Annotated in this window: 47 protein-coding genes (2 of these 47 cut by a window edge); 33 read left to right on the forward strand and 14 right to left on the reverse strand. The window is 54.5% G+C overall.

Going from position 1 to position 57,671, the window contains the following annotated elements; genetic code table 11:
• The 3 genes from ACYVHX_RS18910 to ACYVHX_RS18920 form a co-directional block, all read right to left on the reverse strand.
• Positions 1 to 390 carry the 5' portion of a sugar phosphate isomerase/epimerase family protein gene (locus ACYVHX_RS18910; protein ID WP_460673244.1) on the reverse strand. Its footprint begins 477 nt before the window's first position, so 390 of the gene's 867 nt are visible here — the first part of the coding sequence; the start codon lies at positions 388 to 390; its stop codon lies beyond the left edge, outside the window.
• A 21-nt stretch (positions 391 to 411) separates the two neighbouring features.
• Entirely contained in the window at positions 412 to 2,907 is a 2,496-nt protein-coding gene (locus tag ACYVHX_RS18915) for a glutaminase family protein (RefSeq protein WP_460673245.1), read from the reverse strand.
• Between the two features lie 142 nt (positions 2,908 to 3,049).
• On the reverse strand, positions 3,050 to 4,396 hold the full coding sequence (locus ACYVHX_RS18920; protein ID WP_460673246.1) for a D-arabinono-1,4-lactone oxidase: 1,347 nt from the start codon (positions 4,394 to 4,396) through the stop codon (positions 3,050 to 3,052).
• Positions 4,397 to 4,488: 92 nt separating this feature from the next.
• Here ACYVHX_RS18920 and ACYVHX_RS18925 point away from each other — a divergent pair, with 92 nt between their 5' ends.
• The gene (locus ACYVHX_RS18925; protein WP_460673247.1) at positions 4,489 to 4,659 is read left to right on the forward strand and encodes a hypothetical protein; all 171 of its coding nucleotides are present in this window, start codon (positions 4,489 to 4,491) and stop codon (positions 4,657 to 4,659) included.
• Positions 4,660 to 4,824: 165 nt separating this feature from the next.
• On the opposite strand, the gene ACYVHX_RS18930 is transcribed toward ACYVHX_RS18925, so the two are convergent.
• On the reverse strand, positions 4,825 to 5,391 hold the full coding sequence (locus ACYVHX_RS18930) for a dihydrofolate reductase family protein (RefSeq protein WP_460673248.1): 567 nt from the start codon (positions 5,389 to 5,391) through the stop codon (positions 4,825 to 4,827).
• A gap of 457 nt (positions 5,392 to 5,848) precedes the next feature.
• Here ACYVHX_RS18930 and ACYVHX_RS18935 point away from each other — a divergent pair, with 457 nt between their 5' ends.
• Together ACYVHX_RS18935 and ACYVHX_RS18940 are read left to right on the forward strand one after the other, a co-directional pair.
• Positions 5,849 to 8,716, forward strand: coding sequence for a PVC-type heme-binding CxxCH protein (locus tag ACYVHX_RS18935; protein ID WP_460673249.1), 2,868 nt, complete (start codon positions 5,849 to 5,851; stop codon positions 8,714 to 8,716).
• A 207-nt stretch (positions 8,717 to 8,923) separates the two neighbouring features.
• The gene (locus ACYVHX_RS18940) at positions 8,924 to 10,192 is read left to right on the forward strand and encodes an FG-GAP repeat domain-containing protein (protein ID WP_460673250.1); all 1,269 of its coding nucleotides are present in this window, start codon (positions 8,924 to 8,926) and stop codon (positions 10,190 to 10,192) included.
• A gap of 13 nt (positions 10,193 to 10,205) precedes the next feature.
• Here ACYVHX_RS18940 and ACYVHX_RS18945 read toward each other — a convergent pair whose 3' ends face one another.
• Together ACYVHX_RS18945 and ACYVHX_RS18950 are read right to left on the reverse strand one after the other, a co-directional pair.
• Positions 10,206 to 11,318 carry a sensor histidine kinase gene (locus ACYVHX_RS18945; RefSeq protein ID WP_460673251.1) on the reverse strand — a complete coding sequence of 371 codons (1,113 nt, stop codon included), beginning with the start codon at positions 11,316 to 11,318 and terminating at the stop codon, positions 10,206 to 10,208.
• Positions 11,319 to 11,489: 171 nt separating this feature from the next.
• Entirely contained in the window at positions 11,490 to 12,179 is a 690-nt protein-coding gene (locus ACYVHX_RS18950; protein ID WP_460673252.1) for an outer membrane beta-barrel protein, read from the reverse strand.
• A 213-nt stretch (positions 12,180 to 12,392) separates the two neighbouring features.
• Between ACYVHX_RS18950 and ACYVHX_RS18955 the strand changes: the two genes are divergently transcribed.
• Both ACYVHX_RS18955 and ACYVHX_RS18960 read left to right on the forward strand, forming a co-directional pair.
• Positions 12,393 to 12,575 (forward strand): hypothetical protein, encoded by a 183-nt coding sequence (locus tag ACYVHX_RS18955; RefSeq protein ID WP_460673253.1) that lies wholly within the window; start codon positions 12,393 to 12,395, stop codon positions 12,573 to 12,575.
• A 39-nt stretch (positions 12,576 to 12,614) separates the two neighbouring features.
• Positions 12,615 to 13,067, forward strand: coding sequence for a hypothetical protein (locus tag ACYVHX_RS18960; protein WP_460673254.1), 453 nt, complete (start codon positions 12,615 to 12,617; stop codon positions 13,065 to 13,067).
• 11 nt (positions 13,068 to 13,078) lie between these two features.
• Here ACYVHX_RS18960 and ACYVHX_RS18965 read toward each other — a convergent pair whose 3' ends face one another.
• Together ACYVHX_RS18965 and ACYVHX_RS18970 are read right to left on the reverse strand one after the other, a co-directional pair.
• The gene (locus tag ACYVHX_RS18965; protein WP_460673255.1) at positions 13,079 to 13,399 is read right to left on the reverse strand and encodes a hypothetical protein; all 321 of its coding nucleotides are present in this window, start codon (positions 13,397 to 13,399) and stop codon (positions 13,079 to 13,081) included.
• Between the two features lie 126 nt (positions 13,400 to 13,525).
• Positions 13,526 to 14,029 (reverse strand): GNAT family N-acetyltransferase, encoded by a 504-nt coding sequence (locus ACYVHX_RS18970; RefSeq protein ID WP_460673256.1) that lies wholly within the window; start codon positions 14,027 to 14,029, stop codon positions 13,526 to 13,528.
• A gap of 68 nt (positions 14,030 to 14,097) precedes the next feature.
• On the opposite strand from ACYVHX_RS18970, the gene ACYVHX_RS18975 reads away from it, so the two are divergent.
• Complete coding sequence (locus tag ACYVHX_RS18975) at positions 14,098 to 14,871, forward strand: MerR family transcriptional regulator (RefSeq protein WP_460673257.1); 774 nt, start codon at positions 14,098 to 14,100, stop codon at positions 14,869 to 14,871.
• 85 nt (positions 14,872 to 14,956) lie between these two features.
• Here ACYVHX_RS18975 and ACYVHX_RS18980 read toward each other — a convergent pair whose 3' ends face one another.
• Positions 14,957 to 15,781: an alpha/beta hydrolase gene (locus ACYVHX_RS18980; RefSeq protein ID WP_460673258.1), complete on the reverse strand. Its 825-nt coding sequence runs from the start codon at positions 15,779 to 15,781 to the stop codon at positions 14,957 to 14,959.
• Positions 15,782 to 15,923: 142 nt separating this feature from the next.
• Here ACYVHX_RS18980 and ACYVHX_RS18985 point away from each other — a divergent pair, with 142 nt between their 5' ends.
• Positions 15,924 to 17,927 carry a prolyl oligopeptidase family serine peptidase gene (locus ACYVHX_RS18985; RefSeq protein WP_460673259.1) on the forward strand — a complete coding sequence of 668 codons (2,004 nt, stop codon included), beginning with the start codon at positions 15,924 to 15,926 and terminating at the stop codon, positions 17,925 to 17,927.
• Between the two features lie 243 nt (positions 17,928 to 18,170).
• Positions 18,171 to 18,530 (forward strand): hypothetical protein, encoded by a 360-nt coding sequence (locus ACYVHX_RS18990; RefSeq protein ID WP_460673260.1) that lies wholly within the window; start codon positions 18,171 to 18,173, stop codon positions 18,528 to 18,530.
• Here ACYVHX_RS18990 and ACYVHX_RS18995 read toward each other — a convergent pair.
• From ACYVHX_RS18995 to ade, 3 genes are all read right to left on the reverse strand, one after another.
• Positions 18,524 to 19,795: a replication-associated recombination protein A gene (locus ACYVHX_RS18995; RefSeq protein WP_460673261.1), complete on the reverse strand. Its 1,272-nt coding sequence runs from the start codon at positions 19,793 to 19,795 to the stop codon at positions 18,524 to 18,526. The two genes, ACYVHX_RS18990 and ACYVHX_RS18995, sit on opposite strands and share 7 nt — an antisense overlap.
• Positions 19,796 to 19,905: 110 nt before the next feature.
• Positions 19,906 to 20,496 carry an RNA polymerase sigma factor gene (locus ACYVHX_RS19000; RefSeq protein ID WP_265991789.1) on the reverse strand — a complete coding sequence of 197 codons (591 nt, stop codon included), beginning with the start codon at positions 20,494 to 20,496 and terminating at the stop codon, positions 19,906 to 19,908.
• Between the two features lie 158 nt (positions 20,497 to 20,654).
• Positions 20,655 to 22,313 carry an adenine deaminase gene (ade, locus tag ACYVHX_RS19005; RefSeq protein WP_460673262.1) on the reverse strand — a complete coding sequence of 553 codons (1,659 nt, stop codon included), beginning with the start codon at positions 22,311 to 22,313 and terminating at the stop codon, positions 20,655 to 20,657.
• A 127-nt stretch (positions 22,314 to 22,440) separates the two neighbouring features.
• On the opposite strand from ade, the gene ACYVHX_RS19010 reads away from it, so the two are divergent.
• The 4 genes from ACYVHX_RS19010 (at position 22,441) to ACYVHX_RS19025 (ending at position 30,239) form a co-directional block, all read left to right on the forward strand.
• The gene (locus tag ACYVHX_RS19010) at positions 22,441 to 24,108 is read left to right on the forward strand and encodes a UxaA family hydrolase (RefSeq protein ID WP_460673263.1); all 1,668 of its coding nucleotides are present in this window, start codon (positions 22,441 to 22,443) and stop codon (positions 24,106 to 24,108) included.
• A gap of 107 nt (positions 24,109 to 24,215) precedes the next feature.
• Positions 24,216 to 24,989, forward strand: a complete 774-nt coding sequence (locus ACYVHX_RS19015; RefSeq protein WP_460673264.1) for an SDR family NAD(P)-dependent oxidoreductase — start codon at positions 24,216 to 24,218, stop codon at positions 24,987 to 24,989.
• Positions 24,990 to 25,292: 303 nt separating this feature from the next.
• Positions 25,293 to 28,616, forward strand: a complete 3,324-nt coding sequence (locus ACYVHX_RS19020; protein WP_460673265.1) for a SusC/RagA family TonB-linked outer membrane protein — start codon at positions 25,293 to 25,295, stop codon at positions 28,614 to 28,616.
• A gap of 18 nt (positions 28,617 to 28,634) precedes the next feature.
• Positions 28,635 to 30,239 carry a SusD/RagB family nutrient-binding outer membrane lipoprotein gene (locus ACYVHX_RS19025; RefSeq protein ID WP_460673266.1) on the forward strand — a complete coding sequence of 535 codons (1,605 nt, stop codon included), beginning with the start codon at positions 28,635 to 28,637 and terminating at the stop codon, positions 30,237 to 30,239.
• 91 nt (positions 30,240 to 30,330) lie between these two features.
• On the opposite strand, the gene ACYVHX_RS19030 is transcribed toward ACYVHX_RS19025, so the two are convergent.
• Positions 30,331 to 31,896: an FG-GAP repeat domain-containing protein gene (locus tag ACYVHX_RS19030; protein WP_460673267.1), complete on the reverse strand. Its 1,566-nt coding sequence runs from the start codon at positions 31,894 to 31,896 to the stop codon at positions 30,331 to 30,333.
• A 625-nt stretch (positions 31,897 to 32,521) separates the two neighbouring features.
• Between ACYVHX_RS19030 and ACYVHX_RS19035 the strand changes: the two genes are divergently transcribed.
• The 6 genes from ACYVHX_RS19035 to ACYVHX_RS19060 all read left to right on the forward strand — a co-directional run bounded on the left by ACYVHX_RS19035 (position 32,522) and on the right by ACYVHX_RS19060 (position 46,003).
• Positions 32,522 to 35,626, forward strand: coding sequence for a SusC/RagA family TonB-linked outer membrane protein (locus tag ACYVHX_RS19035; protein WP_460673268.1), 3,105 nt, complete (start codon positions 32,522 to 32,524; stop codon positions 35,624 to 35,626).
• Between the two features lie 10 nt (positions 35,627 to 35,636).
• Positions 35,637 to 37,223 carry a SusD/RagB family nutrient-binding outer membrane lipoprotein gene (locus ACYVHX_RS19040; RefSeq protein ID WP_460673269.1) on the forward strand — a complete coding sequence of 529 codons (1,587 nt, stop codon included), beginning with the start codon at positions 35,637 to 35,639 and terminating at the stop codon, positions 37,221 to 37,223.
• Between the two features lie 106 nt (positions 37,224 to 37,329).
• Positions 37,330 to 40,683, forward strand: coding sequence for a VCBS repeat-containing protein (locus tag ACYVHX_RS19045; protein ID WP_460673270.1), 3,354 nt, complete (start codon positions 37,330 to 37,332; stop codon positions 40,681 to 40,683).
• 5 nt (positions 40,684 to 40,688) lie between these two features.
• Positions 40,689 to 42,005: a vanadium-dependent haloperoxidase gene (locus ACYVHX_RS19050; RefSeq protein ID WP_460673271.1), complete on the forward strand. Its 1,317-nt coding sequence runs from the start codon at positions 40,689 to 40,691 to the stop codon at positions 42,003 to 42,005.
• Positions 42,006 to 42,068: 63 nt separating this feature from the next.
• Entirely contained in the window at positions 42,069 to 43,508 is a 1,440-nt protein-coding gene (locus ACYVHX_RS19055; RefSeq protein WP_460673272.1) for an alpha-L-fucosidase, read from the forward strand.
• Between the two features lie 26 nt (positions 43,509 to 43,534).
• Entirely contained in the window at positions 43,535 to 46,003 is a 2,469-nt protein-coding gene (locus ACYVHX_RS19060) for a carboxylesterase family protein (protein ID WP_460673273.1), read from the forward strand.
• On the opposite strand, the gene ACYVHX_RS19065 is transcribed toward ACYVHX_RS19060, so the two are convergent.
• Positions 45,990 to 46,604 (reverse strand): Uma2 family endonuclease, encoded by a 615-nt coding sequence (locus tag ACYVHX_RS19065; RefSeq protein ID WP_460673274.1) that lies wholly within the window; start codon positions 46,602 to 46,604, stop codon positions 45,990 to 45,992. The genes ACYVHX_RS19060 and ACYVHX_RS19065 overlap by 14 nt on opposite strands.
• A 137-nt stretch (positions 46,605 to 46,741) precedes the next feature.
• Between ACYVHX_RS19065 and ACYVHX_RS19070 the strand changes: the two genes are divergently transcribed.
• The 15 genes from ACYVHX_RS19070 to ACYVHX_RS19140 form a co-directional block, all read left to right on the forward strand.
• Complete coding sequence (locus ACYVHX_RS19070; protein ID WP_460673275.1) at positions 46,742 to 47,596, forward strand: fumarylacetoacetate hydrolase family protein; 855 nt, start codon at positions 46,742 to 46,744, stop codon at positions 47,594 to 47,596.
• A gap of 57 nt (positions 47,597 to 47,653) precedes the next feature.
• Complete coding sequence (locus ACYVHX_RS19075; RefSeq protein ID WP_460673450.1) at positions 47,654 to 48,037, forward strand: four helix bundle protein; 384 nt, start codon at positions 47,654 to 47,656, stop codon at positions 48,035 to 48,037.
• A gap of 3 nt (positions 48,038 to 48,040) precedes the next feature.
• Positions 48,041 to 48,862, forward strand: coding sequence for an amidohydrolase family protein (locus ACYVHX_RS19080; protein ID WP_460673276.1), 822 nt, complete (start codon positions 48,041 to 48,043; stop codon positions 48,860 to 48,862).
• An 84-nt stretch (positions 48,863 to 48,946) separates the two neighbouring features.
• Positions 48,947 to 49,729 (forward strand): L-fucose dehydrogenase, encoded by a 783-nt coding sequence (locus tag ACYVHX_RS19085; RefSeq protein ID WP_460673277.1) that lies wholly within the window; start codon positions 48,947 to 48,949, stop codon positions 49,727 to 49,729.
• A gap of 67 nt (positions 49,730 to 49,796) precedes the next feature.
• Positions 49,797 to 51,086 (forward strand): L-fucose:H+ symporter permease, encoded by a 1,290-nt coding sequence (fucP, locus tag ACYVHX_RS19090; RefSeq protein ID WP_460673278.1) that lies wholly within the window; start codon positions 49,797 to 49,799, stop codon positions 51,084 to 51,086.
• Between the two features lie 67 nt (positions 51,087 to 51,153).
• A complete protein-coding gene (locus ACYVHX_RS19095) occupies positions 51,154 to 51,480 on the forward strand; it encodes an L-rhamnose mutarotase (protein ID WP_460673279.1) in 327 nt (108 codons plus the stop codon).
• A 74-nt stretch (positions 51,481 to 51,554) separates the two neighbouring features.
• Positions 51,555 to 52,328, forward strand: coding sequence for an endonuclease/exonuclease/phosphatase family protein (locus tag ACYVHX_RS19100; RefSeq protein ID WP_460673280.1), 774 nt, complete (start codon positions 51,555 to 51,557; stop codon positions 52,326 to 52,328).
• An 82-nt stretch (positions 52,329 to 52,410) separates the two neighbouring features.
• The gene (locus tag ACYVHX_RS19105; protein WP_460673281.1) at positions 52,411 to 53,148 is read left to right on the forward strand and encodes a (Fe-S)-binding protein; all 738 of its coding nucleotides are present in this window, start codon (positions 52,411 to 52,413) and stop codon (positions 53,146 to 53,148) included.
• A gap of 81 nt (positions 53,149 to 53,229) precedes the next feature.
• Positions 53,230 to 53,739 (forward strand): hypothetical protein, encoded by a 510-nt coding sequence (locus ACYVHX_RS19110; RefSeq protein ID WP_460673282.1) that lies wholly within the window; start codon positions 53,230 to 53,232, stop codon positions 53,737 to 53,739.
• Positions 53,736 to 53,936 (forward strand): helix-turn-helix transcriptional regulator, encoded by a 201-nt coding sequence (locus ACYVHX_RS19115; RefSeq protein ID WP_460673283.1) that lies wholly within the window; start codon positions 53,736 to 53,738, stop codon positions 53,934 to 53,936. The genes ACYVHX_RS19110 and ACYVHX_RS19115 overlap by 4 nt, the downstream gene beginning before the upstream one ends.
• Positions 53,937 to 54,035: 99 nt before the next feature.
• Complete coding sequence (locus tag ACYVHX_RS19120) at positions 54,036 to 55,400, forward strand: lactate utilization protein B (RefSeq protein WP_460673451.1); 1,365 nt, start codon at positions 54,036 to 54,038, stop codon at positions 55,398 to 55,400.
• 81 nt (positions 55,401 to 55,481) lie between these two features.
• Complete coding sequence (locus tag ACYVHX_RS19125; RefSeq protein ID WP_460673284.1) at positions 55,482 to 56,072, forward strand: LutC/YkgG family protein; 591 nt, start codon at positions 55,482 to 55,484, stop codon at positions 56,070 to 56,072.
• Positions 56,073 to 56,130: 58 nt separating this feature from the next.
• A complete protein-coding gene (locus ACYVHX_RS19130) occupies positions 56,131 to 56,694 on the forward strand; it encodes a GNAT family N-acetyltransferase (RefSeq protein WP_460673285.1) in 564 nt (187 codons plus the stop codon).
• 30 nt (positions 56,695 to 56,724) lie between these two features.
• Positions 56,725 to 57,441 (forward strand): (d)CMP kinase, encoded by a 717-nt coding sequence (cmk, locus tag ACYVHX_RS19135; protein WP_460673286.1) that lies wholly within the window; start codon positions 56,725 to 56,727, stop codon positions 57,439 to 57,441.
• On the forward strand, positions 57,438 to 57,671 hold the start of the coding sequence (locus ACYVHX_RS19140; protein WP_460673287.1) for an NAD(P)/FAD-dependent oxidoreductase. The gene runs 843 nt beyond the window's last position; the window shows 234 of its 1,077 coding nt (coding positions 1–234); it begins with the start codon at positions 57,438 to 57,440; its stop codon lies off the right edge, out of view. The genes cmk and ACYVHX_RS19140 overlap by 4 nt, the downstream gene beginning before the upstream one ends.

Here is a 57,671-nt window from a genome sequence, read left to right on the forward strand (position 1 = left end):
GAAATTCCCACGCTGATGCGGGATCGAGGCAACCATGACGTATTTCGAACCCAGCTCTTTGGCACTCCTGACCACCGCCATTGGATCTTTGACCAGTTGATCATAGCCCGCTCCGGTGCCCGGAATGCTGATGTTCCGGTCTTTCAGCATTTTCTTGAACGCTTCGGTCGTGACGCCCTCGGGTGTACTACCTTCCATTTCGGTGATGCCCAGCGACTGAATGGTGTCGAGGGTAGCCTCAACGCCTTTCGGAAAACTGTGCCGGTAGGTATACGACTGAATACCAATCGGAAACGTGTAGATTTTCTTTCCTTTCTGGGCAAAGCTGTGGCCGAAATCGAGCAGCAAAGCCGCCAGTACAAAAAAAGCAATTCGCGTTTTAGTCAACATGGGTTTAGTGGAAAAAGTGAATTAATGCAATTTGTCGTTCAGCAGTTTGATGAAATAACCGCCGACCACGGAACGCGCCTGAAAACCGACCTGCTTGCCGTCGGTGGTTTCGTGCCAGTCGCTGAGCGGCACCCGGCTGGGCGTCTGGTCGGCATACTTGAAAATCGGCTGCACCAGTTGCTGAAAATCCTGCGGTTTGTCGGCAATGGTGGCCGTCCAGATGATCCAGTCCGACTTGGTGTAGGTTTTGCGGCTGTCGAGCGGCAGGCCAAACGCTTGCTGTTTGGTGAGGTAATACCGAATTTCTTTTTCGGCCACTTCTTTCGGGAAGATGTTCAGATCCAGCAGCTTATCCCAAACCAGGTTGTACTTCTGGCTCCAGCTTCCCTGCGGTTTGTCGAACGTCAGGGCGTAGTGATCGCCGTCCTGCGCCATCTGTACCCACTTCTGCGCCAGCTCGCGCGCGAGCTTGAGGTGTTGTTCGCCCACTTCGTTTTGGCCCAGCTGTTTCGCCAGATACCCGTACGAGGCAATGCCCATGATGGCTTTGACGCTCAGGTTGGCGTTGCGGGCCAGGTGTCCGGCAAAATCGTCGGTGCAAAGCTGGTTGGCGGGATCAAAACCGTCTTTTTTGAGGTATTCCACCCAGGTCGTCAGCGTCGGCCAGTGTTGTTTGGCGTAATCGGCATTTTTCTCCACGACGGCGAGGGCGGCTGTCAGAATAATCATGTTCCCGCTTTCTTCCACCGGCATATCTTCGCCGTAGGTCTGCCCGTTCGCCAGCGGATACGTCCCGACGTCGTGGGCGGCAAAGGGTTTCGTCCATTTTCCGCTTTCCGAATACTGAAAAATCGGTTCCATCATGCCCTTCAGCAAGGTCGGATTATAAACCAGAAACATCGGAGCCGACGGATACGTAATGTCCACCGTTCCGATGGAGCCGTTGCTGAAGTTTTCCTTCGAGAAAAACAGCACCTCGCCCTTCGGACCGGCCACGGTTTTGTGGGCCGCAATGGTCTGGCGGTACACTAACTGGCAAAGGTCGGCGTAGGCTTTTCCGCCCGACTTTTCGGTGTCGGTATACAGTTGCCGGTCAAACTGGCGGCATTTTTCCAGCAGTTGAGCATATTCCTTTTCGGCGGCTGCCAGCATTTTTTCGGCGGTCATACTTTCGTCGCGACGCCACCAGCCCCGCAGGTTTTTCCCGAAATACTGCACCGAATAAATATCGTCGTAGCCCAGAATGACGTGGACGGTTTTGGGCGTTTGCGCAACGGAACCCAGCGATTGCGAAACCGCCAGCGAACGGTTTTCGGCAGCGGCCGGTTGCTGGGCTTCATCGACTACTTTCCCCTGGCTGACAAAACTGCGGAACAGAGCCGCCGGTTGGCCGATGCCGGTTTGGGTGGTCGAAGCGGCCGGAGCCGCCAGCAGCGCGTAGCCCCAGTCGATCCGGACGTCGTCGCCTTTGCGGCCCAGAACCTTCTGTTCGGTGGTACCGATGGACAAAACCGTTAGCCCGTCGGCGGAAGAGCGTTTTCCGGCCACTTGCTGCATGGGCTGGTGGACGCTCAGCAGACCCGATGCCGCCGTGTAAACCTGCACCGTATGCGGTTTTCCGTCGGTCGACTGGGCCGAGTAGGTGAGGTAAGAAGCCGGGCGGGTGGCCACCTCCAAGTTATCCAGCAAAAACGGCGTCGTGAACGTAACCGTCAGCGCAACCGGTCCGGCGGCAAATTGGTATTCGGTTTGCGTCGCCTGCACCTTTACACTTTGTTGCTTCGCCAGCTCAACCGGCGCGCCCAGACTCACCTTCCGTTCGTCGGCCAGCCCAACATCGACGTACCCTCCGCCAACCGGGTTCAGACAACTGACCGCTAGGACATTGACCCCTTTTTTTAAAGCCGCTTTAGCCGCCGGAGCAAGCGGAAAAACTTTGTAGTCGCCGACGTAACTGTGACCGCTATCGTAGGCTTTTACACCATTAATGTACACCACCACGTCATCGTCGTGGCTCATGTTCAGGACCAGATTTTCAAAATTCAGATCGCTGATGGTGACCGTCCGGCGATACCAGACTTCCTTGGTTTTCCAGATCGTAGCCGGTTTGATGGGGTTGCTGAAAGCACCGTCGCCGATGGGCGCCTGGCCGGTTTTCCAGTCGCCGGAGGGTTTAAAACCGGGTTTCTCCCAGCCGTCGGCCGGTTTCTGGAATGTGTAGGTCAGCTCATACGGGGCGGTTTGTGCCGTCGAAACAACGGGTTTGAGGGTGGTCATGGCGGCACCCATAAACCGGTACGTGCGGTTATCGACCCGAATCAGGCCGTCGATTGGCTGGTTTTTGCCCGTCCAGTGGCGGGTGGGCGAAGCATTGAGCTGGTCGTTGAAGGCCCAGATGCTGGTATACGGATCGAGCGTCACCAAGGGATACGCCGGTGGGCGCTGGGCCAGCACCGGCAGGCAATGACTGGAAAGGAAAAAAAGGAAAAGCAAACGGGTAGCCAGGCGCTTTCGCATCAGAACAGGAGATTAGTGGAGCGTCGTATTGTTCGGGAGTCAGATCCGAATTTTCGGACGCACGAATGTAGTAAAAATCATGGGATGTCGGGGGCTGTTGCCTCGAATTGGCGTTGGTCCACTAGTTTGGAAGACACTGCTTTCAGCTCCCAAAAATTGTCCTGTCCAGAAACGCATTGCGAAATTTGCCTTTCGGATCGTAGTCGGTCAGCATTTTCCGGAATTCGGGCAGTTTCTCGTACCGCGCCTGGAGTTGCGCGGGCGTGATGGTGAACAGTTTCCCCCAGTGGGGCCGCACTCCGAACGGCGCCAGCTCTTTTTCGATCATCGGCAGCACCTTTTTGACGGAATTCCAGTCGGGTTTCCAGGTGAAGTGAATTGCAACCGACGGCTGTTTGTAGCACGGACTCATCCAGAAATTGTCGGCGTCGATGGTGCGGATTTCCGAAATGAACAGGTGCGGACTGATGTGGTCGCGCAGCCGCTCGACGGCCAGAATCGCGTCGACCGCCTGACGGGCCGGCACAAAATATTCCGACTGCAATTCCTTGCCGCTGCTCGGCGTGAAGCCCATCCGGAAGTGGGGCAGGCGTTCGTACCAGGGCCCGGGCACACCCAGTTGTTCGGTGCAGTTGACGGCGGAAAGTTCGGCGATCGGGTGGAGGTTCTTTCGGGAAAGTCTGGCGCCGTAAAAGTCCGGTTTGGCGTCCGGCATTTTTCCGGTTCCGATGCGTTCTTTCAGCCAGACTTCGTTGACGCGTTTTTTCTGCCAGTCGGTAAACAGGCTGACACTGTAGGCGCTCGATTCGATGGCGTCGAAGTGGTTTTTGAGCTGCTCCAGCGGCAGGTTCTCGTAGACATACTGGCGCATCTGGAAAGTCGGCAGGATGTCGAGCGTCACTTTGGTAACCACGCCCAGACCGCCCAGGTGCACCACGGCCGCCCGGAACGTTTCGCCATCGTTGGCCCGCGACAGGGTCCGGATTTCGCCGTTGGCCAGCACGATTTCCATCGCCGAAACCGCCGTCGCTAAATTGCCGTTTTTGACGCCCGAACCGTGCGTGGCCGTAGCACAGGCCCCGGCAATAGAGATGTGCGGCAGCGAAGCCAGGTTGTGCAGCGCGAATCCTTTGCCGTGCAGATACGTCGCCAGGTCGCCGTATTTCATGTTGGCGTTCACGGTAACGGTTTTGGCCTTGGGATCCAGCGCCAGCACCTGATCCATTTCCACCAGCGAAATCAGTTGGGCGGTGCTGTCGGCGATGCCGTTGAAGCAATGCCGCGTGCCCAGCACCTTGAGTTTGTCGAATTTTTTGATCAGTTGCGGCACCTGCGCCAGCGTTCGGGCCTGCTCGAGTCGGCCGGTGCTGTAGGCGTAATTGCCCGCCCAGTTTTTAAGTTTTTCATCCGCCGTCCAGTGCGCCAAGGGGGGCAAAACCGGGGCCGCCAGCAAGGTCGAGGAAAGTTTCAGGAAGGTGCGCTTTTTCATGAGATGGTTTTTCTTCGTGCGGTTTTTTCAATCGGGTGACCGGTTATTGGAGAAAAGCAAAAAAGGCGGTTTTCATACTGTCGGGCGGTTTTTTGGATGCTGTCAGGGAGGGGCGGCAAGGCGGTTTTGGGCAACAGCTCGATAAAAACCGGGATACCTTTGATCAAGTGCCGATCTTTGAACCGCTTGATGAAAACGGAAGCTGGCATTTACAGGCGACGGATTTGGGTGGGGAAGCAGGCATACCGCAGGGTGGCTGGTAACGTCCGCAGAGCGGTTTTGCCCAATGAGCCTCTTCGCTTTTTCGGGAAATGAAAACATCGCTGGACTGGAAGATCTTCATCAGGGCCGGCAGCAGAATCGGATGCCAGAATAACCAAAAAGGGGAAGATCCGCGATAGCCCAACGGAAAGATTCCTAGGCTCCCATCAGGCCGGTTCATACCGCAGCAAAACCAGTCCGGACGCGTACGTTTTGGTTTCCAGGTGTTTCAGATTCGGGCGGGCGAGGTCGGCCGGAAAGAGCGGTTTCCCCTGTCCCAGCGCCGAAGGACAGATCCGAAGCTGGTACTCGTCGATCAGTCCGGCTTTGATGAGATGCTGCGCCAGCGCGATACTGCCCCACAAAACCATGTTTTTGCCCGTTTGCTGCTTCAGAGCCCGAACCGCTTCGGCAGCCTCGGTTTTGATCACGGTTGCTTCGGGCCACGTTCCCCAGGGCGCGCGTTCCAGCGTCTTTGAAAAAACCAGTTTGGGCGTGGTATTCAGGCGGTCGGCAATTACCTCGGTGTCGGTGGTGGCTTTGGGCCAGTACTCGACAAACTCCCGGTACGTAGTCGCCCCCAGCAGAATCGTGTCGATGCCCTCCATAAAAGCCAGAATGTCCTCGTCGGATTCGGTGCTCAGCTCCGGTGCGGTAAAAAAGTCGATTTCGCCCTGGGGTCCGGCGGCAAAGCCATCGACGGTGACCCATTCCTGAAGAATTACGTTTCGCATGACGGTTGTGTTGTTGGTTTTCTGACTTCAGGCCACGACCGGATGGCCGGACGATCCTGCTCACTTTGTTAAAGCCTTCCGGGCGGTTTTTGTTTACTCCCAATCGGGTAGCTAACGGAATCAGGGTCCTGTCACGGCATAAATGCTGTCCTTTCCTGTCCTATTGGTAATCCGTGAGTAGGAATGGTTACTTTTAGCTTTAGAAAAGAACTGACTCAGCATCTGACAGATAGCGATACGCATCGTGCCGCCCGCCGGAAAAAGCCGGTTTCTGGCCGGTCATCGGCAGAACCAGTGCCAGCGGGCCGGACCAGCGCGCCGGGCCGCCGGTTTTTGGAAAACCGGGTCGTCCTTTCCACGCAGCCGGTAAGCAGATTTAGGCCGTCGGATCATGGACTGCAATGGATTTTCTCCTAAATTTAAAAAGAATATTCTTAAACACCTTACGACTGTTTTTATGAACAAATCCCGTTTGCTGATTCCGCTTCTTCTCCTTTTTTTACTCCCCGGTACGGACAGCATCGCCCAGTCGTCCAAGACTAAACCGGCTGTTCAGGATACCGCGAAAGTTGACCGGGAGTATGCACTGGAAGCTACCATGCTGGGTTTTTTTGCCAAAGACGGGGCGCGAAACCCAACCCTGAAAGCCAACAAAGGCGACCGGGTCCGGATTATGATCACGAATGGCGAGGTCATGACGCACGATATTGCACTGGAGAAGCTCAAACTCAAGAGCAAGACCATTCTGGAAAAGGGCGCCAGCACCAGCATTACGTTCAAAGCCGATCAGAACGATACGTATTATTGCTCGGTTCCGGGCCACCGGCAGGCCGGAATGGTCGGCAGTTTTGAAATTGTCGAAGGGGCCATTGCGCAGGCCACCATTGCCGGACAGGTGCCGACCAAAGACGGTCAGCCACTGAACCTGAATTTCGAGTCGGGCAGCCTCAAAGACTGGACGGCCACGGGCGACGCCTTCGCCAATCCGCTGGTGAATGCGGACCCCTCGCCGGTGCACGAAAAAGAAATGAGCATCGGGTTTGGCGGGAAGTATTTTCTGAGCAGTGGCGGAACGGTCAATTACAAGCAAACCGGCACCTTAACGTCCGTGCCGTTCAAGGTAACCCAGCCGTTTGCCGCTTTCAAAGTGTCGGGGGGCGCCTTGCAGGATACGCGCGTTGAGCTTGTGCAGGCCGGCACGAACAAGGTCATTTACCACATTACCGGACAGGGCCGGGCCACGCTGCAACCCGCCGTGGTGGACCTGCAACCGTATCTGAATCAGGAGATTTTTATCCGGATTGTCGACAACGAAACCGGTATTTCGCAGATTCCGTACATTCCGAACGACAAATGGGCGCACATTAATTTTGATGATTTTCAATTTTATGCCACGCGGCCGGATTTTCCGAATGAGCTGAAGCAAAAAGATATAATCATCCTGCCGCCCCTCGATCCGGTTTTGAACGCCGGACTTTCGGGCGTGGAAGCCGCGAAAGCCATGACCCCGCCCAAAGGCTTCAGAGTATCGCTGGCTACCGCCGAACCGGAGATCATCAAACCGATCTGTTTCACGATTGACTGGCGGGGGCGGCTTTGGGTGGTCGAATCCCATACCTACCCGGTTCCGGCACCGGAAGGACAGGGGCGGGACAAGATTTTTATTTTTGAAGACACCAACGGCGATGGCACGCTGGACAAAAAGACGGTTTTTGCCGAGGGGCTGAATCTGGTCAGCGGCATTGAGGTCGGCCTGGGCGGAGTGTGGCTGGGGGCCGCTCCGTATCTGCTGTTTATTCCTGCCGATTTCAAAACCGATAAACCAACCGGCCCGGCCCAAAAACTGCTCGATGGCTGGGGCACGCAGGATACGCACGAAACCCTCAACAGCCTGCGCTGGGGGCCGGACGGCTGGCTGTATGGCACGCACGGGGTCTTTACGCATTCGAACGTCGGAAAACCGGGTGCACCGGACGCGGAGCGGACCAAAATCAACGCGGGGGTCTGGCGGTATCACCCCACCCGGCACGAGTTTGAAGTGTTTGCGGAAGGCACCAGCAATCCCTGGGGGCTTGATTTCAATGATTACGGTCACGCGTTCATTACGGCCTGCGTAATTCCGCATATGTACCACATGATTCAGGGCGGGCGCTATCAGCGGCAGGGCGGGAAGCACTTTAACCCGTATACCTACGACGACATCAAAACCCACGCCGACCACGTTCACTGGCTGGGCGAACGGGGGCCGCATGCGGGTAATTTTCGCTCGGGTTCGGCCGGGGGCGGACACGCCCATTCCGGCGCCATGATATACCTCGGCAATAGCTGGCCGCAGGAGTACCGCAACGATATTTTTATGAACAACATCAACGGCGCCAAGCTGAACCGGGATCATCCGGCCCGCGCCGGTTCGGGCTACAAAGTGACGCACCAACCGGATTTCATGGCCATGAACGACTCCTGGTCGCAGTGGCTCAACATGAAATACGACGCCAGCGGCTCGGTCTGGGCCATCGACTGGTACGATAAAAACCAGTGCCACAGCGCGAATCCGGATGTGCACAACAAAACGATGGGCCGGATTTTCAAGATCACGCACGATAACGACAAATGGGTGCAGGTGGATCTGGCCAAAGCATCGGATAAGGAACTGGTCAATTACCAACTGAACGGCAACGAATGGTACGTGCGGCAGTCGCGGCTGCTTTTGCAGGAACGCGGCCCGAACAAAAAGGTCCACAAAGCCCTGAAGGAAATTCTGGCGACCAACCCCGATGCCACCCGTAAACTCCGGGCGCTGTGGGCCCTGCACGCCACCAGCGGACTGACCGAAAAAGAGCTGACCGACCTGCTGGGCAACGAGAGCGAATACGTTCGGAGCTGGGCCATTCAGTTGCTGGCGGAAGATAAAACCGTCGCGCCCGAAACGCTGAAACGGCTGGCGGCCCTGGCGCAGAATGACCAGTCGGCCCTGGTCCGGCTTTATCTGGCATCGGCCATGACCCGGATCGAACCCGGCCAGCGGTGGGAAGTGCTGGCGGCTCTGGCGCAGAAAGCCGAAGATAAGGACGATCACAACCTGCCGTTGCTGGTGTGGTACGCTTCTGAACCGCTGGCGGCTATCGACATGAAACGTGCCCTGGAAATGGCCCAGAAATCGAAATTGCCGAAGCAGTTGTCGTACACCATTCAGCGCATTGCCGCCATTGGCTCGGAAGACTCGAAAAAGCTGCTGAAAGGGCTGAACGAGCGTGTGGGAAAACTGGATCACACGCACGAAAACCACGAGCTACAGACCCTGCTGGCGAAGGTGCTGGAGGAGTAGCCCGCTGCGCTGCTGGCCGGAGGTGGCGGGGCTATCCCTGGTCCGGGGCGCACCACCTGATCCGGGGGCTGCGCTCCCGGTTATCCGAAGTCAACCCTGAAAGGGTTGCGACGACATAACTAATCATCCGACAACCCTGGAGGGGTTGACTACGAGTAGCCAGGGGCGCAGCCCCCGGCCTCCGTGCAGCCTCCGGGACCCAACGCCATGAAATCAACGATCAAAATCGTCCTGGGTACCTTCCTGCTCTACGGCGGCCTCACAAACGCCCACGGCCAGGAAAAACCGTTGTTTAAAATACGCCAGCAGCAGGCAGCAACGGCGCCGGGCGCCGAAAAACCGGTCAAACCGGTGGTGCCGTCCAACGACTTTAAAAAGACCAAACTGACCGGCGATTTTATTTCGGAGGGCGTCGCCGTGGCCGATCTGAACAAGGACGGCAAGCTGGACATTGTGGCCGGGTATTACTGGTTTGAAGCCCCTTCCTGGAAAAGACACGAACTGGCCCCTTCGCGCGTGTTCGATCCGCGCAAGGAATACAGCAACTCGTTTCTGAACCTGGGCATGGACGTCAATCAGGATGGTTGGGACGATGTTGTGGTGGTCGATTTTCCGGGCAAACCCGGTTTTTGGTTCGAGAATCCCAAAAATCAGCCGGGCGGATCCGGCGGTGCGGAATGGAAAAAACACATCATTGCGGATTCCGTCGGCATCGCGAACGAATCACCCGGTTTTATTGATATCGACGGCGACGGGCGGCTGGATATTCTGTGCGGAGATAAAGACAAAAAGCAGATCGTCTGGCTGAAACCGCCGACCAAACCCGGTGATACGGCATGGCAGCGGTTTGCGCTGAGCGCAGAAAAAGTGCCCGGCACCGAGATTTTCTCGCACGGCATCGGGTTTGGCGATGTGGACAAAGACGGCCTGAATGACGTGGTCGTGCGCGAAGGCTGGTTCAAAGGAACGGCGGACCGGAAAGCGGGCAACTGGGTGTTTCATCCGGCCAGCCTGGGCGAACCCTGCTCACACATGCAGGTGCTGGACGTCAACGGCGACGGGAAAAATGACGTCGTGAGCGCATCCGCCCACGCCCTGGGCATCTGGTGGCACGAGCAGGTAACGGACGAGTCGGGGAAACTCAACTTCAAAACCCACCTGATGAGCAACACCACCGCCCAGACGCACGCGTCCATCATGGCCGATCTGAACGGCGACGGTCGGAAGGATTACATCACCGGCAAGCGGTTTCTGGCGCACCACGGCCGTGATCCCGGCGACAGCGATCCGGCCATTCTGCTGTGGTTTGAGTTTCGGCCCGGCAAAGAACCGTATTACCAGGAGCACGTAATCGACAATGACTCGGGGGCGGGACTCAACATCGTGGTGCAGGACATGAACAACGACCGCCAGCCCGACATCGTGATTGCCAATAAAAACGGCGTTTTTCTGTTTGAGAACCGGATTAAAAACTAGCAGTTTTTGCCTTTTATTTCGGCAGGGCTGCGTCCGCCAGCAGGGCTAACCGCACCGTGAACCGCTCCGGCGACTCCTCGACGCTGGGCGGAGGCAGATTCAGCATCTGGTATTTGGCAACGATGTTCGTCAGTCCGACGCCGTTGGAAAGCGCCCGGCTTGCTTTGCGTTGCAGGGTGTTCTGCACCACCAGCAAGCCCTGCTCATCGATGGTGATTTGAATGGTAAGCGGTTTTTTGGCCGAAACGACATTGTGTTTTACGGCATTCTCCACCAGCAGTTGCAGCGTAAGCGGAGGAAGCTGGGCGGTTTGATGGGGTTCATCAACCGCGATGGTCAGGCTGAGGCCGGCCCCGTAGCGGGTTTGCAGCAAATGATAATACGAATCAATAAACCGCAGTTCCGTGGCCAGGGTGGTCAGGTGTTCGTCATTGGCCCGCAGAACGTACCGATACACCCCGCTCAGTTTATCGACGAACTGTTCGGCCTGTTTGGGGTCTTCGCTGATGAGCGACGACAGTGAATTCAAAGAATTAAACAAAAAATGCGGATTGACCTGCTGCTTCAGCACATCGAGCTGACTTTGCAGGTTGGCAACCCGTAACTTCTCTTTTTCCTGTTCCGCCCGCTCCAGCTCCTGCCGATACCGCGACGAATCCTGGCTGTTGAAGTACAGTTCGTAAATGACCTGATACAGAATGACGAGAATGATGGCGTGGAAAAAGTCCAGCCCATACACATTCATCCGGAAAACGGTACTACCAAAACTGAGCTGGAACGAGCCGTCATTGTGCCGGAAATCGGCCAGGGTTCCGTGGCTGATCCCGTATTGTAGACTGTCGATGAACCAGGAAAACAAGGTCGTGGCGGACACGCAGCACACAAACGTGATGGCCAGCCGTTTGAAGGACTTCGTTTGGGGCCGCCGGGAAGTCCGGAAGTGGGCAATGATGGCCCGGTTCAGATGCCAGGTCAGGGTAATCGAAACGCAGTTAAACAGAATCTGAAGCGCTAGCTCGCTCGTCAGGGGCTCCTGAAAAACCCCGTCGCGCAGAAACGACATCGCAATCAGCAGGCCAATACCAACAATTCGTAACCCGGTGTCGTTAGGAAAACGGCTGTTCATCAACGTAAAAAGCTACGAACTTTTTGTGGGGCGGTTTTTCGAATCCAGGAGCAGACGACCCAGGATAGAAACCAAAATGGATTGAAACGCTACGTTAAGGATGCAAATTACAAAAACCGGCAATAGAATTGAGCCGGTTTCCGGAATAAAGTGGTGGGTTGCCCGTAGGGCCTAAAAGCCAAAACCAACGGTGAGTTGCCAGAGGTTCGAGCGGGACGACGAAACGTTGGTGAGTTCGTTGGCGTTCGCCGGTTTCGATTTGCCCAGTCCGCCTTCGCGCCGGAGGTCGAGCTGCATCCCGGCCAGCGATAACCCAATCCCGGCCTGATAACCCAACTGAGCGGTTTTGGCGGTTTTGCTGAACGGTTGCGTCGTGTATTCCTGAAAGGTCGTTTTCAGCTTGCCGCCCAGAACCGGCAGGGAAGCCATCGGCCCGGCGTTGAGCCGCAGCGGCCCCAGTTTGATACCGACCAAAACCGGCAGATCAATCGTCCCGACTTTTACCTGAATCGACTGCGTGGCCAGTCCTTGCCGGATGATATCGAATTTGCCGCCTTTAACCGAAAACAGGACTTCGGGCTGGATGTAGAATTTGTTGCCAAACCGGGCGTATAAACCGCCCGTAATGCCGAGCGTGCGGGTGTCGTTTTGCTGAAAAAAGTCGTAGACCACCTGACCGCCCGACAGCACGGGCAAGCCATCGACGCCCAGGCGTGGTGTCTGGTAGGACAGATCGTCGAGTTTGGAAAAATTGGCCCCGGCTTTCAGGCCGAACGAAAAGCGTTTGGTGGACTGGGCGAATCCGGCTGCGGAAACGAGCAGGCAGCCCAGTGTCAGGAGTAGGAGGGTAGCGGTTTTCATCCGTAGAATTTGTTGTTTGTGTCGTGATTTGTAAGGCTGAAATTGGGGCAGGAAGGCGGTTTTCGAAACAACTTTCGGAATGAGTTGCGGAGGCTGTTGCGCCAAGTGCGGCAAAAGCGGGTTGGATTGGAGTTACGCGAAGAATTGATTTTGAAAACCGGGTTTACCAGACTAACTTTCCCCACTTGAAAGACCTATACTCAACTTATCCGTATGAAATTAGTGGTTGAAACAACGCCCAAAGAGGTGGAATTGATCCAGACGGCTCTGACCCGGCTGGTGAATGAATTGAAGGGACAGCCCAACGCCCTCACGAAATGGGGACTCACGCAGGTCGATCTCGGCCGGATCGAACGGTTTCGGGATGCCTTGCACGCAACGCCCCTGACGGAGTAACCGCCGTATGAATTCACCCGTACTCAACTGGTATCGGAAATGAAAAGCGTACTGTTTCTCCTCATTCTGGGCTTCCTCTCCTGTCAGGATGAACCCACCTGCGAGCAAACCGATGACGAAGCCACGGGCATCATCACCCGCGTGCTGAGCAATCGCGTAGCCTACGACCAGAGCACCGGCGACCTAGGGACCCGGGGCCTCCTGATCACGACTTCCGAGCAATACCAGCGCGTGTTTGCCAACTGCTGCAACGGAACGCTGGGCGCGGTCAATTTCAACGAGAACGACGTTATTGGCTTATCCACCGTCAACCAGGGTTGCAGCAGCAGTTACCAGCGGGATGTAAAACGGGACGATGCCGCCAAACGCATCGTTTACACGGTGACCGAACGGTATTGCCGGAAATGTTCACCCGTCGATGGGCAGGGCAATTTCGTGGTCATTCCGAAGGTGCCGGGCGGGTACACGGTGGAGTATTTTCGGCGACCGTAGAAACGACGGGATCACTCCCCGGTTTCAAACAGCTCCACGTTCGTGACCGCCCATTCGCCCGCGATCATGGGCATACCGCGCAAAACGCCCCGGTTGTTGGTGCAGATCAGGTACAGATCGCCGGCTTGAAAAATGGCCACAATCGGTTCGCCGGACGTTTCCGATGGCTGGCCAACGGTTTCGGTCAGGCTAAACCCGTTGTCGTCGAACGTGATCGAGTAAATGCGCTGATCGCTGGTTTCGTAGCGGTGTTTCAGCATCGCTTTCCGCAGAATACCGTATACTTTTTCCGCTTCGTCAGGATTTTTGGTGGCAGGAACGAAGAATTTCATATCTTTTTAAGGTTTACAGTTTACGGTTTTCGGTATACGGTTTTCAGGTTCCGGTAGCTGACGCCAGCTAAGGTCGCGGGTTTATCAGGCGCCAGCCACCGAAAACCGTATGCCGAAAACGAAGGTCTATTTCTTCCACATCAACGTATTTCGCTCCTGATCGACAAAGCCGGCGGATTCGTACAACTGCTTGGCGCGGGGATTGTATGTTTCGGTTTGCAACAGAATGGTCGATACGCCCAACTCGCTGGCGAGCTGCTGAATACTGGCCAGCACCCGCCGACCCCGACCCGCGCCCCGGTGGGCTTCTTCGACGAACAACTCGTCGATCAGGGCGGTTTTTCCGCCGAACTCAAACGCAAAACCGTACGTCAGGGCCGCATAGCCCACCCGCTGCTCCTCGTGTTCGATCAGCCAGAGCGAACCCAGGGCCGGATCTTCCACCACCTTCTGAATGAGGTGTTTCCGGAGCGAGCGGTCGAATGGATACTCGAAATGACGGCAAAACGTTTCCATCAGGCGCAGGAGGGCAGCGGCATCGTCGGCGGTTTCGACCCGGCGGAGGAGATCGGTGGCAGGCTGATTGGGTTCCAAGGGCGGTAAAATACACCAAAGTTTAAAAAACTTCATTTTTTTCTTGACTCTCCCCTTACGTCATAGCCTACATTTACAGCGTCCATCACAGTAAGACCGTGAGTATGAGAACGTATTCCGTAAAAAAACTGGCGAGTCTGGCGGGAGTAAGCGTGCGCACGCTCCACCACTACGACCGCCTGGGACTTCTAAAACCGTCCGTTCGCACGGAGGCCCGGTACCGGCTTTACGGCGAAAAAGAGCTGATCCGACTGCAGCAGATTCTCTTTTACAAGGAACTGGATTTTCCGTTGCTGGAAATCCGGCAGGTGCTCGAAGACCCCCATTTCGATCTGATAACCGCGCTCCGGAGCCACAAAACCGCCCTGCGCGACCGTCGGGATCGGCTCACGACTTTGCTGGGGACGATTGACAAAACCATTTCAAAACTAAAAGGAGAAGAAACCATGTTGACAGACGAAGAACTATACGCCGGTTTTCCCAAAGAACAGGCGGAAGCGTACCGGCAGGAAGCCGTTGCCAAATACGGCGAGAACGTCGTGGAAGAATCGGAGAACAAACTCCGCAAACTCAGCAAAGCCGAACTGGCGAACGTGAAAGCCGAAGGCGAGGCCATTGCCCGGACGCTGGCCGAATTGATGGGCAACGACCCGGCCGCGCCGGCCGTGCAGCAGCAGGTAGCCCGGCATTTTGCCTTTATCAAAAAAATGTGGGGGCCGTCGGTTGGCAACGGCGACACGCTGGCGGCTTACCGGGGACTGGCGCAGTTGTACGTCGATGACCTGCGCTACACCAGCCAGAACGGCGAGCCGAACCCCGCCTACGCGCAGTTCCTGAGCCAGGCAATGACGCATTTTGTGGATGCGCAGGGGAAATAGCGTTTGAGGTTTGAAGTTTCACGTTTAACGAGTGCTGACGCGCGAAAATCTGGCGGCAGCCCCGTTAAACGTGAAACTTCAAACCTTAAACGTTTTTATCAAAATACTGTCGCATGAACAGCAGTTGGTAACCGAGGGCGTTGTTCCAGTAGGGCCAGTTGTGGGCACCGGGACGGGTGATGTAGTCGTGGGCCACGTTCCGATCCAGCATCTTCTGGTGGAGGTTGTTGTTGACCCGAAAGAAAAAATCGTCCGTTCCGCAGTCGATGATCAGCGCCAGCGAACCCGGCGTGAGCAGATGCAGCAGGTTGATGACGGTATTTTGCTCCCAGCGGTCGGGATACTGGGCGTACGTGCCCAGCTTTTTGGCCATGTCCCAGTTGTTGGGGAACGGCCGGATGTCGACGCCCCCGCTCATGCTCCCGGCGGCCCCGAACACCTCCTGGTGCTTGAAAGCCAGATACAGTGCCCCGTGTCCGCCCATGCTCAAACCCGTGATGGCCCGGCCTTTGCGGTTTTTGACGGTTTTATAATGGCTGTCCACCCAACTCACCAACTCCGTTGCCACGTAGGTTTCGTACCTGGAGGTCGGGTCGGCGGGACTGTCGAAATACCAGCTTGAGAAATTCCCGTCCGGGCAAACGATAATCGACTGGTACGCATCGGCCGCCTGATGGACGGCGGGTGCTTTTTTGACCCAATCGGCGTAATTCCCGCTGTAGCCGTGCAGCAGATACACCACCGGAAATTCTTTGCCGCCCGCATACGAATCCGGCGTTAGCACCACGGCTTTGATGGTTTTTTTCATGGAGGGGCTGTACGTCTCAACGGTGTCGATTTTGGAGGCCCGGGCCGATGAACAGGCGAATAAAAGAAGGGTTAGGATGCGTACAATGCGGGTTGCAGTCATTGGTTTTCAGAAAGATGTAACGAAAAAAACAGGCCCGGCGGACCCGGCGGTACGCGCGGTTTAGGCACGCATCCGGTGCAAAATAAAACCATTTCCAAACTTTTTGTATCTTCAAAGCGGCATTCCTCTTCAAAACAGACGCATGAAATCATTTTTATTTCTTTGCCTGCTGACCGGCACCGCCCTGGCTCAGCTTCCGACCAAACGCCCGATTCAGCCCGCCGATATTCTCCGGTTGCAAAACATCAACGATCCGCAGGTATCGCCGGATGGGGCGTGGGTGGCCTACACCCTGTCGTCGGTGGACAAGGAAAAAGATAAACGCAACACCGACCTCTGGATGATTAGCTGGGACGGCAAACAGTCGGTCCAACTGACGAACAGCCCCGACGGCGAATCCTCACCCCGCTGGAGTCCGGACGGGCGGTTTTTGTCGTTTGTAGCAACCCGCAACGGGGATAAGGACAGCCAGTTGTGGCTGCTTGACCGGCGCGGGGGCGAGGGCAAAAAAGTAACCGATCTGAAGGGCGAACTGGAAGAGTATGAGTGGGCGCCCAACGGCAAAACCATTGCGCTCGTCATGCGGGACAAGGATTATTCGGATTCGGCGAAAACCAAAATCCGGAAACCGCACGTCATCGACCGGTTTCATTTCAAGGAGGATACGAAAGGCTACCTCGACCGGCGGGCGGCCCATTTGTTTCTGTTCGATGTGGATACCAAAAAGCTCGACACGCTGACCCGCGGAACGTACGACGAATCGTCGCCGGTTTGGTCGCCCGACAGCAAACAGATTGCGTTCGTCAGCAACCGAACGGCCGATCCGGATAAAAATGAAAACTCGGATGTATTCGTCATTGATGCCAAACCGAAATCCACCGCGAAGCAACTGACCAGCTGGGCGGGCTACGACCGCAGCCCGGTCTGGAGCCCCGACGGTTCGCAACTGGCTTATCTGCGCTCCACGGCCGCTACGAATTTCATCATGTACGACCAGCCGGTTTTGTGTTTGATTCCGGCCACCGGAGGAGAACCGAAGTTGCTGTCAACGGCCCTGGACCGGCCGGTTCGGAACCCGCGCTGGTCGCCGGACGGGAAAACCGTAGCGGTTCTGGTGGACGACGATCGCCGGACGTACGTCGGTGCGTATGAACTGGCGTCCGGCAACCTGAACCGGCTCGCCGGGGGTGACTGCGCCTTTGCCGACCTGGAACAAAACCCAAAGGGCGGCTGGGCAACCCTCATGAGCAAACCGCAATTGCCGGCGGAAATTTACGTGGTTGAAAACGGCGAAACCCGGCGGCTGACGACCCTTCAGGATGATTTTGTGGCTCCGTTGCTGCTCGCCAAAGTCGAAGGATTCACTTCGCGCAGCAAAGACGGCACCCAGGTGTCGAACATGCTGTTCCGGCCCGCGCACGTTCCGGCCGGGCAGAAACTGCCGACGATTCTGTTTATTCACGGCGGACCGGTTGGGCAGGATAATTTCGGGTTCGATCTGTCGCGCCAGATTCTGGCCGGGGGCGGTTTTGTGGTGGCCGGCGTCAATTACCGGGGCAGCAGCGGGCGCGGGCTGGCGTTCTGCAAAGCGATTTACGGCGATTGGGGCAATAAGGAAGTGATTGATATTCTGGGCGCTACGGATTATCTGGTGGCCAATGGCGTTGCCGATCCGGCCCGGCTGGGCATCGGCGGCTGGAGCTACGGCGGTATTCTGACCAACTACACCATCACGGCTGACCAGCGGTTTAAGGCGGCCGCCAGCGGAGCCGGAAGCTCGTTGCAGATGACCATGTACGGTTCCGATCAGTACGTGACCCAATACGAAAATGAACTGGGACTACCCTGGAAAAATACCGATAAATGGCTGAAAGTATCGTTTCCGTTTCTGAAAGCCGACCGCATCAAAACGCCGACGCTGTTTATGGGGGGCGAAAAGGATTTTAACGTTCCGATTGCAGGCAGTGAGCAGATGTACCAGGCGCTGCGATCGCTGGGCGTGCCGACCCAATTGATTGTTTATCCGAATCAGTTTCACGGCCTTTCGGTGCCGAGCTACCAGACCGATCGCTTCGACCGGTACCTGAAATGGTTCGATCAGTACCTGAAAACGTCGGTAGCCGCTTTGGAAACCAGCAAAAAATAGTCCATCATTTGTCCGGTTATTAGCGACTTCCTACGCAAAAAACCGTAGGACGTTTTTAGTTACCCTGTCCCCGGTTTTGCACAATCCGGATGATCTGAAACCCGGTTTTTTATGTAACCATTTGGTTCCATTCCCTAAATTATTCTATTGCTTATGCGGTAAATTCGTGTACTTACGTTTAAATCAGGGAGCAATACCACCGCAGGAATGAGGGAAAAACGTATTTTGGGTATCTTTCTCCGTATGCCAACCCTGGCAGAATGGCTAATCATCGCGATGAGTGCCGCCCTGACCGGTTTCACCATTCTGACCCACCTGCCCCTGAAAATATACCGGGTTTCCGGTGTTGTGTTTTGCCTTGGTTTTTTTCTCCTGTTTCTGCGGGAAGCGCAAAGTGAGCTACCCCGTTACTTTTACAAATGGCTGTGGGCGCTGTTTGGAATCGTAAAACTGAACGCGAAGCTGGTGAGTGAACTGCTGACCATTCAGACCGGACAATTGTTGGATGTGGTGATCATCGTGGTGTTGTTGCGGTCGATTCACACCTTCAACACCGAAAATAACCGCCTGCCTTTGTTCTTTCGCCGAACGGTTCCTCAGTAGTCGTACCAGTCGCCCCACCAGCGTTGTAGTTGCTTGCGGATCTCGTTTTCACGGGCATTCTGACCCGGTTCGTACAATTTCGTGCCTTTCAGCGCGTCGGGCAGAAAATCCTGGGGGGTGAAATTGCCCTCAAAATCGTGGGCGTACTGGTAATTTTTGCCGTAACCGATTTGCTTCATCAGTTTGGTAGGCGCGTTGCGCAGGTGCAGCGGCACGGGCTGATCGGACGTTTGTTCGGCCAGCGCCATCGCTTCGTTAATGGCAACGTAACTCGCATTGCTTTTGGGCGAAGTAGCCAGGTAAACCGCCACCTGCGACAGCACGATCCGGCACTCCGGATACCCAATCGCTTTGACGGCCTGCATGGCGTTGGTCGCCATGATGATGGCCGTCGGGTTGGCGTTTCCGATGTCTTCCGACGCCAGAATCAGCATCCGGCGGGCGATGAATTCGGGGTCTTCTCCGGCCACGATCATCCTGGCCATCCAGTAGAGGGCCGCGTTGGGGTCGCTGCCGCGCAGCGATTTGATAAAGGCCGAAATGATGTCGTAATGCTGTTCACCGGATTTGTCGTAGCGGGCAATCTGCTGCTGGGCCACGGTGGTCACCAGTTCGTCGTCGATGGTCATTTCCTGGTTGTCCGGCCGCGAAGTAGCTACCAACTCCAGCAAATTCAGGAGCTTCCGGCCATCCCCGCCCGAAAGCCGCATCAGGGCATCGTACGACTGAACGGTAATCTTTTTCTCTTTGAGGTAGCTGTCTTTCTGCAGGGCATTGTCCACCAGTTGCTTCAGTTCGTCCGCGCCGAGCGATTCGAGCACATACACCTGGCAACGCGACAGGAGTGCCGAGTTGACTTCAAAGGACGGGTTTTCGGTAGTGGCTCCGATGAGGGTGATCGTACCTTTTTCGACGGCCCCGAGCAGGGCATCCTGCTGGTTTTTATTAAACCGGTGGATCTCGTCAATAAACACGATGGGCGGGAACAAGCCGGACGGGCGCCCCAGCACGTCGCGGACTTCTTTCACCCCCGAACTGATGGCGCTCAGGCTGAAAAACGGACGTTTGGTGGCTTCCGCCAGCAGTTGGGCGAGGGTGGTTTTGCCGACGCCGGGCGGTCCCCACAAAATCATCGACGGAACGCGGTTGGTTTCAACGGCCCGCCGTAACGCCCTTCCGGGACCAATCAGTTTTTGCTGGCCAATAACCTCGTCGAGGGTGCGGGGGCGCATCCGTTCGGGCAGGGGCGTTGTAATCGGGTTCATGCAGGCTTTGTCGTTTGAAGAGTACCGGTTCTGGTTACAAAGGTAGCCACCTGAAGCGGTAAACTTCAAACAACGGGCAATAGTTAAACCCAAGCGGACAGGGGCGGTTTTTACAACACCACTTTTTCCGGCGAAATGTATTTTTTGAGATTGGTCAACGCTCCGAAAATCAGGTTATAAACCGACTGGATGTTGATTTTCATCAGCGACGAAATCTCTTCGTTGCTCAGGTTCTGGTAATACCGCAGGTAAACGGCTTCGCGCTGACGGCGGGGGAGTTTTTCGATGGCTTTGGCCACGCAGGAATTCACGTGGTCGTCTTCTTCAAAGGAAATAAGCGTTGATTCGTAGGAAGGCGCGCAGCCGGGCAGCCATTCGCGATCGTTTTCAACATCGTCCTGACTGCTGAATTTCAGCTCGGCGTTCAGGTGACGGACCAGCTTGCGCTTGATGGACGCCATCAGGTAAAACCGTACCGAAGTGGTCTGGCCAATGGTTTGCCGGTGTTTCCACAATTCAACAAACAAATCGTGAATGCAGTCTTTGATTAAGGCCCGATCGGCGGTGAAGTGTGCGCAGTAGTGATAAAGCACCTGCACATATTCTTTATAAAGCCGGGCGAAAGCTACTTCATCGCCACTCCGGAACTGATCCCAGAGTTGTTCTTCGTCTATACCGGACGGGGTGCGGTAGCGAGGCATAAGAGTGGTTTAGGATGGGTCAATACAAAGCACTGGACGTAAGGAATGTAAACTTATTAACAAAAGTTGTTAATAAAAAAAGTTGGGATGATTTTTTACAAAAACTTGTATAAATAGGATTATTTTTATTTTAGTATGCGTGCATACGACATGGTTTTTCAGGCCGAAAGGAGCGGGGTAAACCGGAAGTTTTGTCCGTCAAAAAGGCCCTTGTCGCTGAGCTTCAGGGAGGGAATCACGAGCAGCGCCATAAACGACAGGGTCATGAACGGCGACTGGAGCGTACTACCCAGTTCATCCTTGACGAACCGGTCGAGGTTGGTATAGTCGGCGGCAACGGCGTAGCCATCGGCGTCGGTCATGAGTCCGGCAATGGGGAGGGGAAGCAGCCGGTGGTCGTGTGCGCTGGCCACCGCACTCAAACCGCCCCTGGCGTGAACGACTAAATTAACCGCCCGGCAGATGCTTTCGTCGTCGCAGCCCACGGCAAGGATGTTGTGCGAATCGTGCCCGACGGATGACGCGATGGCGCCTTTTTGCAGGCCAAAATTTTTGATGAAGGCGAGCGCGGGGGCCGTGTCCTGGTAGCGGTTGACCACGGTTATTTTCAGAAGGTCGCGCGTCAGGTCGGCCACCACCCGGTTTTCGATCAGGGTGGGGGATACGGATAATTGGTTGGTTATCAGTTGTCCATCAAGCGCTTCGATGACCTGAAGCGGGTGTGGCAACGGGGTCGCCCGGTGATCCGAATCTGCGATGACTTCAAAATCCGCCGGTTTTTTCGGCAGGCAGTTAAACTGATTGACGTGTTCGCTCCGCAGGTCGGGCAGCCGGGAGGTTCCGTTTTCGGCGACCACGGCGCCGTTGATGAACGTCTGGAGAATTGAAAATTCCGATAAGTCAGTGATTGTAATAAAATCCGCCGGATCGCCCTCCCGCAACAGGCCCACGGGCAGCCGATAGTGCAGAACCGGGTTCAGGCAGGCGGCCCGCAGCACGTCGAAGACATCGTGTCCATTCGCCAACGCCCGCTTCACCAGCTGGTTGATGTGGCCTTCGATCAGGCTGTCCGGGTGTTTGTCGTCGGAGCAGAACATGATCTTGTCGGGAAAGTCGGCCAGCAGGGGAATCAGGGCTTCAAAATTTTTGGCCGCGCTGCCTTCCCGGATCAGAATGTTCATGCCGCGTTGTACTTTATCCAGTCCCTCGTCGTAGGTAAAACATTCGTGGTCGGTGCTCATCCCGGCGTCGATGTACCGCTGGGCGTCGTCACCCCGCAACCCGGGCGCGTGGCCGTCGATGGGTTTGTTGAAGGCCTGCGCCAGCGCGATTTTGGCCATCACGTCCGGGTCCTGGTTCAGGACGCCCGGAAAATTCATCATCTCGGCCAGATAGCCTATTTCCTTTAATCCCAGTAATCTTCGTGTATCCCGCACATCAATCGTGGCACCGGCGGTTTCGAAGGTCGTGGCCGGTACGCAGGACGGAGCCCCGAAACAGAACTTGAACGGCGTGCGTTTGCCGTCGGCAATCATGTATTCGACGCCTTCGACGCCCAGCACGTTTCCGATTTCGTGAGGGTCCGAGACCGTCGCCACCGTGCCGTGGACCACCGCCAGCCGGGCAAACTGCGCGGGCGTCAGCAGCGAACTTTCGATGTGGACGTGGGCATCGACCAAACCGGGCAGCAGACACGGTTTTCCGGGGCGCTCGGGACCTAGTTCGTCAATTTGATGAATCCGGCCCTGCTCAATGGTCAACTGGCTGAAGCGGATGGTGCGGTCGAAAAGGTTGAGAAGGTTGCCGGAAACTTGCATGAATGGGTAAAGAATCTTCTTTTTTTTCTTTCAATATTAGCGATAATTCACAGACTTTTGTCCCGAAACGTAAACCGCCTGGCTGAACCGACCCACGGACCGAATTTATTCCTACTCATTTACACTTATGCAGCATAAAGTTCTGAAAGTACACCCCGCCGATAATGTCATCGTTGCTCTGCAAAACTTTCAACCCGGTGACCAGATTGCCTTTGAAGGGCAAACCTACACCTTGCCCATTGGCGTTGGAATCAAACATAAATTTGTAACCGAAGACCTGCAAACCGGCGATTCGGTGATCATGTACGGCGTGTTGGTTGGCAAGGCGACCCAGCCCATCAAACGGGGCGAACCCATCACGACGTTTAACCTCAAGCACGATTCCGGTGAATACGGGATCGAGAAAAAGCAGCCCTATACCTGGCAGGCCCCCGACGTGACGGCCTGGCACAACCGGACGTTCATGGGCTACCACCGCGCCGACGGCATGGTGGGCACGGCCAACTACTGGCTGGTGGTGCCGCTGGTTTTTTGCGAAAACCGCAACATCCTGATCCTGAAAGATGCGTTTGAGCGCGAACTGGGGTACGCCCAATCCGAAATTTACCGCGAGCAGGTGCACGAATTGTTGCAGCTCTACAAAGTCGGTGAGGTGGACAAGGTTCGAAAAATGGAAGCGTTTGCCGACCCGTCGATTGTACGTACGCTGGAAGAACCCAACCTCAAACGGCCGTTCAACAACATCGATGGCATCAAGTTTCTGACGCACGAGATGGGCTGCGGAGGCACACGGCAGGACTCGGAAGCGCTTTGCGGCTTATTTGCCGGTTTTATCAATAACCCGAATGTCGTCGGTGTGACGGTTTTAAGCCTGGGCTGCCAGCACACGCAGACGTCGATGCTGGAAGATGAGGTGCGCAAACGGAATCCGAAATTCAACAAACCGATGCTGATTTTCGAACAGCAGGACGGTACTGAATACGCGATGCTGACGAACGCCATTCGCGAAACGTTCCTCGGGTTGATTGAAGCAAACAAAATCGAGCGAAAACCGGCTCCCCTGAGCCAATTAACTGTTGGTCTGAAGTGCGGTGGTTCCGACGGTTTTTCGGGCCTGTCGGCCAATCCGGCCGTTGGGCATCTGTCGGATATTCTGGTGACGCTGGGGGCGAAAACCGTGCTGGCGGAGTTTCCGGAATTGAACGGCGTAGAGCAGGAGCTGATTAACCGGTCCACCTCGGACGAAAAAGCAAATAAATTCATTTACCTGATGCGCGATTATTCCGCCAAGGCCGAAGCCGTAGGGTCCGGTTTTGACATGAATCCGTCGCCGGGCAACATCCGCGATGGCTTGATTACGGACGCCATCAAGTCGGCCGGAGCCGCCAAAAAAGGCGGAACCTCGCCCGTCACCGACGTCTTGAATTATACCGAACCCGCTACCGTTCCCGGTTTGAGCCTGCTCTGTACGCCCGGTAACGACGTGGAAGCCACCACGGGAATGGCCGGTTCCGGCACGAATATCATCCTGTTTACCACGGGCTTAGGCACCCCGACGGGCAATCCGATTTGTCCCGTTGCCAAAGTTGCCACCAACACCGCCCTGGCTAAACGGATGCCCGACGTCATTGATTTTGACTGTGGCCCGATCATCGAAGGCGCCGAAACCATCGAGCACAATGCCGAACGAATGCTCGAATACGTCATCCAGCTCGCCAGTGGCGAAGTGAAAACCAAAGCCCAGCAACTCGGTCAGGACGATTTCATCCCCTGGAAACGGGGCGTTTCTCTTTAATTGTGAATGAGTGATTGAGCGAATGAGTGAATAGCTCCGCAGGAAGCAGAAAATGGCGAAGCTATTCACTCATTCGCTCAATCACTCATTCACTCATTCAAAAAACCATGTTCAGCTTAAAAGATAAAGTTGCCATCATCACGGGTGGGGCCAGCGGCATTGGGCTGGCGATGTCGCAGACGTTTGCGCAGGCCGGAGCGGTCGTGCACATTCTGGAATTGAACGCCGATCTGGCGCAGAAAGTGGCCGAAGAAATCCAGGCCAACGGCGGTCGGGCGTACGCCCACGCCGTCGATGTGTCGAAGCAGGCGCAGGTGCTGGAAGTAATTGGCCAGATTGCCGCCGGTGGCCCCATCCACATCCTGGTCAACAACGCCGGCGTGTCGCACATCGGAACAGTGGAAACCACCACGGAAGCGGATTTCGACCGGGTTTTTACGGTCAACGTGAAAGGGGCTTACAACTGTCTGTATGCCACCATTCCGCATCTGAAAGCCAGCGGTGGGGGCGTCGTCCTGAACATGGCGTCCATTGCGGCCACGGTCGGGATTCCGGACCGGTTTGCCTATTCGATGACCAAGGGCGCGGTGGTGTCGATGACGCTGTCGGTGGCCAAGGATTACCTGAAGCACAACATTCGCTGCAACTGCATCTCGCCCGCGCGGGTGCATACGCCGTTCGTCGACGGTTTTCTGGCGAAGAATTATCCGGGCCAGGAAACCGAAATGTTTGCCAAACTGGCGGCAACCCAGCCCATCGGCCGGATGGCAAAACCGGTTGAAGTGGCCGCGCTGGCCTTGTACCTCTGCTCGGATGAGGCCGGTTTTATCACGGGCTGCGATTACCCCATCGACGGCGGTTTTGTCCGGTTGAACAATTGAAACCGGTTGACCAGGCTGGGAGACTGCCAGTTTAGCGGCACCGATTCCCTGGACTAAATTTTCTGAAGCGGGCGATCTGGCACAATGCCAGATCGCCCGTTTTCGTTTCAACAGTTCTGATCGTTTCCGCCTTCCCCCGATAAGCCAGATTGCTAAAATTCCGGGCCGTACCAACTCCGGTTTATCACTTATCCCCCAAAATGCGGTACTTAATAATATATTTTATTTTATTAGCTTATATTTTTAAAAAAATTGTTAATCTTGTATTAAATTTCTTGTACTTCATCTTTACCTATTTTTTGTATGGCAAAAAATTTACTTAGGCTTATTATCCTTTTTTGGGTAATAAGCGTTCCTGTATTCGCTCAGTCGATTACGGGAAAGGTTACAACGAGCAAGGATGGTCAGTCGCTGCCGGGCGTTTCCATCCTTGTGAAAGGCACGACTTCGGGTACCTCCACGGACGCCGATGGCAAGTACAGCGTTTCCGCTGGTAAGAATGGAACCCTGGTTTTTTCGTTTATCGGGTACAAAACGCAGGAAGTAGCCATTGCCAACCGGTCGGTGGTTGACATTGCGCTGGAAGAAGACGCCACAATGATTGATGAAGTTGTTGTAACGGCGTTTGGGGTTACGCAGGAGAAAAAGGCGCTGGGCTACGCAACGGCGGTCGTTGGCGGGGAAGATCTCGTGAAAACGGCCTCTCCGAACTTTGCCACGGCGCTGTACGGAAAAGCACCGGGGGTGGTGATCAACGCAACGCCGGGCGGTGCTACCAGCGCGGTGAGCATCAGCATCCGGGGTCTGGCTTCCATCACCGGAAATACGCAGCCCCTGATTGTCATGGACGGGATTCCCATCCGGAACGGGGAAGTGCGGAACAACGACTATTGGGGTGACCAACGTATACGCGGGAACGGTTTGCTGGATTTGAACCCGGCGGATATCGAAAACATCTCGGTGTTGAAAGGCGCTTCGGCGGCTGCGCTCTACGGTTCGGAAGCCGTAAACGGGGTTGTGCTGGTGACGACCAAAAGCGGGAAAGGCAAAAAAGGACTGGGGGTGGATTTCAGCGCCAGCTACAGCGTGGATAAAATCGCGTACCTGCCCCGGTATCAGAACGTCAGAGGACCAGGTTACATGCTGAACTACTCGAACGGCGGTCAGGATGCCAACGGGTTTATCTCGTATGATACCGACGGTGACGGCCGGGGAGATACCCGGGGGCTGCTGAATGCCACGGTTAACTTTGGTCCGAAATTCGACGGACAGCCGGTGATGGCGTTCGACGGTGTCATCCGGCCTTACGTGGCGTCCAACAATAGCTACGCGGATTTGTTCGAGAACGCCAGCAGCTCCAACATCAACCTGGCCATTTCGAAAGCAACGGATAATTCCAACCTGCGGTTTTCGTATACCCGTCAGGACAACGGGATGATCAGCTACAACGCCAAGAACAGCAAGAACATCATGAACCTGACCGCGGGCTTCAACATCAACAAAAAGCTTCGGTCCGAATTGCTGGTGAACTACATCAACCAATACACGCACAACCGGCCGTTTAAAGTGGATCGTATGATCAACAACTTTACGGGGATGATGAACCGGTTTGAATCCGCCGACTGGTATTTCGACAAGTACCAGACCAGCCAGGGCTACAAGTTTGTAACCGGCACCAACCAAAGTCTGACCCCGGGTGAAAACATCATTCGGAACGGTTTCAAAGCGGATATTGGCGATTACGTGTGGAGCACCCGGAAAAACACCTACGATGAGTATAGCAACCGCGTGATCGCGAGCTTTACCCAGCACTGGGACATCGTGGAAGGACTGAGCCTGAGAGGCCGGATTGCCACCGATCTGACTTCGGAGCGGATTGAAGACAAAAAATGGAGCTCGATTCCGCTGGCGTTTGGCTATTCGGGCGACTTCGGAATGGACAACAAACTGTACAGCAGTGTCTACGGGGATGCGTTCCTGACCTACACCAAAAAGCTGAACGAAGCCATGACGGTTTCGGCCAGAGCGGGTTATACGGCCCGGAATGACCTGAATACGTTTGTTACCCGTTCGACCAACGGTGGTCTGAGCACCGAAAACTTCTTCGACGTTTCCGCGTCGGTGAACACCCCGAACGGCAGCACCACCCGCGACCGTTCGATCCGGGATGCCTACATGGGAACGGTGAATTTTGACTACAAAAATTTCTTTTTCATCGAAGGGACGATCCGCCGGGACCGCACCTCGACGCTCGCGCCGGGTAACAACGCCTTTACGTATCCGTCGGTCAACGCCAGCCTGGTGTTCAGCGATTTCCTGACCTTGCCGACGGCGTTTACCTACGGAAAACTGCGCGGTTCGTACGGGGTTGTGGGGAACTATCCGACCATCTACAGCGCCAACAATGCCTACAGCCAGGGAAGCCTGAACGTGCAGCAAATGGGCGGAAGCTCGGTGCTTTATACCAACATCAGCAGTGATTATGGCAACGACAAAATTCGTCCCGAGCAAAAGCGGGAGTTTGAATTCGGTCTGGAAGCCCGGTTTTTCAAAAACCGCTTCGGCTTAGATCTGTCGTATTACAATGCGCAGATTGTGGACCAGATTCTGCCGTTGTCGATTGCCGCCAGCTCAGGAGCCCGTACGGTTTTGGCCAACATCGGAACGCTGCGGAACCAGGGGGTCGAGTTAGCCCTGAATGCAACGCCGATCCGGGGAACCGGCGCCGATGACCTGAACTGGGACATCATCCTGAACCTGGCCAGAAACAGCAACAAGGTGGAGAAACTGGCGAACGGTTCGACGGAATTACTGCACGCGGATTATGACGGCAACGCGGCTCAGCTGCGCTCGGTCGTGGGTCAGCCGATGGGCGACATCTACGCGCACGGCATCCTGAAAGACGCCAACGGACGCAATGTCGTGGGCCCGAACGGTCTGTATCAGCTGGATGGGGCCAACTGGATCAAGGTTGGAAACGCCATGCCAAAACTGACGGGCGGTTTTATCAATAGTTTGAGCTACAAAGGCTTCAACCTGGATATCATCACCGATTTCCGGTTTGGCGGACACATCATGCCGACCGGTATCAACTGGATGACTTCCAGAGGGTTGACCGAAGAAAGCCTGACGGCGATGGACGCCGAACACGGTGGCCTGAACTATTACCTCGACGCCAACGGCAAAGGAGTTCAGACCACGGCGGCTACCGGCCCGGCCGGTCAGGTGGTTTACCACGACGGGATGTTGATGGACGGTGTGCTGACCAATGGCGAACCGAATACCAACATCGTATCGCAGGCGGTTTATTACAACAGCACCTACAACTGGGGTGGCCCGCAGTACAGCAGCTCGCGCTACGAACTGTACGTACAGGAAAATACCTACATTAAAATGCGGGAGCTTTCGCTGGGCTACCGGATTCCGGCAAACATCACCCGCCGGATCGGAACGCAGAATCTGACGCTGTCGGTCTTTGGCCGGAACCTGTTCTTCTTCTACCGGACCATCAAGGATCTGGATGCTGAGCAGACGAACCAGAGTACCAAATGGTCGGATAACATTAATAACGCTGGTAACAACCCGTCTTTCCGGACCATGGGGGTGATGTTACGCGCCAGCTTCTAATTCTAACGCAATCCTGAAATGAAAACTATAGCAACTCTTCTTTTGGCCGGGCTACTGCTGGGAACCGTTTCCTGCAAGGAGTCCGAATTTACGGAAGCCTATCCGAATCCCGCCAAAATTGCGGAATCCACGGTGGAAAAGCAGTTTACGGGCGTCCTGTACACCAGCCGCGACTACGTGCTTCCGGGCTACCGGCATTATTTTGTGACCCTGCGAACCTCCCTCAACCGCTACACGCAGGCCACGGGCTGGGTTAACGCCACCGGACAGTACGTTCCGGGTTCGTCGGGCGTGGAGGATGTCTGGTTTAATTATTACAACGTGCTGGCGCAGTACCGCGAACTGCAAAAAGTTTATGCTTCCAAACCGGCCGATCAACAGAAAGACCGGCGGATTTTCATGCTGGCAGCCGCGGTTTTCGTCTACGACTACACGCAGAAAATGGTGGATGTGCACGGTGCCATTCCGTTCAGCGAAGCCGGAATGCTGAGTACCAATGGGGGGGAATACCTCACCTCCACCGCCAAATTCGATACGGCGGAAGGCATTTATACCTTTATGCTGGATGACCTGAAAAGCATCGCTACCGAACTGAACGGCATCACACTGAACGCCGGTTATCAGAAATCGTTTCAGACGCAGGATTTCCTGAATAAGGGCGATCTGACGGCCTGGAAACGGTATTGTAATTCATTGCGGGTCCGGATGCTGAACCGGGTTTCGGACGTGGAAAGCTTCAAAGCGCGCGCCACGACCGAACTGGCGGAAATCCTGGGCAATGCGGCCAGCTTCCCCATTGTGGAAACAAACGCCCAGAACATCCAGGTCAACGTGTACGATATCAACACGGACATCAATTCGAAAGGGTTTCAGAGCGGGATCGCTTCGACCGATGGCGCCTGGTTCGGTAACACGGCAGGGAAGGCAATCATCGACCACATGAACACCAACAAGGACCCGCGTCTGCCGATCCTGTTCGAACCCGGTGCCAGTGCCGCCGGGAAGTACATCGGCATCGATCCGATGGCGACCGAAGCCGTCCAGACCGCGCAGTACAATGCCGGACAGGTAGCGATCTACAACCGGTACACGCTGAGCCACAACCAGTTCTTCCCGGGCGTCCTCATCAACGCATCGCAAATGAACCTGATTAAGGCCGAATATTACCTGCGGACGGGGAACGATGCTTCGGCAAAAACCGCCTACGAAACGGCGATCGCGCAGTCGGTTGAATTCTACAACAAGATTCTGTCGATTACCAATGCCATCGGAATTACGGGCGCCACCCTGCCGACGCAGGCCACTGCGGCTTCCGTTACGGCCTACATCGCGGGCGATGGCGTCAACTGGACGAAGGCGGCCACCAGCGCCGACAAGCTGAAACTGATCGCTACCCAGAAATGGCTGCATTATAACCTGGTTCAGCCCTACGAAAACTGGGCGGACCTCCGCCGGCTGGACTACCCGGTGCTGAGTTTTCAGGCTGACAATGCCAACAACCAGACCCTGCCGCCCGTTCGCTGGACCATTCCCGGCAACGAAATAACGTATAACACCGCCAATTATGAGCCGGTTCGGTCTGCGGATAACCTGAAAACCAAGCTTTTCTGGGATGTGAAATAAAACCGCAACCCAACCGGTTTTCAACCACGATCAAATAACAACAAAAAGAGGCAAACCGGTCGGTCTGCCTCTTTTTTTGCTCATCCGGCGTTTACTTTCCCTGATTTTCCAGCACCAGCAACTGCGGGAAGGATGTAATGCCTTTGAACAGCAACTGGGTCATTTCGCCGACGGTGTGAAAATACGAACCCAGCACAATGTCGATATCACCGTCGCGGTCCAGGTCGGCGGCTTCCATCGTCAGCCATTTTCCGTGCGCGGCTTCCGGCGTCCCATGCGGCTTAAAGTCTAATTTTCCGGTATTGGACAAATACACAAAACTCTGCTCCGGCTGGGCCAGGTTGGTATAGAAGGAGGTCGCGGCAACGTCCAGATCGCCATCGCCGTCGAAATCGCGGGCCACGGCTTTGCTGGCGCCGTAGAGGGGATAAAACCAGGCTTCTTTAAAGGTATCGTTCCGGTCGTTGAGGTAGATTCGAACACCGTGGTAATTTTTGTTAATCGACGAATAATCCCAGTTGTCGCCGTTTGCCAGCAGAATATCCTGAAAACCGTCCTTGTTAAAATCGGCGAGTTCGAAATAGCTGGACCCGAAAACCGGCGGAAACCGCAACACGGTTTTTTCCCGGAACCGCCCGTTCCCCTGATTGTAAAATATGGACATGGCTTCCTGGGCCTGCGCCATCAAAACCATAATGTCCGGTTTTTTGTCGCGGTTGAAATCGGCAATTTCCACCCTTCGGGCACCGGGAAACGCCTTCAATACGTGTTCTTTGGTGGGTTCAAAACCGTCGTACCAGAACAGCTTTCCGGCCTGATTTCCAAAACCGCAGATAACCGCATCCTCCCGGCCATCGGCATTCAGGTCACCGGCGGCAAACTGAACCGGGCGGGGCAAGGCCCGGATGTTGATGGGAGCAGAACCGGGTTTGGCGGACTTTTCCAGCGTCATCAGTCGGCCCAGTTGCTGATCCGAGGGGCTGAAAATGCCGATGGTCAACAGCCGGGGAGCCGCGTTTTTCGGAAAATCGATGTCCGTGGGCGGGGTGTCGATCCACCAGGTGTTGGTGAGCTGAAACCGGCTGTCGAGCACATAGAGGGCATTCTGGGCGTCGCCCACATACAGCTGAGCGGTGTTCCGGTCGAACTTCAGCAAGGTCGTTTGCGGAACCGGTTTATCGCCCAGGGCAAGTTCCTTCGGTTTAAACAGCGGGAGCGGCTGGCTAACGGGCGGATGCGGTTTTTGCGGCAACGGTTCAGCCGGGGCGCTGCGTTCGTAATAGCGGACAATCCGGTTCCAGTCGTCGAGCGATAGGGCTGCGGTTTCGGGGTAAATGTTGAGCTTGCTGACCACTTTTTCTTCGTCGGGCGGCAGCGGTCGCAGGGTATCCTGACCGGGTTGTTTGATGCCAAGCCGCATCGCCATGTTCGGCAGCACGCCCGTTAGCCAGGTCTTTTTATCCAGCAAAACCGGTTCCGGAAATTGGTGGCAGCTTCCACAATACCGCAGCGCCAATTGCCGGCCGGCCGCGAGAGAGTCGTGGCCGGTGTCTTCGCGGATGCCGGTTTTGCTACCCGTCCTGGCTTGTTCCAGCGTGGAAAAGGCAACGATGCCCAGGGAAGCAAAAAGGATCAGGCCGGTTTTTAGAATGGGCATTTCGGGGTAAAATTATTGGCGTTTGGGCTCGCAATCGGGAGGTGAGGGCTGAGCCGCAAACGCTGCCACCAACCCCGGTTGCTAAACTATATCAAAGGTACCGCTAAAGTTAAATTTTCAGGATTTTTATCCGCATCCAACTAGAGCAGAAACCGGATTTGATCCACTGCTTCAAGAGCGAAAGAGGCGCTTGGGCAGCCCGGCCACTGCACGAATCAGGTGCTGCAATGGCGCGGATGGACAGGAATAATTATAAATGACGGAAACAGGCTGAAAGTCGTCAATTGCGGCAATTCGTGCCGTTAAAGTAGGGAAAGGCACTAAAACCGGTTAGCGAATAGGCGATAAGGACAATTTAATAAAAGAACAATCTTAATTTAACATTAATTTAAAATTAATTCGTCTATTATTAAATTTTTTAAAAAAGGAATATATTTGCAGGGTCACCACACCGCGCAAAATCTTTCCCCTGTTTTTCTAGAATTTTCAGTAAATTATAGCTGCTAATTCGGTTTTTCTGCCATTCATAGGCGAAAACCGGGGTGCTGTTGTAAAAGCAGTACGGAAGAAAATGGAATACGCTTTTTAATTATATTCAACCTAAAACAGTCCTATTATGAAGTTTATGAAACAAAAACTACTTAAAACCTGCCTGAAGGTATTTGCCTTTTCGACAGTCTGGCTGCTTTTTGCTGCCTCGCCTTCATTTGCCGTTGACAAGGAAGTCACGGGGAAGGTTTCAGACGAGAAAGGCAATGGACTGGCGGGGGCGACGGTGACCATAAAAGGAACGACAAGAGGCACGAATACGAACGGGGACGGAAATTTCCGGCTGGTGGTGCCCGATGGCAATGCTGTTCTGGTGGTTTCGTACATCGGGTATGCCCGGCAGGAAATAACCGTAGGTAATCAGTCGGTGGTCAACGCGCAGTTGCAGCCGGGCGATGGCACGCTGGAAGAAGTGGTGGTAACGGCTCTTGGGATCAAGCGGGATACGCGGGCCCTGGGATACTCCGTTACGACGATTGAGTCATCGGCGCTGAACCAGGCCCGTGAAACCAACGTGATCAATTCGTTGCAGGGTCGCGTTGCCGGTTTGAGCATCACGCCCGGAACCGGTGGTCCTGGTTCTTCGTCGCGGATCAACCTGCGGGGGGTCAGTAACTTCAGCGGGGGGAGCCCGCTGTTCGTCATCAACGGGGTTCCGATGGACAACTCCTCGCGCGGAAACGCCGGAGAGTGGGGCGGTAACAACAACGGGGACGGAATTGCCAACATCAACCCGGACGACATTGAAACGATGACGGTTCTGAAAGGAGCAACGGCTGCGGCTTTGTACGGTACGCGGGCGGCCAATGGCGTTATCCTCATTACGACGAAAGGCGGCAGCAAAAACGCCGGTCTTTCGGTGGAATACAACGGCAACATGCAGTTCGATCAGGTCATTAACTGGACGGACTTCCAGTATGACTACGGCCAGGGTACGCAGGGCAAACGGCCGAGCGACGTGAACAGCGCCCGTAACTCCGGTATTTACAGCTGGGGTGAGCGCATGGACGGCGCCATGTATACGCAGTTCGATGGCAAGCAGTATCCGTATTCGCCGGTGAAAGACAACCTCGAGCAGTTCTACCGGACCGCGCCGACGCTGACGAACACGGTGGCGATGTCGGGCGGGAATGAGCAAACCAACTTCCGCCTGTCGCTGTCGTCGATGGATGCCAAGACGACGGTTCGGAACAGTGATGTGAAGCGCAAAACCATCAACCTGAGCATCAATCAGAAGGTGACCGAGAAATTCGACGTGAGCGTGATGGCTAACTACATCGATCAGCGGGACCGGAACCGGCCGGGTCTGAGCGATGCCCCCCAGAACCCCAACTACGGGATTATTTTGTTGGCCACGAGCTTCAACCAGGAAGCCCTGAAACCGGGTTTCGATCCGGCAACGGGGAATGAGCTGACCTTCAGCGACGACACGTATAAAACGAACCCCTGGTTTGTCGTGAACCAATACCGCAGCAAACTGGAACGGAAACGGCTGATTTCGGCGATTACCGGTAAATACCAGTTTGCCGACTGGATTTATCTGCAAGGCCGCGTTGGGTACGACCTGATCAACGATGCCGGTTTTGGTGTGACGCCCTACGGAACCGCTTATTCGCGGCTGGGCAGCGTGAGCAACAGCAAGGAGCAGCGGAACGAGATGAACGTCGATGGACTGCTGGGCATCAACAAAAAGCTGTTTGCCGATTTGAACATGAATGTGGCGCTGGGAGCCAACCTGCGGAAAAACCGGTTTGAAAGCGTGGGGGTTTCCGGCGGAAGCCTGAACATTCCGTACCTGTATACTTTATCCAACACGCTGACCAAAGGGCAGTCGTACGGTTTCAACGAACGGCAGGTGCAGTCGGCGTATTACACGGCGGATTTTGATTATAAAAACTTCCTGACGCTGTCGACCACCGGCCGGTATGACGTTTACTCCACGCTGCCAGCCGCCAACCGGGGCATTTTTGCGCCTTCGGTATCGGCCAGCTTCGTGTTCTCGGAATTGTTCAAAACCCGCGCGCTGGAGTTTGGTAAGTTGCGGGCTTCGTACGCCCAAACCAGCGGTGAAGCCTTCGATGCCTACCTGACGAGCCAGTATTATTCGCTGGGCAACGCCATCAACGGTCTGCCACAGGGCGGTTTTGGCTCTCAATTGCCCAACATCAATCTGAAACCGTTCCGCTTGTCGGAAATCGAAGTCGGTTTTGAAACCAAGTTCCTGCAAAACCGCCTGGGTGTCGATTTCGCTTATTTCAACCGGGTAACCAACGACGAGATCGTGAGCGGTCCGTTGTCGCCCACCACCGGGTATACAGCGCGGGTTCTGAACCTGGGATCGACCAAAAATACCGGGATCGAGTTGTTGATCACGGGTACGCCGGTGGTGAGCAAGGCCTTCAAATGGGATGTATCGTTCAACCTGACCCATGTGAAAAATACCATTGTTGACATCGACGGCGATGGTGGAACGACCACCCTCGGGCTGGGAACTTACCGTCCGCTGAACGGAAACATTGCCCACGTAAAAGGCTTGCCGGCTGCGCAGATCATGGCGTATGATTACAAATACGACGCCAGTGGTCGGGTTGTTGTCGGGGCTAACGGGGTACCGGAGCGCGGTGCTTTGACACCGATGGGCTCGGCCATTCCAAACCTGTATGGCGGTTTGAACAACAGCTTCAACTACGGTAATTTCTCGCTGTCATTCCTGTTTGACTACAAATTCGGGGCGAAAGTGCTGTCGGCAACCAATCACTACGCCATCGTAGACGGTCTGCACAAGATGACGCTGGAAGGTCGCGAAACCGGCGTGGTGGCCAGTGGCGTACTGGCAACGGGCGAAACGAATACGCTGAATGTTCCGGCCTATACGTACTACCCGGCTTTGGTGACCAACATCTCGCGTTTGAACGTATTCAGCGCCGACTTTATCAAACTGCGTCAGGTTGTGGTGAGCTACCACCTGCCGGACAAATTGTTCACAAGCAGCAAAATGCCGTTTGAATCCGTTTCGATTTCGGCGGTGGGCCGGAACCTGGCCACGTTGCTGCGCCACACGGAAAACTTCGATCCGGAAGCCGGTTTTTCTTCCGACCTGCGGTATGCCGGAACGGAAGGAGCGCAGTTGCCCTCTACCCGTACGATCGGTTTTACTTTAAATGCCCGCTTTAAAAAATAATTTGAGAATCATGAAGAAAACTTCCCTCTATATAGTTGCGCTGGTATTCGCCTGTGTAACCGGGTGTACCGATAAGTTTGACGAAATTAACACCGACCCGACGCAGTCAGATGCGTCAACCTGGGATCCCAACTTCTTTTTGCCCAACGTTCAGAATAATTACGCGAGCCCCGGGTACAACGGTCTGCTGTATGCGGGACCCGCTACCCAGGTCATTGCTTCGACGTTCAATTATTACGGAAACGGCGATAAGTACGTCAACACGCAGAACTCGACCAGTTACCAGGGCGGTATTTTCAGCCAGTCCTACTCAATTGGTACTCTTCTGGCCGAAATGATGAACCTGTCCCAGGGTAAAGAGCAGTTCGCGAACCTTTATAACGTGGGCCGGATTATGCAGGCCATGAACATGCAGCGGGCCACCGATATCTACGGTGACATTCCGTATTCCGAAGCGTTCAAAGTGAAAGAAGGCATTTCCAACCCGAAGTACGATACGCAGCAGTCGATCTATATGTCGATTTTAACCGAACTGGAGCAGGCAACGGCGGCTCTGGACCCGGCCAAACCCAAACCAACGGGGGATCTTTTCTACGGTGGTGACATTGCCAAGTGGAAAAAATTGGGTTACTCAGTCATGTTGCGGGCGGCCATGCGTCTGACCAAGGTGGACCCGGCCATGGCCAAGACCTGGGCTGAAAAAGCCGTGGCGGGTGGCGTATTTACGTCCAACGACGACAATGCCAAAGTTGTTGGGGATGCTGCCACAGCCAATTCCTGGATTTACGGAGTGTACCAGGTGGCCGATGATTTTCGCGAAGTGCGGTGGTCAAAAACGTTTATTGATGCGCTGAAAACCGCCGGTGACCCCCGCCTGAGCGCGATTGCCGAAGTGCCCCAGGCTGGTGCGGCCAGTAATGCCAACCAGACGCTGGTGGGTGTCAACGATGCCGCCGTACAGATTGGCTTGCCGAATGGCTACGATCTGACCGGTGGTGCCCGCGATATTCGGCAGGCCGCCGGCTATCCGGGAGCGACCGGAACGGGCAATGACGTTGCTCCGCTGGGCAAATATTCCCGGCCGCGGATTTCGGTCTACCTGAAACGGAACGGTACGCTGGAAGTCCTGACCTACGCCCAGACCGAACTGTTAGTAGCCGAAGCCAAAGTGCGGGGCTGGAACGTGCCGGGTACGGCGGCCGAACACTATGCCAACGGTGTAACCGCAGCCATCACGTCACTGGCGCAACTGGATGCAACGGCGGCAATCCCGACGGCAACAGCCACGGCTTTTGTGGCCGCTCATCCGCTGACCACCAGCTCGACCGAAGCATCGTTGCGAGACATCAACACGCAGTACTGGCTGGCAACGGGCACGTATTTCGACTTCGTGGAAACCTGGATCAACTGGCGCCGGTCGGGCTTCCCGACGCTGACCCCGGTGAATTACCCCGGAAACATAACGAATGCCACCATTCCGCGACGCATGATCTACCTGTCGACGGAAATCATTAACAACCGGGCCAGTTACACGGAGGCCGTTGGCCGGTTGACGGGTGGCGACCTGCTCACCAGCCGGGTTTGGTGGGATAAATAATAGTCGATAAAACGGTAAGGCGCCCACGGGCGCCTTACCGTTTACTCTTTCCGAAATTAGCCCTAACTTCAACAGCTAAGTTGAAGTTTTTCGTTTTAAGCATACCATGATCGTCCGTAACTCTCTTGGTCACATCCGCCCGGCTGTTGGTAAAGCAATTTTAGTGGGCAACGTAGGACTGGTGTTGACGTTCTGCCTGTCGGTCTCGGCTATCCGGGCGCAAACTCCACTTTTTCAGCTCCTGTCTGCCAAACAAACGGCAATCGACTTCAGCAATACGATCGACGAAAACGAAAGCCTGAACGTCTTGTCGTACGAGTATTTTTACAACGGGGGCGGGGTTGCCGTTGGCGACCTGAACGGCGACGGACTGGATGACCTCTTCTTCACCGCAAACATGACGCCCAACAAACTCTACCTGAATCTGGGCGGATTGAAATTCAGGGACATTACGAAAAGTGCCGGTCAGGGGCTGGCGGGGCGCTCCGGCGGCTGGAAAACCGGCGTCAGCATGGCCGATGTGAACGGCGACGGCAAGCTTGATATTTACGTCTGTTATTCCGGGAAAGTTGACGACGACAAACGCCGGAACCAGTTGTTTATTAATCAGGGCGTTTCGAAAGACGGAACCGTCCAGTTTGTTGACCAGGCGAAGCAGTACGGTTTAGACGATCCGGGCTACAGCACGCAGGCGGCTTTTTTTGATTATGATAACGACGGCGACATGGACATGATGTTGCTGAATCATAACGTCAAGAAATACGACAACATGGAGCTGGCCAAACTCAAAAACGAAACCGACGAACTGGCCGGTAATAAACTCTACGAAAACCGGGATAACCGCTTCGTCGATGTGTCGAAAAAAGCCGGTATTCACCAGTATCCCTTAACGTTTGGGCTGGGGCTTGCCATCGCCGATGTAAACCAGGACGGCTGGCAGGATATCTACGTCACCAACGATTACAACGAATCAGATTACCTCTACATCAACCAGAAAAACGGCACGTTTAAAGACGAAACCCAGCACTGCTTCCGGCACCTCGCGCAGTTTTCGATGGGCATCGATATTGCCGATTACAACAACGACGGGCTGCCGGATCTGATGTCGCTGGATATGCTGCCGGAAGACAACCGGCGGCAGAAATTATTGCAGCTTCAGGAAAACTACGAGTCGTTCGAACTGATGGTGCAGCAAAAGCTTTACAAGCAGTACATGCGCAACATGCTGCAACTGAACAACGGCGACGGAACGTTCAGCGAAATTGGCCAGATGGCCGGGGTTTCGAACACGGATTGGAGCTGGGCGCCCTTGCTGGCCGATTTTGATAATGACGGCTACAAGGATTTATTTATCACCAACGGTTATTTGCGGGATTATACCAACAAAGATTTTCTGAAATACTGGGGCGATTACAAAGTACAGAAAGCCATCAAACGCGAGTCGGTTCAGCTAATGGACTTAATTCGGGCAATGCCTTCCACCAAACTGCCGAATTACATTTTTAAAAATAACCGGGATTTAACTTTTGCCAATAAACAAACCGACTGGGGCTTTCAGACTGCGTCCATTTCAAACGGTGCGGTTTATGCCGATCTGGACAATGACGGCGATTTGGAACTGATTGTCAATAACATCAACGAACCGGCGTTTATCTACCAGAATTTCAGCCGGGAACAGGGAAAAGCCGCCTATCTCCAGCTAAAACTCATTTCGGAAAGTAAAAATAAAAATGCCGTCGGGGCCAGGATAACGGTTTACACCAAAGACGGTTTGCAGTATCAGGAAGTGCAACCGGTTCGGGGGTATCTTTCTGCCCAATCCACCCGGCTTCATTTCGGACTGGGTGAAGCAACTTCGGTCGACTCCATCAAAATCAGCTGGCCGGATCAGACCCAGCAGACCCTGCTGAACGTGGCCGCCAATCAGCTATTGACCGTTCATCAGAACGCTGGCGGAAAGAAATCAAAACCGGTCACTGCTGCAAAAAATCCGGCAGGTATTTTTCAGAAAACCGCTGATATCCTTCCCTTTCAGCACGAAGGATACAGCGAAAATGATTTTAAACGACAGCCGTTGATGCTGTTTATGTATTCGCAGGTCGGGCCGGTTTTGGCGAAAGGCGATGTGAATAAGGATGGGCTGGACGACCTGTTCATTGGCGGGGATAAAAATACGAATGGCCGGATCTGGGTGCAGCAAAAAGGCGGTTCGTTTAAAGTTATTGAGGACTTGACCATCGGCGATGAGACGACCTCGGCGCTTTCGGCGGCTGTTTTTTTTGATGCGAACGGCGATGGCTTCGATGATTTATACGTAGCCAAAGGCGGGTATTCCCTGTTCGAACCCAACACACCCTCGTTGCAGGATGCGCTTTACATGAACGATGGCAAAGGGAATTTACAACTGGTAACGACGGCGTTGCCGGTTTTGAATGCGGGCAGTAAATCCTGCGTTCGGGCGGCTGATTACGACGGGGATGGCGACCTGGACTTGTTTGTGGGCGGCCGCGTTATTCCGGGCCGGTATCCGGAAGCGCCCACGTCGTACCTGCTGGAAAACAACGGGAAAGGTCAGTTTAAAAGCGTGAAAACGCCGTTCTCCACGGTGGGGATGGTGACGGATGCGCAGTGGGAGGATCTGGATAACGATGGCCGGAAAGACCTGATTGTATGCGGAGAATTTATGCCGGTTAAGGTGTTCGCCAATACGAAAGACGGTTTTGAGGACCAAACCAAACGCTACTTTCCGGAAGAGGAAAAGGGCTTTTGGTTTTCGCTGACCCTTGCCGATGTCAACGGCGACGGGAAGAATGATATTGTGGCCGGTAATCTGGGCCGGAATTCGCAGATTAAATTCTCGGAGAAGGAACCGGCCGAGCTGGTGTATGCGGACTTTGACAACAATGGCTCAATCGATCCCTTTTTTACTTTCTACGTACAGGGCGCTTCGTATCCGTTCGTCAGCCGGGACGAACTGAACGATCAGATCTTTCCGATGCGCCGGAAATTCGGCTATTACAAAGACTATTCGACGGCCACAATCAACCAGATTTTCTCGCCGGAAGAGTTGGCTAAAGCCAAAAAAATGACCCTTACGGAATGCAATTCGGTTTGCTTTCTGGCGAAAAATGGCCGGTTCGAAAAACAGGTTCTTCCGTTGCAGGCGCAATTCTCGCCCATTACAAAAACACTGGCGGAAGACTTTGATCACGACGGTTTTGTCGACTTGTTACTGCTGGGGAATAAATCGGACAACCGACTGAAAATCGGCAGCCTGGATGCCAATTATGGCTGTTTATTAAAAGGGGACGGAAAAGGCGGTTTTACGCCCGTTGACCAAAAAACCGCCGGACTCTCGGTGCTCGGGGATGTAAAATCAGTGGTTGAGATGACGATTCAGCAGCAGCCGTATCTGGTAATCGGGGCCTTCAATGAACCGGTTCAACTTTATAAGAAGTAAGTCGAATGCGCTATTTCATTCTGATTGGTTTATTCATCATTCATTCGGCCAGCGGTCAGACCGTAAAAGCGGATTTGGGGCGCCACCTGCAACCCACCATCTTTGCGCTGACGATGGTGATGATTCACGATGTGGCCAACCCGCCAGCCGCCAGCCGGTTTTATACGTATTGCTTATTGGGTGCCCACGAAATTGTCGCCAACCGCAATCCGTCCGTTCCATCTTCCGCCGGTTTGGTCAATCATTTCCGGAAAATACCCGTTGAAGCCATCGCCGATTATCACTACCAGATCGCGGCTCTTTTCTGTTTGCTGGAAACCGGCCGACTGATGCTGCCGTCGGGCTATATGCTGGAAGAAGAGCAAAAGAAGCTGATGGAGACGCTGAAAAAAGACGGTTTTTCCGAAAAGATGATCAACGAGTCGATCCGGGTTGCGCAGGCTGCGGCTAAGAACGTGGTGGCGTTTGCCGCTACCGATAATTACCTGAAATTGAGCACCCGGTTGCGCTACCGACCCAGCAAAGGCGACGGTTTCTGGTATCCGACCCCGCCGGGGTACATCGAAGCCATCGAGCCCCACTGGCGCACCATCCGTCCGATGCTGCTGGACACCTGTAATCAGTTTAAACCCGAGCCGCCCGTCGCCTTCAGCAAAGACTCGTCCAGCGCTTTTTACAGAATGGCCTATGAAGTGTATCAGGAAGGGAAAAATCTAACGGAAAAAAAGCGGTTTATCGCTTCGTACTGGGATTGCAATCCGTTCGCCATCAACACCTCCGGGCACATGTCGATTGGCTTCAAAAAAATCAGTCCGGGCGGGCACTGGATGAACATCACCAGCATCGCCACGCGCAAAGCGAAGCTGAATTTCGATAAAACCGTACAGGTTCATCTGCTGGTTGCTGCGACCCTAATGGACGCCTTCATTAGTTGCTGGGACGAAAAATACCGCAGCAACCGCATCCGGCCCGAAACGGTCATCAACCGCTACATCGATGCGCGCTGGCAGCCCCTTTTGCAAACCCCGCCGTTCCCGGAATACACCAGCGGGCACAGCGTGATTTCAACCGCCGTTGCCGAAGTCCTAACGTACCTGATTGGCGATAACTTTGCCTTTACGGACGACACGGAAGTGCTGTTTGAATTGCCCACCCGGGATTTTAAATCCTTCCGGCAGGCGGCTGAGGAAGCCGCCATTTCCCGGCTCTACGGCGGTATCCACTACCGCGACGCGATTGAGAGCGGGCAGCAGCAGGGGAAAGCCATCGGTGCGTTTGTGGTTGCAAAACTTAAAAAAGCCGGTATTCAGCCAGCGCGCTGATCGGTGCCGGGCGTTTACCTCATTCACCGCCAAATCAGAAAAAACGAACTAACCAACGAATCCATGAAGCATAAAATTATCAGTTTCAGCGTCGCGCTTTTCTGGTCCCTTTCCGTTTTCGCGCAGCAGCACTCCGAACAAAACCACTCAAAATACGTCTGGCCGAAAGACAGTCTGGTAAAGAAAAAGCTCGATCAATGGCAGGAGGTAAAATTTGGCTTGCTGATGCACTGGGGCACCTACAGCCAGTGGGGCGTGGTCGAATCGTGGTCGTTGTGCCCGGAAGACGAAGGCTGGACGGTGCGCCGGGGGCCGTACGCCAACGACTGGTTTGGCTACAAAAAAGCCTACGAAAACCTGCAAACCACGTTCAATCCAACCCGCTTCAACCCGGAACGCTGGGCCCAGGCGGCCAAAAACGCCGGGATGAAATACATGATTTTTACGACCAAGCACCACGACGGTTTTTGCATGTTCGATTCCAAACAAACCGACTACAAAATCACCGGAGCTAAATCGCCGTTTGCGTCGAATCCGCGCAGCAACGTCACCAAAGAAATTCTGGGCGCCTTTCGGAATCAGAACTTTATGGTCGGAACCTACTTTTCGAAACCCGACTGGAACGTGGATTCGTACTGGTGGCCGTATTTCCCGCCGAAAGACCGCAACGTAACGTATGATCCTAAAAAATACCCCGAACTCTGGAAGAAATTCAGCGATTTTACCTACAACCAGATTCAGGAATTGATGACTGACTACGGGAAAGTGGACATTCTGTGGCTGGATGGCGGCTGGGTGCGCCCGGCCAGTACAATTGACTCGACCATTAGCTGGCAGCGCACGATTCCGTACAGTCAGGACATTGACATGGCGCGCATTGCGGGCATGGGACGGCAAAAGCAACCCGGTTTGCTCGTCGTTGACCGGACGGTTTCGGGAGAATTTGAAAATTACGTGACACCCGAGCAGCAGATTCCGGATCATTACATGCCGATTCCGTGGGAAACCTGCCTGACCATGGGCGATAGCTGGTCTTACATCCCGAAAGAAAACTTCAAACCGGCCCGCAAACTGGTGCAGACCCTGGTCGATATTGTGGCCAAAAACGGCAATCTGCTGCTGAACATCGCGCCCGGTCCCGACGGCGAATGGCACGAAGAGGCCTATACGCGCCTGAACGAAATTGGGGCCTGGATGCAGGTCAACGGCGAATCGGTTTACGGCACCAAACCTCTGGCGCCCTACCGGCAGGCTCAGTGGGCTTTCACAACCAACGGGAAAGCGTCGTATGCTTCGTATCTGCCCACCGAAACCGAAACCGTGTTGCCTGCCACCGTTACGCTGCCCATCGCGCCGACGCAGGCCCGGGCAACGCTGACCATCCTGGGCACCAAACAGGCCCTGAAATGGAAAAAAGCGGGGAATGGCGTGGAAGTAACGGTTCCGGAAAAAGTCCGGCAGCAACTGGCCGGCAAACCGGCCTGGGTCTTCAAATTAAGCTAATCGAACGTGGCGTTATTTCTTTTTTTATGAAAAACCGGCTTTTGCTCAGTACTCTTTATTTTCTCTTATTGTGTCTGACAAGTCGGGCGCAGCAGGTTCACCATTTTACCCAGGGCCTGTCCATTGGCCCCTGTCACCAGTACGGACGCGAGGCTTTGTACACCGATCAGCTGGCGTATCATCTGTACCGGGGTGCTTTGAAAAAACCGGCGGAAGGGCAAGGACTGACCGACAGCAGCGCCGATTCGCTGCGCTGGCAGGCGGTAAAACCCGATCAGCAGGGCAAATTTCGGGGGCGGTCCTTCAACAATGGGTATCTGTATTTAACCTACACCGCCGACCGCGCGCAGGTGGCTTTACTGCACGCAACGGGGCATAACATGGGGTATGTCAACGGTGCTCCGCATGCCGGTGATCCGTATGCGCTGGGCTGGCTGTCCATTCCGGTCGCGCTGAAAAAAGGGCTCAACGAAATTTATCTCCGTACTTCACAATTCTCCCGGTTTCAGGGCCTGACAGCCAAACTGATTTTTCCGGAAAAACCGGTTTGGCTGCAAACCGACGATCCGACTTTGCCAAGTGTGGTCATTGGGCGTCAATCCGAACCGTTATGGGGAGCCGTCGTCCTGATGAACACGACGAATAAAGCCTTGACCGGCTTGAAACTGAAAAGCCGGTTGTCTGGCAAAGAGCTGACGACGGACCTGCCTGCGGTTCCGGCGATGGCGACGCGGAAGGTGGGTTTTCGAATGGATGCGTCGGGCGTTACGAAAAAAGACGACGGGAAAGTGACGCTTAGTCTGCTGCAATCCGGCAAATCGGTTGACGAGAAAGAACTCAGCCTGAGCGTAGCCGCGCCGGGCGAACACTACAGCCAGACGTTTATCAGCGCCATCGACGGCAGCGTGCAATATTTCGGCGTGGCTCCGCAAGATAAACCGGACGGCAAAGCCCCCGCCCTGTTTCTGTCGGTGCACGGCGCGGGCGTCGAAGCCATCGGACAGGTCCGCGCCTATCAACCGAAAGACTGGGGCGTTCTGGTGGCGCCCACCAACCGCCGGCCGCGCGGTTTTAACTGGGAAGACTGGGGGCGTCTGGATGCGCTGGAAGTGTTTAATCTGGCAAAAAAGCAGTTTCAGCCCGATCCGCAGCGGATTTACCTGACCGGTCATTCGATGGGTGGCCACGGCACCTGGTACCTGGGGGCCACATTTCCCGGAAACTGGGCCGCCATTGCGCCCTGTGCGGGTTATCCGACCCTGGCCGGTTACGGATCGCACGATGGCAAAATTCCGGAAGAAGGCGGGAATGAGATGGAAAAAATGTTGCTGCGTTCGAGCAATCCGAGCAATGTGCTCAGGCTGGCTTCCAACTACAAACCGCTGGGGGTGTACATTCTGCACGGCGACGCCGACCGCACGGTTTCGGTAGAATACGCCCGCCAGATGCGGAAATTGCTCGGCACGTTTCATCCGGATTTCACGCATTACGAATACCCCGGCGGTTCGCACTGGTACGGAAACGAAAGCGTCGACTGGAACCCGCTTTTCGATTATTTTAAGTGGCACAAACTGGCCGCCGACAGCGCCGTCAACACCATCGACTTCACCACGGCCAACCCCGCCATTTCCTCGTCCATGCGCTGGGTATCCCTTGAGCAGCAGGAACGGCCGCTGGAATACAGCCGGGTGCAGTTGAAGCGGGATAAGAAGGCCAAAACGATTACCGGAAAAACCGACAACCTCCACCTGCTGGCGTTGAATCTGGCGGATTTTGCGCCGGGCGAAACCGTGACCATTACGCTGGACAGCCTGAACGCCATTCAGTATCCGGTTAAAAACACGGCCGAAAAGCTGTTTCTGGTCAAAAATGGACAGTGGGAAATTGGCGGGAAACCGGCGGCCCAGCAGAAGGGCGCGCACCGAAATGGTACGTTCAAAGAGCCGTTTAATCACCGGATGGTTTTCGTGTACGGAACCGCTGGCACGGCGGCCGAAAACGAATGGGCTTACAACAAGGCCCGCTACGACGCCGAAACCTGGTATTACCGGGGCAACGGTGCCGTGGATGTCGTTGCGGATAAAGCCTTCAGCCCGGCGCAATTCGCCGATCGGGGGGTGGTGTTGTTTGGAAACGCCACAACCAACCGCGCCTGGGCCGGTTTACTGGCGAATTGCCCGATTCAGGTCAGCCGGGGGCAGTTGACGGTTGGCACCGAGCGGTACACCGGCGAGGACATCAGCGCTTATTTTGCGTGGCCGCGCCCGGATAGCCCGACTGCGTCGGTGGCCGTCATTACCGGAACCGGGCTGGTGGGCCTGAAAGCCGCCGAAGCGAATCAGTATTTTGCCGCCGGAAGCGGTTTTCCGGACTTTATGATTTTCGGCCTGGAGATGGCGAAAGACGGCATCAAGGGCGTTCGCAAAGCCGGTTTTTTCGACAACAACTGGAAACTGGAAAACCGGGAAGTGGTCGGGCAGGTTAAGATTGATTGAAGATTTCTTTAATTCCGATCCGAAAACCGCTGATCACTTCGGATTCCAGAAAACCGTCTTTTAGTTTCTGAGCCAGTTCGAACACGTTTCCGTTGAGTAAATACTGTTCGACGGTTTCGTGTTCGACGTCCACAACCCAGTATTCCTGCACACCGTGCAGGGCGTAGTCGGTCATTTTGATGCCGTAATCCCGTTCTTTAGTGCTTTCTGAAAGAATTTCAACCACAAAATCGGGCGGAGGGAAAGCCGATTGTTTTTGCTCGAACTGATCCGCTTTTTCTTTTTTCCAAAAGCAAATGTCCGGTTCGTAGTCATTGCGGGTCATGCGAACCATTACTTTTTCGTAACCGATCTTGCCTAATCGCTTATCATAGACGTAGGGAAGTAACCAGCGTGAAAGATTACTGGAAGCCATCCAGTGCCGCCCGTATACCGGTGAATGATAAATGATTTCGCCCAGAATAAATTCGGCTTTTTGGCCTTCGTCTACATTGGCCCAGAACTGGTGACGACGACGCTGTTCTTCCTGCCAGGCGGTTTCCAGTTCGTCGAGCAATTCACGTAAGTTGGGCGCTTTCAGAAAGTCGTCAATCGTTATCATCCGTGGTTAGGGTGCTTTCTTACAAATATAAGAAGATTTCTCCGGGGCTGTGACAATCCGGTTTTGACGTTTTATTTTTGCGCGCAAGGTTATAAGCCGCCGGTTTTTCTCTTTACCTAAAAAAGAAACCCTCCACCATGAAACTATTTCGCTTTGGCTCGCCGGACAATGAGCGCCCCGGTGTTATGCTGCCTTCGGGTGCCAGTCTGGATGTATCGGCTTTCGGACACGATTACGACGAAGCCTTTTTTACCAATAATGGGCCGGAAAAACTGGCTGAATGGTTAAAAACCAACGAATCGAGTTGCCCCGCCGTGTCCGGTAATGTCCGGCGGGCGTCCTGTGTCAAACGCCCTTCCAAAATTGTATGTGTGGGTCTGAACTACGCCAAACATGCGGCCGAGACCAACGCGCCGGTTCCGGCCGAACCCATTCTGTTCTTTAAATCGACGACGGCGCTGGTCGGTCCCGACGATGATGTCGTGATCCCCAAAAGATCCGAAAAAACCGACTGGGAAGTGGAACTAGCCATCGTAATTGGCAAAAAAGCCACGTACGTTTCCAAGGAAGAAGCCTTCGATTACATTGCCGGCTATGCCGTCCACAACGACTACAGCGAGCGGGCGTTTCAGCTCGAACGCGGGGGGCAGTGGGTCAAAGGCAAAAGTGCCGACACCTTCGCTCCGCTGGGACCGTTCATGGTGACCAAAGACGAGGTGCCCAACCCGAACAAACTGGGACTCTGGCTGCGCGTCAACGGCGAACCGTTGCAGGATTCCAACACCGACGACATGATTTTCGACGTGCCGACGCTGGTCAGTTACATCAGCCAGTTCATGACGCTGCTGCCCGGCGATGTAATCTCGACCGGTACGCCCTCCGGCGTGGGCATGGGCCTCAAACCGCAGCGTTTTCTCAAACCCGGCGATGTGGTCGAACTCGGCATCGAGGGACTGGGCACGCAGAAGCAAACGGCCGTTGCGTACAGTTAAGGGTTATGAGTTATGAGTTTTAACAGCGCTGAATTTTATGGAGCGTAAGGAAGTATCATTCAAGGTAAAGCATTTGCGTTTGGAGTGCGGACAGTGAATCTTTACAAATGGTTAATTGACACTAAAGTCCCTTACAAAATTGCTGAACAACTTTTGAGAAGTGGTAGCTCCATCGGCGCAAACGTTGAAGAAGCAGCGGGCGGGTATAGTCGAAAAGATTTTGCCGCCAAAATGGGTATTGCTTCCAAAGAAGCTCGTGAAACACGGTATTGGCTTCGATTACTTCAGGCTACTAATTACCTGAATGAACGGTTGGCAACTTCAATGTTAGACGATTGTGAAGCATTACTCAAAATCTTAAGCTCAATCTTACTCACTGCTCAGGAAAACAGTGGCCTGGTCCGCGAGGACGATCCCGGGTATTTAACTCTTAACTCCTAACTAATGATCGACGCGCACCAGCATTTCTGGTTCTACAACCCGGAACGGGACAGTTGGATTACGGAGGACATGCAACGGATTCGGCGGGATTTTCTGCCGGCCGATCTGGAACCGGTTTTGCGGCAAAACGGCATCGACGGCTGCGTGGCTGTGCAGGCCGATCAGTCGGAAGCGGAGACGAGTTTTCTGTTGCAGCTGGCCGAAGCCTACGGTTTTATCAGGGGGGTGGTGGGCTGGGTCGATCTGCGGTCTGACAAACTCTACGACCGGCTGGAATATTTCTCGCAGTATGAGGAACTGAAAGGATTCCGGCACGTCGTACAGGCCGAACCGGAAGACTTTATGACGCGCCCGGAGTTCATTCGCGGGGTGCGGCAACTGGCGGCTTTTGATTTTACGTACGACATTCTGATTTACCCGAATCAGCTGAAAGCCGCGCTTCATCTGGTGCGGACGGTTCCGGAGGTGCCGTTCATCATTGACCACCTCGCCAAGCCGTACATCAAGGATCAGAAGATCAACACCTGGTCAAATTACATGGCTGAAATTGCCAAGCAGCCGCAGGTCTACTGCAAGGTGTCGGGCATGGTGACGGAAGCCGACTGGCAAACCTGGAAACCGGACGATTTTCGGCCGTATCTGGATGTCGTTTTTGAGCATTTCGGTATCGACCGACTGGTTTTTGGTTCCGACTGGCCGGTGTGTCTGGTGGCGGCCGAATACGATCAGATGAAAGCCATTCTCGAAGAATACGTAAAACCGTGGGGCGAAACCGGGCGGCAAAAGGTGTTTGGCGACAATGCCGTGAAATTTTATAAGTTGTGAGTTCCCACGGGCGGTTGTCCGTGGACGTTGGTTTACCGTAATTTTTTACTTCTTAAACACGGACTACGGTCTGTGGGTACCTGTATGAACCTGAACCTGAGAGAAAAAGTCATTATTGTTACGGGGGGCGCCAAAGGCATCGGCGAAGGCATCTCGACCGTCCTGGCCGCCGAGGGGGCGATTCCGGTCATTGTGGGGCGCAACGAAGCGGACAACCTGAAAACCGTAGAAGCTCTGGCGGCCATTGGGTCGCCCGCCTTCCAGATCGCGGCCGAACTTACCAAACCGGAAGACTGTAAAAACGCTGTAGACCAGACGCTGGCCCGGTACGGGCGCATCGACGGTCTGGTGAATAACGCGGGCGTCAACGACGGCGTTGGGCTGGAAAAAGGGGATTATGAGCGGTTTATGCAGTCGCTGCACAAGAACATGATTCATTACTACCTGATGGCCCACCATGCCTTGCCCGCTCTGAAAGCCTCCAAAGGCGCGATTGTCAACATCACGTCTAAAACCGCCGAAACCGGGCAGGGAAACACCTCGGCATACGCGGCCGCAAACGGGGGGCGCAATGCCCTGACGCGCGAGTGGGCGGTGGAATTGCTGCCCTTCAGCATTCGCGTCAACGCCGTGGTGGTGGCGGAATCGTGGACGCCCCTGTACGAAAACTGGATCAAAACCTTCGACAATCCGCAGGAGAAACTGGACAGCATCGTCTCGAAAATACCGTTGGAAAAACGGATGACCACGCCGGAAGAAATTGCCAACATGGTGGTCTTTCTGCTGTCCGACAAATCCAGCCACACGACGGGGCAGTTGATTTACATCGATGGCGGCTACGTGCACCTGGACCGGGCGCTGACCTAGTGTGAATGATCGGGCCGCCGTCGCGGTGATTGAGTCAACAAAACCGTATAACTCCCTATACCCATCCATGGCATCTGTTCCTTCTTCTACCGCAGCCCAGACTTCCGGCTCGACGCGCAACTATACCGTGGCGTTTGCGCTGGTGACGAGCCTGTTCTTTCTGTGGGCCTTTGTCCATAACCTGGAACCGATTCTGATTCCGCACCTGAAAAAAGCCTGTCAGCTGACGGATTTGCAGTCGGCGCTGATCGACTCGGCGGTGTATCTGGGCTACTTCCTGATGGCGCTTCCGGCGGGTTATGTGATGAAAAAATACGGTTACCAGCGGGGCATCATTGCGGGCCTGATCATGTACGCAGCGGGCGCGTTTCTGTTTGTGCCGGCCGCTGACACGCGGATGTACGGTTTTTTCCTGGGGGCTTTGTTCATCATCGCGTCGGGGTGTGCGTTTCTGGAAACCGCGGCCAATCCGTACGTTACCATTCTGGGGGACCCGGCCACGGCCACGACCCGGCTCAACTTCAGTCAGTCGTTCAATGGCCTGGGGGCGTTTCTGGCTCCGGTGGTGGGCGGACGGGTCATTCTGAGCGGGATCGAACACTCGGATGCCGAGCTGGCCGCCATGTCGTCGGAACAACTCAATACGTATCTGCAGTACGAAGCCGATCAGGTCAAATTGCCGTACGTCATCATCGGCGTGGTGGTGATTGCCGTGGCGGCCTTGTTTATGTTCACCAGGTTGCCCGACATCAGCGAAAGCGAGAAGAAAGCGCCCTCGACGCTGGTTTCCGTGTGGCGGCACCGGCATTTGCGCTGGGGCGTGATCGCCCAGTTTTTCTACGTCGGCGCGCAGGTGTGCGTCACCAGTTTTTTCATCCGGTTTGCCAAATTTTCCAGCGATGTGCCGGAAAAAACCGCTGCCGAATGGCTGGGCTGGGCCATGCTGGGCTTTTTGATCGGCCGGTTTATCGGAACGTACCTGACGCGCTTTATCGCGGCCAACCGCCTGTTGACAATCTACTCGCTGATCAGTGCCGTTTTGCTGGCCATCGCCATGACGATGCAGTCCCAGGTTGCGGTTTGGGCCATTTTTGCGGTTCCATTTTTTGAATCGATCATGTTTGCCACCATCTTTTCGCTGGGCATCAACCGGCTGGAAGAAGACACCGAACTGGGTTCGTCGTTACTCGTGATGGCCATTGCCGGGGGCGCCTTATTTCCCGTTCTGATGGGCTACATCTCCGACCAGAGCAACATCAAAATCGCTTACATCGTCCCCCTGCTGTGCTTCCTGGTCGTTGCGTATTACGGCTGGAAAGGGTATCAGCCGGAAAACAAAACGATGCGCTATGAATGATGAACGATGACGTAAAGTCAGAATTCCGTAATTCATCGTTCATCATTCACCATTCATCATTCCCTTTATGCGTTACTGCTTTGCGCTTGATCTCGTGGACGATCCGGTGAAAATTGCCGAATACGAGAAATACCACGAAAAACTTCGGCCCGAAATCGACGAAAGCATCCGGTCGGCGGGCATTACGGAAATGGAAATTTACCGCATCGGAAACCGGCTGTTCATGATCATGGAAACCGACGAGACGTTTTCGTTTGAGCGGAAAACCGCCATGGACGCCGAAAACCCGCAGGTGCAGGAATGGGAGAATTTGATGTGGACCTACCAGCAGGCCCTGCCGATGGCCAAACCGGGCGAAAAATGGCTGCGGCTAACTAACATTTTTAAACTTTAAAGATCGGAATGCGAGCCAATCGGTAAGGAATGGGATTTGTGCGTATTTTTGGCAAGAATCAACTCTGCGGAATTATGCGTAACGTTCTGGCGCTTGTTGTGCTGCTCATTGGAATTTTTCAGGAAACGAAAGCTCAGTCAACCCTCACGGTTTTAACCTATAACATTCACCACGGCACCAACGAGAAGGAGCACAACACCATCGTGCAGATTGGCCGGTTAATCCGGGAATACAAACCGGATCTGGTGGCCCTGCAGGAGGTGGACAGCGTGACCACCCGCAGCCGGAAACAGGACCACCTGAGCCAATTGGCAAGGCTGACCTCGATGAATCCGCTGTACGGGAAAGCCATCGATTTTCAGGGCGGTAAGTACGGGACAGCTATCTTATCGAAGTATCCTATCATTGCCAGCCAAAAGATGATGTTGCCCAATCCGGACCGAACCGAGCAGCGGATTTTGCAGTGCGCGTACGTGGAGTTGCCCAACGAGAAGACCATCCGGTTTTGCAACGCCCACCTCGACCACCAATCCCCGCTGAACCGGAATCTGCAGCTGGCGTTTGTGAATACGACGCTGGAAAACAGCATTCAGCCCGTGATCTGGTGTGGTGATCTGAACACCGACCCCGACGACCCGGACATTGAGAAATTGATGGGCCAGTGGTCGGATGCCGGCCGGGATTCGCGGACGCCCACGCTGGTGGGTTCCGGAGCCCGGATCGACTACATTCTGAGCCTGAAAAAAAGCGAGCTGGAACTGGTTCGGTACCGGGTTCTGAATGTGCCGAAGTACTCGGATCATTTGCCGGTTTTGGCAACGTATCGTTTCCGAAAACCCAAAAAATAAAGGGCGTTGTGTGGTGGAAGTAGCTGAAAATTTTGTTACTACTTCAGACGCATTAACGTCCGCAGAAAACGGCTCACTACGCATGAAAGTCGCACTTTTTCTACCGTGCTACGTCGATCAGTTCTACCCGAAAGTTGGCATTGCAACCCTGCAATTGCTGGAAAAACTGGGGTGCACGGTTACGTATCCGCTTAACCAGACCTGCTGTGGCCAGCCGATGGCCAACTCCGGTTTTGAGCACATGGCGCAGGATTGTAACGAATTGTTTGTCAATAATTTTGGTGATAACTACGACGCCATTGTCTGTCCCTCAGGTAGTTGCGCCCTGCACATCAAACACCACCTGCATTCGGAGAAACGCGAAAATGACGCGGCCCAAATCCGTAGCCACATTTACGAGTTGACGGAATTTCTGACGGACATCCTGAAAGTGGACCATCTGTCGGCCCGGTTTCCGCACAAAGTCGGTTTGCACCAGAGTTGCCACGGGCAGCGCGGTTTGCACCTGTCGCAGATGTCGGAACTGGTGGCGGCTCCGTTTTCCAAACCGGAACAGCTCTTGCACATGGTCGATGAGCTGGAGTTGATCAACCTTGACCGGAAAGACGAATGCTGCGGTTTTGGCGGAACGTTCTGCGTGTTTGAAGAAGCGGTTTCGGCCCGGATGGGCGTCGATCGCGTGGAAGACCACGTCCGGAACGGGGCTGAGGTGCTGACCGGGGGTGATATGTCGTGCCTGATGCATCTGGAAGGCATTGTCCGGCGGCAGAAATTGCCGGTAAAAGTGATGCACATTGCCGAAATTCTGAATCAGGAGTAGCCGTTTGCTCAAAAGTTATACAGTTTTCTTGACAAGATGTAAAATTTGCTTTACATTTGGTCAAGAAAATTTGATATGACGATGAAAACACACTGGTTATTTCCGCATTCGTACCGGCTAATGGGCTGGCTTGTATTTATTCCGGCTGCGATTTTGGGCATGGCCGCCCGGTACGCTGAGTTTGGCTTTGAATGGCTGAGCTTCTCCTGGAAGGCCCCGACGCCGGATGCCGATTTGGGCCGTCGATTGATCTGGTGGATTACGGGCGGAGGAAGTTTGCTGGTTGATAATTACAATTTGATTAATTTAACCGATGAGGCTGCCGCCATTGGCATTATTATCGGTTTGTTGTTGATCGCTTTTTCCAAGGAAAAAGTGGAGGACGAGATGATCAGTCGGTTGCGGTTGGAATCCCTGCAATGGGCGGTTTATATTAATTATATGGTTCTTGGGGCGCTGATTCTGATCGTTCACGGCGGCCTGTTTCTGGAAGTGATGATGTACAATATGTTTACGGTTTTGATTGTCTTCATCATCCGGTTTCGGCTGGCCATTCGCCGGAATGAACGAACGGTTTTGATGGCTTTATGAAAAACCGGATCAAAGTGGCGCGGGCCGAGCGCGATCTGTCGCAGGCCGACCTGGCCGAACGGATTGGCGTGAGTCGGCAAACGATCAATTCCATTGAAACGGGTCGGTATGTGCCTTCCACGATTCTGGCGCTGAAGCTGGCGCTGGTGTTTGAAAAAAACGTGGAGGAAATTTTTCAACTGGAGGAAACCGACTGAATGAGCCCAGAAGCAAGGAATTGATCGGCATTTTAATGTGTTTATACAGAAGAGACAGCCCAGAATTAAACCCGAAAGCAGTCAAGTCGCCACTATATGATGAATCATTCGCAGGCCGCCGAAGAATTTACCCACGACGTTGACCGGACCACCTGGCACGACAAAACGCTGTGGTTTGTGCGCGAGAAACGTGACAAGGCGGTTTTTCAGATCCCGGAATGGGAAGCCTTGCGCGAAACCGCATCGCGGATCAAACACAATGCCTTGTCCAACCTGGACGAATACCTGCTGGAGTTTGAGCAGAATGCCATCAAAAACGGGGTAAAAGTGCACTGGGCTGCCGACGACAAAGAGCACAACACGATTGTGCTGCAAATTCTGCGGGAAACCGGGGCCAGCCAGATGGTGAAAAGCAAGTCGATGCTGACGGAGGAATGCCACCTGAACGATTTTCTGGCCGAGCAGGGCGTCGATGTGGTGGATACGGATTTGGGTGAGCGCGTGGTGCAGCTCGCCAACGAAGCGCCCAGCCACATTGTGATGCCGTGTATTCACAAGAAAAAAGAAGAAATCGGTGAGTTATTCCACGAGCATCTGGGTACCGAAAAAGGCGCTTCCGATCCGAAATACCTGGCCGAAGCCGCCCGCCAGCACCTGCGCGAAAAATTCCTGACGCGCCGGGCCGCGCTTACGGGCGTCAACTTTGCCGTGGCCGAAACCGGCGGTTTTGTGGTCTGCACCAACGAAGGAAACGCCGACATGGGCGCGCACCTGGCCGATGTGCACATTGCCAGCATGGGCATCGAGAAAATCATTCCGAAAGCCAGCCACCTCGGTGTTTTTTTGCGGCTTCTGGCGCGCAGTGCCACCGGACAGCCCATCACGACCTATTCGAGCCATTTCCACCGGCCGCGTTCGGGCCAGACGATGCACATTATTATCGTCGATAACGGCCGGACCACGCAACTGGGCCGACCGGATTTCCGGAATTCGCTCAAATGCATCCGCTGCGGAGCCTGCATGAACACCTGCCCGGTATACCGCCGGAGCGGGGGGCACAGCTACCACAACGCCGTGGCCGGTCCGATTGGCTCCATTCTGGCGCCGAACCTTGACATGCGGAAAAACGCCGACTTGCCGTTTGCTTCCACGCTTTGCGGTTCCTGCTCGAACGTCTGTCCGGTCAAAATCGATATTCACGACCAGCTTTACAAATGGCGGCAGGTTCTGGCGTCTGAAGGGTACGTAGACAGCAGTAAAAAGCAGGGCATGAAGCTGATGGCGAGCGTGTTATCAAATCCGAAACTGTTCCGGTTTTCCGGAAAAACCGGTCGGACGATGATGCGGTTTGTGCCGTTTTCGGTTTCCAATCCGCTCAATCCCTGGTATAAACAACGCGAAATGCCCGAACCGCCCAAGGAAAGCTTCCGCGAGTGGTATGTAAAAAAAAGAAACAATGACTAATCAACAATGAACAATCAGTGCCGAACAACAGCGGTAACAGGCCAATGGGTTGTTTAGTATTGATTGTTTATTGTTCAGAAAATGAACAGTCGCGAACGTATTCTTGCCGCCGTCCGTCAGAATAAACCGGATTTTCAGGCTCTACCCGAAACAACCACTTTTCAGTCGGATTACCCGGATCTGCTTGCCAAATTTTCGGAGATCCTCCGCTTCATCGGCGGAACGCCGGTGGTTGTGACCAACTACGAAGAAGCGGAAAAATACATCCGCCAGACGTACAGTGACTTACCGATTGTGGTCAGTAAGGTTCCGGCTTTGCATCACCTCGCCACGGCCGAATCGGAGGTGAATGATCCGCACCAGTTGGAAACCGTCGATCTGGCCATCATTCAGGGGGTGTTCGGCGTGGCCGAGAATTCGGCCATCTGGGTGCCGGAAGAGCGGGGTGGGCAGCGGGTTCTACCGTTTATCTGCCAGCATCTGGTATTGGTCATCAATACCTCGGATCTGGTGGCCAACATGCACGATGCGTACGAACGACTGACGGTGGGCGAAGCCGGTTTTGGTGTTTTTATCGCTGGACCTTCGAAAACGGCTGATATTGAGCAGGCTTTGGTGATTGGTGCCCACGGTGCCCGGAGCCTTTCAGTCGTATTAGTACAAAATTCGTAACCAAATAATGAAAAGCCGTGTTCTAAAAAGCGTATATTGGCCAAAAACGCGCAGTAACGTGGCAATCATTTATCTGGATACCTGCACTCTTCGGGCCTGGCGCGATGGCGACGAGTTTTCGTTATCAGAACATGCCAACAACCGAAAAATCTGGGACCGTGTCCGGGATTTTTTTCCGCACCCCTACACCGTACGCGATGCCAGCTCCTGGATCCGGATGAACCGGTCGTATCAACAACCGGTCAATCTGGCGATCGACATTGGGGGCCGGGCGGTCGGTAATGTCGGGTTTACGATCAAAGAAGATATTTACCGCCATAATGCCGAGATTGGCTATTGGCTGGGTGAGTCGCACTGGGGGCAGGGAATCATGACGGACGTTTTGCCCGCGATGGTGAACTACATTTTCACGAATTTTCAGGTCAATCGCCTGTTTGGCTGCGTGCTCGAGGGAAACATTGTGTCCATGCGGGTGTTGAAGCAGGCGGGTTTTCGGGCCGAAGCCGTTCTGAAAAAAGCTGCCATCAAGAATAATCAATACCTCGACGAACACATCTTCGCCCTGCTTCGCGAAGAGTTTGTGACTCAGCAGGGGCGTGTTTCCCTGGCCGAAAAGCAATAGGGTTCTTCAGAAAGTTGTTTCTTTGCACTCATGCCAAAAATTGTCATTGCCATCGACGGCTTTTCCAGTTGCGGAAAAAGTACGACGGCCAAGCAGGTTGCCGCCCGGATGGGCTATGCCTACATTGATACCGGTGCCATGTACCGGGCGGTCAGTTTGTATTTTATTCAGAACCATGTTGCGCTGACGAATCCCAAAGCGGTTCAGGACGCGCTGGACGGTATTCACGTAACTTTCAATTTTAACCTCAAAACCGGTCGGAACGAAACCTGTCTCAACGGCCTGAATGTGGAGGAGGAAATCCGTAAAATGTACATCTCCAACATTGTGAGTGAGGTCAGTGCCATTCCGGAAGTACGCTATGCGATGGTGGCACAACAGCAGCGGATGGGGCGCCGGAGGGGGGTTGTTATGGACGGGCGCGATATCGGAACCAAGGTATTTCCAGACGCAGAATTGAAAATATTCATGACCGCCGACCCGGTTATCCGGGCGCAGCGCCGGCAGATCGAGTTGCTGCAAAAGGGCGAAATGGTGGGGCTCGATGTTATCCTTGAAAACCTTAAAAAACGGGATTTTATTGATAGCAACCGCAGCGAAGGGCCACTTCGCAAGGCCGACGATGCCATTGATCTGGATACGTCCTACATTACCCTCGATGAGCAGATCGAATGGGTGGTTCAGCTGGCCGACGAAAAAATTTCCAAATTACACCGCAAAGGCCATTTCAGACCCATCGATGCATGACCGCCGATTACTTGATTATCGGACAGGGAATTGCGGGTTCGGTGCTGGCCTGGACCCTGCACCAGCGCGGTGAAAAAGTGGTTCTTGTCAATGCGTCCCAGCGGCCGTCGGCTTCGCTGGCGGCTGCCGGAATCTTTAATCCGCTGACCGGTAAAAAACTCGTCCGGACCTGGAAGGCCAATGAACTCTTTCCGTTTCTAAAGGAATTTTACCAGCAGGCTGGGCAGGAT

It is taken from the genome of Larkinella ripae (genome assembly GCF_054780775.1).

Bases quoted from the DNA above. Each gene is read 5' to 3' on its own strand.
- ACYVHX_RS18915 (WP_460673245.1), bottom strand. From the start codon at position 2,907: ATGCGAAAGCGCCTGGCTACCCGTTTGCTTTTCCTTTTTTTCCTTTCC.
- ACYVHX_RS18920 (WP_460673246.1), bottom strand. From the start codon at position 4,396: ATGAAAAAGCGCACCTTCCTGAAACTTTCCTCGACCTTGCTGGCGGCC.
- ACYVHX_RS18930 (WP_460673248.1), bottom strand. From the start codon at position 5,391: ATGCGAAACGTAATTCTTCAGGAATGGGTCACCGTCGATGGCTTTGCC.
- ACYVHX_RS18935 (WP_460673249.1), top strand. From the start codon at position 5,849: ATGAACAAATCCCGTTTGCTGATTCCGCTTCTTCTCCTTTTTTTACTC.
- ACYVHX_RS18940 (WP_460673250.1), top strand. From the start codon at position 8,924: ATGAAATCAACGATCAAAATCGTCCTGGGTACCTTCCTGCTCTACGGC.
- ACYVHX_RS18945 (WP_460673251.1), bottom strand. From the start codon at position 11,318: ATGAACAGCCGTTTTCCTAACGACACCGGGTTACGAATTGTTGGTATT.
- ACYVHX_RS18950 (WP_460673252.1), bottom strand. From the start codon at position 12,179: ATGAAAACCGCTACCCTCCTACTCCTGACACTGGGCTGCCTGCTCGTT.
- ACYVHX_RS18955 (WP_460673253.1), top strand. From the start codon at position 12,393: ATGAAATTAGTGGTTGAAACAACGCCCAAAGAGGTGGAATTGATCCAG.
- ACYVHX_RS18960 (WP_460673254.1), top strand. From the start codon at position 12,615: ATGAAAAGCGTACTGTTTCTCCTCATTCTGGGCTTCCTCTCCTGTCAG.
- ACYVHX_RS18965 (WP_460673255.1), bottom strand. From the start codon at position 13,399: ATGAAATTCTTCGTTCCTGCCACCAAAAATCCTGACGAAGCGGAAAAA.
- ACYVHX_RS18970 (WP_460673256.1), bottom strand. From the start codon at position 14,029: ATGAAGTTTTTTAAACTTTGGTGTATTTTACCGCCCTTGGAACCCAAT.
- ACYVHX_RS18975 (WP_460673257.1), top strand. From the start codon at position 14,098: ATGAGAACGTATTCCGTAAAAAAACTGGCGAGTCTGGCGGGAGTAAGC.
- ACYVHX_RS18980 (WP_460673258.1), bottom strand. From the start codon at position 15,781: ATGACTGCAACCCGCATTGTACGCATCCTAACCCTTCTTTTATTCGCC.
- ACYVHX_RS18985 (WP_460673259.1), top strand. From the start codon at position 15,924: ATGAAATCATTTTTATTTCTTTGCCTGCTGACCGGCACCGCCCTGGCT.
- ACYVHX_RS18990 (WP_460673260.1), top strand. From the start codon at position 18,171: ATGCCAACCCTGGCAGAATGGCTAATCATCGCGATGAGTGCCGCCCTG.
- ACYVHX_RS18995 (WP_460673261.1), bottom strand. From the start codon at position 19,795: ATGAACCCGATTACAACGCCCCTGCCCGAACGGATGCGCCCCCGCACC.
- ACYVHX_RS19000 (WP_265991789.1), bottom strand. From the start codon at position 20,496: ATGCCTCGCTACCGCACCCCGTCCGGTATAGACGAAGAACAACTCTGG.
- ade (WP_460673262.1), bottom strand. From the start codon at position 22,313: ATGCAAGTTTCCGGCAACCTTCTCAACCTTTTCGACCGCACCATCCGC.
- ACYVHX_RS19010 (WP_460673263.1), top strand. From the start codon at position 22,441: ATGCAGCATAAAGTTCTGAAAGTACACCCCGCCGATAATGTCATCGTT.
- ACYVHX_RS19015 (WP_460673264.1), top strand. From the start codon at position 24,216: ATGTTCAGCTTAAAAGATAAAGTTGCCATCATCACGGGTGGGGCCAGC.
- ACYVHX_RS19020 (WP_460673265.1), top strand. From the start codon at position 25,293: ATGGCAAAAAATTTACTTAGGCTTATTATCCTTTTTTGGGTAATAAGC.
- ACYVHX_RS19025 (WP_460673266.1), top strand. From the start codon at position 28,635: ATGAAAACTATAGCAACTCTTCTTTTGGCCGGGCTACTGCTGGGAACC.
- ACYVHX_RS19030 (WP_460673267.1), bottom strand. From the start codon at position 31,896: ATGCCCATTCTAAAAACCGGCCTGATCCTTTTTGCTTCCCTGGGCATC.
- ACYVHX_RS19035 (WP_460673268.1), top strand. From the start codon at position 32,522: ATGAAACAAAAACTACTTAAAACCTGCCTGAAGGTATTTGCCTTTTCG.
- ACYVHX_RS19040 (WP_460673269.1), top strand. From the start codon at position 35,637: ATGAAGAAAACTTCCCTCTATATAGTTGCGCTGGTATTCGCCTGTGTA.
- ACYVHX_RS19045 (WP_460673270.1), top strand. From the start codon at position 37,330: ATGATCGTCCGTAACTCTCTTGGTCACATCCGCCCGGCTGTTGGTAAA.
- ACYVHX_RS19050 (WP_460673271.1), top strand. From the start codon at position 40,689: ATGCGCTATTTCATTCTGATTGGTTTATTCATCATTCATTCGGCCAGC.
- ACYVHX_RS19055 (WP_460673272.1), top strand. From the start codon at position 42,069: ATGAAGCATAAAATTATCAGTTTCAGCGTCGCGCTTTTCTGGTCCCTT.
- ACYVHX_RS19060 (WP_460673273.1), top strand. From the start codon at position 43,535: ATGAAAAACCGGCTTTTGCTCAGTACTCTTTATTTTCTCTTATTGTGT.
- ACYVHX_RS19065 (WP_460673274.1), bottom strand. From the start codon at position 46,604: ATGATAACGATTGACGACTTTCTGAAAGCGCCCAACTTACGTGAATTG.
- ACYVHX_RS19070 (WP_460673275.1), top strand. From the start codon at position 46,742: ATGAAACTATTTCGCTTTGGCTCGCCGGACAATGAGCGCCCCGGTGTT.
- ACYVHX_RS19080 (WP_460673276.1), top strand. From the start codon at position 48,041: ATGATCGACGCGCACCAGCATTTCTGGTTCTACAACCCGGAACGGGAC.
- ACYVHX_RS19085 (WP_460673277.1), top strand. From the start codon at position 48,947: ATGAACCTGAACCTGAGAGAAAAAGTCATTATTGTTACGGGGGGCGCC.
- fucP (WP_460673278.1), top strand. From the start codon at position 49,797: ATGGCATCTGTTCCTTCTTCTACCGCAGCCCAGACTTCCGGCTCGACG.
- ACYVHX_RS19095 (WP_460673279.1), top strand. From the start codon at position 51,154: ATGCGTTACTGCTTTGCGCTTGATCTCGTGGACGATCCGGTGAAAATT.
- ACYVHX_RS19100 (WP_460673280.1), top strand. From the start codon at position 51,555: ATGCGTAACGTTCTGGCGCTTGTTGTGCTGCTCATTGGAATTTTTCAG.
- ACYVHX_RS19105 (WP_460673281.1), top strand. From the start codon at position 52,411: ATGAAAGTCGCACTTTTTCTACCGTGCTACGTCGATCAGTTCTACCCG.
- ACYVHX_RS19110 (WP_460673282.1), top strand. From the start codon at position 53,230: ATGAAAACACACTGGTTATTTCCGCATTCGTACCGGCTAATGGGCTGG.
- ACYVHX_RS19115 (WP_460673283.1), top strand. From the start codon at position 53,736: ATGAAAAACCGGATCAAAGTGGCGCGGGCCGAGCGCGATCTGTCGCAG.
- ACYVHX_RS19120 (WP_460673451.1), top strand. From the start codon at position 54,036: ATGAATCATTCGCAGGCCGCCGAAGAATTTACCCACGACGTTGACCGG.
- ACYVHX_RS19125 (WP_460673284.1), top strand. From the start codon at position 55,482: ATGAACAGTCGCGAACGTATTCTTGCCGCCGTCCGTCAGAATAAACCG.
- cmk (WP_460673286.1), top strand. From the start codon at position 56,725: ATGCCAAAAATTGTCATTGCCATCGACGGCTTTTCCAGTTGCGGAAAA.